This is a genomic window from Hyalangium gracile (genome assembly GCF_020103725.1).
Classification (GTDB): Bacteria; Myxococcota; Myxococcia; order Myxococcales; family Myxococcaceae; genus Hyalangium; species Hyalangium gracile.
The window spans coordinates 115,343-173,013 of the sequence record NZ_JAHXBG010000005.1; the positions used below are offsets into that span (position 1 = coordinate 115,343).

Consider the following 57,671-nt stretch of genomic DNA (forward strand, 5'->3'; position numbering starts at 1 on the left):
CGGACTCTGGTACCTGGATCCGGGAACGCGGCAGATCGCGCGGCTGGCGCCGTTCCAGGAGCCTCCCGAGACCCTGCACGCGGAGCGGAACCGTCCCATCCACGCGGCCTCCGCCTTCTCGCTCTTCCTCATCGGCCGCCTGGGCGCGATCGAGCCCATCTACGGGCCTCTCTCGCGCGACCTGTGCCTGCTCGAGGCGGGCTACATCGGGCAGCTGCTCATGAGCGAGGCGAGCGCCCTCCGGCTGGGCCTCTGCCCCATCGGGAGCGTGGACTTCGGCGCCATCTCCAGCCGCTTCGCGCTGGAGCCCGGAGACGTGTTCCTGCACGCGCTCCTCGGCGGCGGGCTGCCCGCGGAGGAGCACAGCGCGGTCCAGCCCGCCCAGGCCATGGATCCGCTGCTGGCCGAGCTCCGCCGCTTCCTCCAGGAGCGGCTGCCCGGCTACATGGTCCCCTCCGCCTGGCGGGTGCTCCCGGAGCTGCCGCTCACCGCGAACGGCAAGGTGGATCGGCGCGCGCTGCCCGAGGCGTGGAGCCTCAAGGAGTCCCGCACTGTCTCGCGGGCAGCCTCGGACGATGTCACGGAGTCGCTGCGCGAGCTGATCGCGGAGGAGCTGGGGGCCAGCCCCACGCACTCCGATGAGAACCTCTTCGCGCTGGGCGCGTCGTCGATCCAGCTCATCCGCCTCCACCGGCGCATCGCCGAGTCCCTGGGCGGTGGGCTCCCCCTGGTCGAGCTGCTGCGCAACCCGACCCTGGGGCAGATCGCGGCGCACCTCGCGGGGAAGACGGCGGAGGACGGCGCGGCGGAGCCCGCATCGGCTCGGGGCGCGCGCAGGCGACGGGCGCTCGGACGCGCGGGACGGACGGAGCGCAAGGCATGACGGTGTCGGTGCACGTCGGCTTCAAGGGGATGGGGCGATGAGCGATCTGGCGGACACCTCCGCTCCCGGCGTCGCGATCGTCGGCATGAGTGGCCGCTTCCCGGGCGCGTCCGATCTGGAGCGCTTCTGGGCGAACCTGCGCGACGGGGTGGAGTCCATCACCTTCTTCCCCGAGGCGGGTCCAGCCGTGCCGGGCTACGTGCCGGCCAAGGGCATCCTCGACGACATCGAGGGCTTCGACGCGTCGTTCTTCGGCATCCCTCCGCTCGAGGCCGAGCTGATGGATCCGCAGCACCGGCTGTTCCTGGAGTGCGCCTGGGAGGCGCTCGAGGAGGGAGGCTGCACGGCGGCGGGCTTCCGCGGCGTCGTGGGCGCCTTCGCGGGCTGCAGCATGAGCGCCTATCTGCTGCACGCGCTCGGGGGACTGGCTCGGGAGCTGTCCGGCTCGCCGATGGGGCTGCAGGCGCTGATCGGCAACGACAAGGACTACCTGGCCACGCTCGCCGCGTACAAGCTGGGCCTGGAAGGCCCCTGCGTCTCCGTGCAGACGGCGTGCTCCACCTCGCTGGTGGCCGTGGCGATGGCCTGCCAGAGCCTGCTCCTGGAGGAGTGTGATGCCGCGCTCGCCGGCGGCGTCACCCTGCGGATTCCCCAGCGGATCGGCTACCTGGCTCCCGAGGGCGGAGTGCTCTCGCCGGATGGGCACTGCCGGGCCTTCGACGTGGCGGCGCAGGGCACCACGCTGGGCAGCGGCGTTGGGGTGGTGCTGCTCAAGCGCCTGGAGGATGCGCTGGAGGCGGGAGACCGCATCCACGCCGTCATCCGAGGCTGGGCCACCAACAACGACGGCGCCCGGCGGATTGGCTTCACGGCTCCGGGGCTCGATGGCCAGGCCGAGGTCATCGCCTCGGCGCACGAGTTCGCGGATGTGTCCCCGGACTCCGTGTCCTATGTGGAGGCGCACGGCAGCGGCACTCCGCTGGGCGACTCCATCGAGATCGCCGCGCTCACCCGAGCGTTCCGGAAGAAGACGTCCCGCCGTGGCTTCTGTGGCGTGGGCTCGGTGAAGACCAACGTCGGGCACCTCGAGTGCGCGGCGGGGGTCACGGGGCTCATCAAGGTCGCGCTGATGCTGCGGCATCGCGAGCTGGTGCCCAGCCTCCACTTCCAGACGCCCAACCCGCGCATCGAGTTCCAGGAGAGCCCCTTCCACGTCGTCACCCGCCACCAGCCGTGGCGGAGCCAGGGAGGGCCGCTGCGCGCGGGCATCAGCAGCTTCGGGATCGGCGGTACCAACGCGCACCTGATCGTCGAGGAGCCTCCACAGGCCCCCAGAGTCCAGCGGGCGCAGCATGTCCCCGCGTCCTGGGCCCTGCCCCTGTCGGCGCCCACTCCCGAGGCGCTTCGGGAGCAGGCCGAGCGCCACGCCCGCCATCTGGAAGGTCTGACTGCTCCAGAGGAGCTGCCTCGGGTCTGCGCCGCCTCCGCCCTCCGACGGAAGCACCATGCTCACCGGCTGGTGGCCATCGGCTCCCAGGCTTCGGAGCTGGTGAGCCAGCTGAGAGCCTGGGCCCGCGAGGGCGACGCCCCGGGTGTGCATGCGGGGAAGGTCGAGAGCTCCAACGGCCCCGTCTTCGTGTTCTCCGGACAGGGCGGGCACGCGGCGCGGATGGGCCACACCCTGGCGCAGCAGGAGCCGGTGTTCCGAGAGGCGCTCCGCCGGTGTGACGAGGCCCTGCGGCCCCACCTGGGGTGCTCCATCATCGAGGAGCTTGGCAGGCCTGCCGAGTCGTCCCGGCTGCAGCAGGTGGAGCTCACCCAGCCCGCCATCTTCGCGATCCAGGTCGCCCTGGCGGCGCTGTGGCGCGCGTGGGGTGTGCAGCCCTCGGCGGTCCTGGGGCACAGCATGGGCGAGGTGGCCGCCGCGCATGTGGCGGGCGCGCTGGAGCTGGCGGACGCCGCGCGGGTCATCGCCGTGCGCAGCAAGCTCGCGTCCCGTCTCTCGGGTCAGGGTGGAATGGTGCTGCTCGACCTGACCGCCTCCGAGGCCGACGCGCTGGCTCGTTCGGTGTCTCCGCTCCTGAGCGTCTCGGCGCACAACGGGCCACGCACCACCGTCGTCTCGGGGCCTCCCGAGTCGCTCGAGTCGCTCATGTCCACCGCCGCGGCCCGAGGCATCTTCTGTCGACGGCTCCCCGTGGACTTCAGCGCGCACGGGCCCCAGGTGGAGCCCCTGCTCGGGGAGATGACCACGGCGCTCGCCGGACTGCGGCCGAAGGCTCCCACCGTGCCGATGATCTCCTCGGTGACGGCGGCGCTGATCGATCGGACGCCGCTGGACGCGAGGTACTGGGCCAGCAACCTGCGCAACACCGTCCTCTTCACCGAGGCGGTGGACAGCGCGCTGACGCGCGGCTCGAAGCTCTTCCTCGAGCTGGCACCGCACCCGCTCCTCTCGGTGGCCATCCAGGAGCAGCTCCAGGGCCGGGGCGGCCGGGCGATAGGCTCGCTGCAGCGAGACGTTGGTGATCGACAGGCGATGCTCGAAGCGCTGGCGCAGCTCCACGTCGCGGGAGTCCCGGTGGGCTGGAGCGCGGTGCAGCCCCTGTCCGGGCCCGCGCCCTCGCTGCCGACCTACGCGTGGCAGCGGCGGCCCTACTGGTACTCGGGGGCTTCGGCTTCCACGGGTCAGGGGAGCTTCGAGCATGGGCACTCGGGGCCGGAAGCGGGTCAGCCCCGGCGGTTCACTCCGGCGGACAGGGCTGGCGTCCATTACCGGGAGTGGGTGCTGGATCCGGCCACGCTCGCGGAGCTGCGAGACCACCGCATCGCTGGCACCCCCACGTTCCCGGGCAGTGCCTTCCTGGTCCTGGCCCTGCAGGCGGCGCGCGAGGAGCTGGGCGGCAGCGACCTGAGCCTGCGAGACATCGAGTTCCAGCGCCCACTGCGCCTCGCTCCTCCCGAGCGGAGTCGCCTTCAGCTCGTGCTGGAGCAGGACTCGAAGGGGGAGACGACCTTCCACTTCTCGGGCCGCGCAGATGGTGTCACGGGCTCGGAGGCCTGGGTGCAGTACGCACGTGGCCGCGTGGTCCGGGAGTCTCTGGCTGGCGGCGATGCGCCCGATCTGGAGGGCCGGCTCCGACAGGCACGGGTGCGCCTCTCGGCCGATGCGCACTACGGCGCGCTGGTCCGGCGCGGCCTGGACTACCGGGAGAGCTTCCACGCCATCGAGCAGCTCGGCGTCGAGGCGGATGGAGGTGTCGCCCGGCTGGCTTCGGCGTCTTCCCACGCTTCGGCGCTCGGGCCGCTTCCTGTCAGCCCGGGGCAGCTGGACTCGGCCATGCAGGTCTGCGCGGCCTTGCTCCACGCAGGACCGGACACTCCCGAGAGCGCGACCCGCACCTTCGTGCCGGTGAGCATCGCGTCCTTCTCCCTGGGACGGAGCGAGAGCGCTCCGGACCTGCGCTGGAGCTGCTTCCAGCGTCGGCACGGAGACACCACGAGTAGCGACTCCTTCGAAGGGGACATCACCCTTCATGCCGCTTCGGGCGTCCGCATCGGAAGCCTCACCGGGCTCCGCTTGCATGCCCTGGCCGCCGACACGGGCTCGACGTCCGAGGGGGACTTCTTCGAGGTGCGTTGGGTCCCGCAGGCCCTGACCGGCTCGGCGCCCCTGCCGCTCTCGCGGAGATGGTTGATCCTCTCGGACCGTACCGGGTTCGGAGAGCGCCTGGCGGCTCGCCTCGAGTCAGAGGGCGGACGGTGCACCCTCGTCCCCTCCTCGGAGGAGGGCCGCGCCGCGCTGGAGCAGGCGTTGGCCGAGCGCTTCGATGACATCATCCACCTGGGCAGCCTGGGGAGCGAGGCGGTAGCCATGCCCGATGCCTCCGGACTGCGCGCGGCCATCGACTCGGGCTGCGGGGCCCTGGTGGACCTCGTGCGGTTGCTGTCCTCCCGAGCCCATCGCAGTCGGCTCTGGGTCGTGACGGAGCGGTCCCAGGCCACGGTGCCCGGGGATGTCCCCTCCCCTGTCAGCGCGACGGTGTGGGGACTGGGTCGGACCCTCCCCCACGAGCACCCGGAGCTGTCCTGCCGGCGCATCGACCTCGACGACCCGGCCTCTCCCGCCCTCCTCTCCGCCGTGCTCGACGAGCTCCGGCAGGAGGGCGCCGAGGACGAGATCGCCCTTCGTGGCTCGCGGCGCTTCGTCTCGCGCCTCGTGTCCGCCCAGCCTCACACTCCCGCGGCGGAGGTCCGCTTCGACGCACGGGGGACCTACCTCATCACGGGGGGACTGGGAGGCATCGGCCTGGAGCTGGCGCACTGGCTGGCAGACCGCGGAGCGACGACGCTCGCGCTGCTCGGCCGGACGCCTGCTTCCGAGCGAGCGCAGGCCCGACTCGAAGCGCTCCGTCTGCGAGGCATCACGGTCCACGTGGCACTGGCCGATGTGTCCGACCCCGAGGCCCTGTCCGCGGCGCTCCGGCGCATCCGCTCCGGGTGCCCTCCGCTGCGCGGCGTCTTCCATGCGGCCGGTGTCCTGGATGACGATCCGCTGCGCCACCTGGACCGAGACCGCTTCTGGAAGGTGCTGGCGCCGAAGCTGGCCGGTGCGCTCCACCTCGACCGCCTCACGCGCGACGACGCGCTGGAGTCGCTGGTCCTCTTCTCCTCGACGGCCTCCGTGCTCGGCTCACCGGGACAAGGGAACTACGCCGCGGCGAACCAGGCGCTGGATGCCCTGGCGCACGCACGACGGGCTCGGGGCACTCCGGCCATCAGCGTGAACTGGGGAGCCTGGGCGGAGGTAGGCCTCGCCGCCGCGCGCTTCGGCATGGGGGATGGAGCCGCGCTCCGAGGCATCGCCGCGGTGAGCCCGGCCCAGGGGCTCGCGGCGCTCGGCCGGATTCTCGCCTGGAATCCGGTGCAGGTTGCCTCGCTCCGTTTCCACCCCTCATCGTGGGTGGCCTTCCACTCGACCGCGGCCCGAGCCCCTCGCCTCGCGCCCGTCCTCGGCGACGCGGTGAGCCCAGCATCTGCCCAGGCCACGGCCTCCACGACAGTCTCCGCGACAGGTGGATTCGAAGCCATCGTGGCGCGAGAGGTGGCGCGGGTGCTGCGCATCCCCGAGGAACAGCTCGACGCACGGCAGCCGCTCGGCGCGCTGGGCCTCAGCTCCTTGATGGGGCTGGAGCTGCGCAACCGGCTGCAGCGGCTGGCCGGGGTGCCGCTACCCGCCACGCTCCTCTGGAACCATCCGACGATCGCCGCGCTCGCCGAGAGCGTGGAGGCGATGCGCGGCAAACACCTCTCCCGCCCCCCCGAGCGTGAAGCGGCCGCCCCCGCGCCACTCGCTCCGGAACCCACTCCGCCACGGCCAGAGCCGCTCTCCCGAGAGGAGCTGGCCCAGGCGCTCGCCCAGGAACTGGCAGCCGCCAGGAAGACGAGGACGCGATGAGCACCTCTGGAGCACCCGAGACCGATCGGGATCTCATGCTGGAGGCCTACCAGGAGCTGCGCCGACTGCGCGCGGAGGTGGTCCGCCTGCAGGACGCGAAGCACGTCCCCATCGCCGTGGTCGGCATGAGCTGCCGCTTCCCCGGCGGGGCCAACTCGCCGCGCGAGTTCTGGGACGTGCTCTCGAAGGGAACGGATGGCGTCGGTCCACGTCCCGCGGGGCGCGAGGTCCCGGCATGGCCCGCCCACTCTCCCGAGCACCCCGGACGCAGCGCCGGGTACCTGCGCGAGGTGGACCGCTTCGATGCGTCATTCTTCGGCATCTCTCCCCGAGAGGCCTCGCGGCTCGATCCGCAGCAGCGGCTCCTGATGGAGCTGATCTGGGAGGCACTGGAGGACGCGGGCCAGGACACCGCCCCCCTCCGTGGCAGCCCCACGGGGGTATTCGTCGCGCTCTACAACAACGACTATGCCCGCCTGCAGCTCGCCGATCCCGAGCGCGCGGATGCCTACGTCAGCACCGGCATCTCCGACGCGATGGCGGCCGGGCGCATCGCCTACCACTTCGATCTGCGCGGGCCGACGCTGGTGGTGGACACCGCCTGCTCCTCCTCGCTCGTGGCGCTCCACCTCGCCTGCCGCAGCCTGGCGGCGGAAGAGTCCGAGCTGGCCATCGTGGCCGCGTCGAACCTCATCCTGGATCCGGTGGTGACCCTGCTGACGGAGCGTCTCCAGGGCAGCTCTCCCACCGGACGGTGTCGCACGTTCGATGCCAGGGCCGATGGCTACGTGCGGGGCGAGGGCGTCGGCGCGCTCGTGCTTCGCCGGCTGCCGGATGCGCGGACCAGGCGAGACCGGATCCACGGCGTCATCCGCTCCAGCGTCATCAACCAGGACGGCCGCTCGCTCGGGCTCACGGCACCCAATGGGAAGGCGCAGCGGGAGCTGCTCCAGCAGGCCCTCTCCCACGCGGGAGTCGAGCCCCGGGAGATCGGCTACGTCGAGGCTCATGGCACCGGGACTCCGCTCGGAGACCCGATCGAGATCGAGGCCCTCACCGAGGTGCTCTCCACGGGTCGCAGCGCCGGAGAGCGGTGCCGGATCGGCTCCGTGAAGAGCAACGTCGGCCACCTGGAGGCGTCGGCGGGGCTGGCGGGTGTCATCAAGGTCCTGCTCTCCTTCCAGGCCGGGCAGCTCCCCGCGAACCTGCACTTCCAGACCCTCAACCCGCACATCCAGCTCGACCCCGAGCGCTTCGAGATCGTCTCGCGGGCGACGGCCTGGCCCGCGGGCTCCGCTCCTCGACTGGCGGGCGTCAGCAGCTTCGGGCTCAGCGGCACGAACGCCCACGTCATCCTGGAAGAGCCCCCGCGTGAAGCTCCCGTATCGGTTCCCGCCACGGAGCGCTCGTGCGTGGTGGCACTCTCGGGGGCGGATGAGGCCATGCTCGCCGAGCGGGCCCGACGCCTGCTGCACTGGCTCGGGAACGAGCCGGAGGGAGTCTCGGCCTCTCTGCGGGATGTCGCCTTCTCGCTGGGAGCCCGCCGCTCCCACCTGGACTTCCGTCTGGCGGCCTGCGTCGGGACGAAGGCCGAGCTCACTCAGCTCCTCCAGGACTTCGTGAAGGGCCCCACGCCCGCCCACGCCTTCACCGGCAGACGCCCAGGGAGGCAGCCCCGACTCGCGTTCGTGTTCTCCGGGTTCGGCGGATACGGAGCGGCCCGGGTGAAGGAGCTGCTGGCGGAGGAGCCTGTCTTCCGGGAGGCGCTCCAGCGCTGTGAAGCAGCCCTCCGCCAGAACGGCGCGCCCTCGGTGCTCGCGATCCTCGAGGGCTCGACGCCTGGCTCGAGCGTTCCCGCGATCGTCCAGACGCAGCTCGCCGGCTTCGCGCTCCAGGTCGCCCTGGCGGAGCTGTGGCGGAGCTGGGGTGTGACTCCCGAGCTCGTCGTCGGGCACAGCATGGGAGAGGTGGCCGCTGCGGTGACGGCTGGCGCCCTCTCGCTGGAGGACGCCGCGAAGCTCATCACCGCTCGGGCCCGACTGCTCGGGCAGCTGAGCGGACAAGGCACCATGGCCTTGATCGAGCTGGCGGCTCCAGAGGTGGAGCAGGCGCTGGCATCGCTCGGCCACAAGGCCTCGGTGGCCGCCGTGAACGGCCCCACCTCCACCGTGGTCTCCGGGGACTCCGAGGCCGTGGAGCAGGTGGTCCAGCACTTCGAGCGCAAGGCGGTCCGCTGCCGCCGGATGGACATCGACGTGCCCGCGCACTCGGCGCGGCTGGAGGGTTCGCGGCGCTCCCTGGAGGAGTCGCTGCGTGGACTCACGCCTCGGGCCTCCAGCGTGCCGATCTTCTCCACCGTGACCGGGAAGCGGATTGCCGGTGAGGAGCTGAGCCCCGCGTACTGGGCGGACAACCTGCGCCAGCCCGTGCGGTTCTGGCCGGCCATCGAGCAGGCGCTCGAGAGTGGACCGATCGACTTCATCGAGATCGGTCCCCACCCGGTGCTGCTGCCCGGCTTGGCGACGGGCCTCGATGGCGTGCGCGAGGCGAAGCGTCCCGCGCTGCTCATCCCATCGATGCGCCGCGATGAGTCGGGCCGGCGTGTGCTCCTCGAGTCCCTGGCGCGGCTGTACGCCTCGGGACGCGACGTGAACTGGGAGGCGCTCCAGGAGCCCGGCGCCGTCCTCACGCTGCCTGCCATGCCCTGGCGGAAGCAGCGCTTCTGGTTCGACGACAGCACGGAGGCCCAGTCGGCCCGCCCTCCCACGGAGCGGCCCGTCGAGAGCCGTCCCTCCACAGACCAGGACACCGTCGCTCGCTTCTACGACGCCATCGCGCCACTGCACGAGGGCTCGCTGCACGGTCGAGACTCGGCGCCCGCGCTGCTCACCTTCGGCCTGCTGCCCCAGCGCGTGCCTGGGTTCTCCTGGTCCCTGGGGTTGTTCCAGCCCGACGCGCACCCGGAGATCCACCGCCAGCTCGTGGAGGCCCAGCGAGCCCTGCGCGAGATCGCTTTCGGCTCGGTGGACCTCTCCACCGTGACGCAGGCGCTCGACATCGGCTGCGGCTACGCGACCGATCTGTTCGACCTGGCGCAGCGGCACTCCCAGCTCCAGCTCGACGGCTTCACGCTGTCACCCCGGCAGGCCGCGCTCGCCCAGCAGCGACTGAGCGCCGCGAGGCTGGATTCCCGTGTCCGGGTGCGCGTGGCCGACAGCGCCCACACGGACTTCCCCGGCACGTATGACATGGCCTTCGGCTTCGAGGTGGCCGGGCTGGTCCGTGACAAGGCCGCGCTGTTCTCCAACATCGCTCGGCATCTGCGCCCCGGGGGCACGCTGCTGCTCGCGGACCTCGTCGCCAATACGCGCTCGGGCCTGGAGGTGGACACCACCTCCACGTTCGCCTCGGCCCGCTCCGAGTGGGGCGAGCTGCTCGCCGACCAGCGCCTGCGCCTGTCCGAGTGCGTGGACGTGAGCGCCCAGGTGATGAACTTCCTGGACGATCCCACCGACGCACGGGAGCTCCGGCGACTGGCCGAGAAGCGCTCCCTCGACGAGGAGGCCATCCAGGCGCTGGAGTCCTGGGCCAACATCCGCCGCTCTCTCGAGCGCGGACTGCTGAGCTACGTGGTGCTCATCGCCACGCTGGACCGGCACGCCTCCCGCGCCTCGGTGCTGCGCACGAACCAGGAGCGGCTCGCGACGGCCTCTCCTCCCTCCGAGGTTTCTCGGACGGCGGCCGCCCCGGGGCCTGCCTCCACCTCCTCGAGCACTCCCGCGGAGCTGCTGCATCGCATCGAGTGGCAGCCCCAGGAGCGTCCTGCTTCGCCAGTCGCCTCGGCCCGTGAGGGCGCGTGGCTGCTCTTCGCCGATGCAGGTGGCGTGGCAGGACGGCTGGCCGCGCGGCTCGAAGCCCAGGGCCAGCGGGTGGTGGTGATCCGTCGGCCTCCTTCCGACGCGCGGTCGGGCGACCGGCTGCGCGAGGCGCTCCTGGATGCGCTCGGTCCACACCGGACGTGCAAGGGCGTGCTCTTCCTCTCGGGTCTCGATGCCGGGGCAGCCGAGGATGGCGGCCCGGAGCAGCTCTCCGCCGCGCTCGATGCAGGAGCGTTGGCGCTGCTGCCTCTCGCTCAGCGCATGGCTACCGAGCCTCTGCCAGGAACTCCCCGGCTGTGGGTGCTGACCCAGCGCGTCTGGGACAAGCTCCCGGCCGGACAGCGCGGCACCCCGGCGCAGGCTCCGTTGTGGGGCCTCGGGCGGACGCTGATGCATGAGGCTCCGGGGCTCCAGACGACCCTGGTGGATCTCGGCGGCTCCGATGAGGACCTGCGCGCGCTGGTCTCGGAGCTCGAGGCGCCCAGCTCCGAGGATCAGCTCCTCTTCAGGGATGGCCGGCGCCATGTGGCGCGCCTGCACCGAGGGGAGCTTCCGGGCGAAGCGAGGGCTGGAGCAGTCATGCCTCCGGTCCGGTCGGATGCGACCTACCTCATCACCGGCGGGCTGGGCGGGCTGGGACTGGCCACCGCGGGCTGGCTCTCGAGGCAGGGGGCGCGAAACCTGGTGCTACTCGGTCGCACGGCGCCCTCGGAAGCCTCCGCCCGAGCGGTGGAGGAGCTCCGAAAGAGCGGCGCGCGAGTGGAGGTCGCCACGCTGGACGCGGGAGAGCGCCCCGCCCTGGAAGCCCTGCTCACCCGCATCGACCGCGAGCTCCCGCCGCTGCGAGGCATCTTCCACGCCGCGGGAGCCCTGGCCGACGGCGTCGTCGCGGAGATGGATGCAACGCGCTTCCTCGTCCCTGCCCGGGCCAAGGTCCACGGCGCCTGGAACCTCCACGTGCTCACGCGCGGGCGCGAGCTTGACTTCTTCGTCCTCTTCTCGTCCTTCGCCTCGCTGCTCGGCTCGCCGGGACAGGCCAACCACGCGGCGGCGAACAGCTTCCTGGACGCCCTGGCGCTCCACCGGCGCGGGCTGGGGCTGCCAGCGACGAGCGTGCAGTGGGGCCCATGGGCCCGCGTGGGAGAGGTCGCCTCGCATCGCAAGCGGGAGGAGCTCCTCGTCCACCAGGGCTTCTCCAGCATCGAGCCCGAACAGGCCCTGGGCGCGCTCGAGTGGCTGCTGCGCCACGAGGTCTCCCTGGCGGGCGTGGCCGCCTTCGACTTCGACCGGTGGTCCTCCCGACAGGAGCGGCTCGCCGCCACCCCGCTCTACTCCCGGCTGCGCGCGCCGGTGCCGTCCACCACCCCAGCTCCTTCCGAGCCGGCTGCATCCCCGCCGCCGCGGGCGAGCATCGCCGAGCTCGCTCTCGGGCATATCGCGGAGGTGATGCGCATCCCGGCCGCCCAGCTCAACCAGGAGCGCTCGCTGATTGAGCAGGGCCTCGACTCGCTGATGGGCGTCGAGCTGAAGAACCGGCTGGAGCTGGAGCTCGGCGTCTCCCTGCCCATGGCCCGGCTGCTGTCGAACGTGTCCCTGTCCGAGCTGCTGGCGAACCTCTCCGCGGGAGCCAAGGCACCGCCGCCGAAGCCGGCCGGCTGGGAGGAAGGCGAGCTATGAGCGCGACCGAGCTGCTCGCCGACCTGTCGCGGCGGGGCATCGAGCTGTGGGTGGAGGGGGAGCGGCTGCGGTTCCGGGCTCCCGAAGGCGCGCTCACGCCGGTGCTCCGCGAGGCGATTGGTGCCCGCCGCAACGAGCTGCTCGAGCTGCTGCGCGAGTCGGCCCGTCCCACGAGCCGGACCGCGAGCGAGGGCCAGGGACGGATCCTCCCGCTGTCGCTCGGCCAGCAGCGGCTCTGGTTCGTCAACCAGCTCCAGCCGGAGACGCCGTTCCTCACGGTGCCGATCTCCCTCGACTTCGAGGGGACGCTCGACATGGGCGTGCTCCAGCGAGCACTCACGGCCCTGGTGCGCCGGCACGAGGCGCTCCGCACGGCGCTGTACCCCGTGGAGGGCCAGCTCTCCCAGGTGATCGCTCCCGCCAGCGAGGCGGTGTTGCAGGTGGTGGAGCTCGACCATCTGCCGGCGGAGGAGAGAGCGCGCAGGGCGGCCAGCGAGGCGGAGGGGGAGCTCGATCAGGTGTTCGATCTGGAGCGGGGACCGCTGGTCCGGTTCACGCTGCTGAAGTTCGGCCCCGAGCACGCCCGGCTGCTCGTCACCCTGCACCACATCGTGACCGATGCCTGGTCCAACGAGGTCATCGTCCGCGAGCTGAGCGCGCTCTACCGTGCGTTCGCCGCGGGCAAGGCGGACCCGCTCCCGCCCCTGCCGCTCCAGCCCGGAGACGAGGCGCTGCGTGAGCGAACCCGCCTCCAGGACGAGCCCCTGCGCGCGCAGCTCTCCTGGTGGCGCGAGCGGCTGCAGGGCATGGAGGAGCTGCGGCTGCCCACCGACTTCACGCGCCCCGCCGTCCAGAGCTTTCACGGAGACGTGCTCCGCTTCTCGATGTCCCCGGCGCTGACGGAGCCACTGGCACGGCTCGCCCGGGAGGAGCAGGCCACGGCCTTCATGACGATGCTGGCGGGCTTCTACGCACTGCTCGCCCGGCTCACCGGCCAGGAGGATCTGGTCGTGGGCTCGCACATCACCGGCCGCAGCCGCCCGGAGCTGGCGGGCCTGGTGGGCTTCTTCGTCCAGAACCTCGTGCTGCGACTGGACGCCTCCGGCAACCCCAGCTTCCGCGAGCTGGTGCGCCGCGTGCGGACCCTGGCGCTCGGCGCCTATGAGCACGCGGACATCCCCTTCGAGCGCATCCTCGAGGAGCTGAAGGTCGAGCGGCACCGGGGCAAGAACCCGCTCTTCCAGACGACCTTCGCGCTGCAGCAGGCGCCGCTGCCCGCCACCCACGTGCCTGGGGTGACGACGATCCGACCGACGCCCGCGATCCTCGCCGGCCGCTGGACGCGCTTCGACCTGGAGCTGCACGTCTGGGAGGAGGGCGGCGCCTGGCACGGAGGGCTCGTCTACAGCACGGACCTCTTCGAGGGCTCCACCATCCGCCGCACCGTGAATCAGTTCCAGCGGCTGCTGGAGGCAGCGCTCGACGATCCGTCCCGACGCCTGTCGGAGCTTCCGCTCCTCTCCGAGGACGAGGAGGCCCAGCTCGTCTCCGCCCCCCGTGTCCCACCGAGCCGCTGGCAGAGCGGCAAGGGCGTCCATCAGCTCGTCTCGGCCCAGGCGGCGCGCTCTCCGCGGGCCCCGGCGGTGGTGTCCCCGGATGGCGGCATCCTCACCTACGGCGAGCTGGAGACGCGGGCCAACCGGCTGGCGAACCACCTGCGCTCGCTGGGCGTCGGCCCCGAGGCTCGAGTCGGGCTCTGCCTGGAGCGCTCCGCGGACCTGGTGGTGTGCCTCCTGGGCATCCTCAAGGCTGGCGCGGCCTACGTCCCGCTGGACCCCGAGTACCCGGCCGAGCGCCTCGCGCTCATGTGCGAGGACGCGGGGATCGAGGTGCTCGTCACCGACTCGCGCCACTTCGACGCCTTCCGGTCACGCCCGGTGAAGGCCGTGCTCCTGGACCAGGATGCGGAGCTGCTGGCTCGGGCCCCCTCGCACGCGCCCGAGGTGGACGTCAGCCTCGAGAGGCTCGCCTATTTGATGTACACGTCCGGCTCCACCGGCACGCCCAAGGGCATCGGCGTCGTCCACCGGGCGATCCTCAACCTCGTGCTCGACACCGAGTACGTGTCGCTGGGCACCCAGGACGCGGTGGCGCAGGCCTCCAACACCTCCTTCGACGCGTCGACCTTCGAGATCTGGGGCGCGCTGCTCAACGGGGCCCGCCTCGTCATCCTGCCTCGTGAGACGACGCTCGACCCGGACGCGATGGAGCAGGCGCTGGTCCGTCACGGCGTCACCACGCTCTTCGTCACCACGGCGCTGTTCCAGCAGCTCACCAGCGTCCGCCCCACCGTCTTCCAGAGCCTGCGCGTCCTGCTCTTCGGAGGGCAGGTGGTGGACCCGCTCCGCGTCCAGCAGGTGCTCGAGGAGGGCTGCCCGCAGCGGCTCCTCCACGTGTACGGGCCGACGGAGTGCACCACCTTCTCCTCCTTCTACCCCGTCCGATCGCTCGACTCGCGGAAGGCCCACGTCAGCATCGGCAGGGCCCTGGACGGAGCGTCGCTGTACGTGCTCGACAAGCGGCTGCGGCCGGTGCCGTACGGCGTCATCGGGGAGCTGTACATCGGTGGGAGCGGCGTCGCGCGGGGCTACCACAACCGTCCCGCGCTGACCGCCGAGCGCTTCCTGCCCGATCCGTTCGCCTCCGAGCCGGGAGCGCGGATGTACCGCACCGGGGACCTCGTATGCTGGCGAGTCCCGGGCAACCTGGAGTTCCACGGCCGCGTCGACCAGCAGGTGAAGATCCGCGGCTACCGCATCGAGCCCGGAGAGATCGAGGCCACGCTGTCCAAGCACCCGGGCGTCCGCCAGGTAGCGGTGGTCGTCCGCGAGGACACGCCGGGAGACCCGCGGCTCGTCGCCTATGTGGTGCCTCACGGGGCGCTCACTCCGGCCGACCTCCACGCGTACCTGGCCACGCGGCTGCCTGGCTACATGGTGCCTGCGGCGTTCGTGCTGCTCGACGCGCTGCCCCTGACGCCGAACGGGAAGCTGGATGTCCGCCGCCTCGAGGCGCCCCCCGAGGCCGGCCTCGCGCGCCCGCCGTACGTGGCGCCTCTGACCGAGCGCGAGCAGGCGCTGGCCACCATCTGGCAGGAGGTGCTGCGAGTCGAGCGCGTGGGCCGCGATGACGACTTCTTCCAGCTCGGAGGAGACTCGATCCTCGGCATCCTCGTCATCTCGAGGGCCAGCCAGAAGGGAATCGGGCTCACGCCCCGGCAGCTCTTCGATGCGCCGGTGCTCCGGAACCTGGCCGCCTCGGCGCGTGAGGCTGGACCGAAGCGCGCCGAGCAGGGACTGGTGCGGGGACCGGTGGAGCTCACCCCCATCCAGCGCTGGTTCTTCGAGCAGGGCCTGCCGGAGCCGCACCACTTCAACCAGGCGCGCATGTTGGAAGTCCCCGCGGACTTCGTCGCCGTGGAGCTCGGAAGTGTCGTGCGCCGGCTCCTCGAGCATCATGACGCGCTCCGCCTGCGCTTCGAGCGAGCGGGCGACCAGTGGCGGCAGCGGATCGCTCCACTGGAGGGCCGCATGCCCGTCATGACCCTCCTCCTCGATGAGGACACCCCGGGACGGCACCCGGAGGAGATCCTCGAGTTCGCGGTCGCGGCCCAGCGGGGCATGAATCTCGCCGAGGGGCCCCTGTTCCGCGCGGTGCACTTCCATCGCGGACCTCGGCTCCCGGGACGGCTGCTCCTGGTGATCCACCACCTCGCCGTGGACGCGGTCTCGTGGAGCATCCTCCTGGAGGATCTGGAGCGCCTGCTCGGTCCGGAGCCCGTGCAGCTCCCCGCGAAGACCACCTCGTTCCGAGCCTGGTCCGAGGCGCTCACCCGTGCCGCCCGGAGCGAGGCCACGGAGGCCGAGCGCCCCTACTGGCTGAATGTGGCGAAGGCGCTGCGCCCCACCCTCCCCGTCGACCACGCGGAGGGCGAGGACACGCAGGACGCCGAGGCCGTGCACACGGTGGAGCTGGACCCGGAGCTGACGCGACAGCTGCTCCAGGCGGCGCCCGCCGCCTACGGAATGCGCGTGGACGAGGTGCTGCTCACCTCGGTGCTGATCGCCCTCCACCGCTGGAGCGGGGCCAGCACGCTCGGCGTGGCCCTGGAGAACCACGGGCGCGAGGAAGTGGCCGAGGGGCTCGATGTCAGCCGCACGGTCGGCTGGTTCACCACGCTGTTCCCAGCGATGCTGCGCCTCGAAGGCGCGGGAGAGCCTGGAGCGGCGCTGCGCGGCGTGAAGGATCAGCTCCGAGCCGTGCCCCGGCGCGGGCTGGGCTACGGCCTGCTCCGTTACCTGTCCCCCACCCCGCCCCCGGAGCTGGTGGCGGCACCGGAGCCGGACCTGCGCTTCAACTACCTGGGCCGCATCCACCCGCCGGCGAGCGACACCTCGCGGCTGACCTTCACCGACGATCCCGTGGGTCCGATGTGGAGCGACAAGGGCCGCCGCCGCTACCTGCTGGCGCTCGACGCGATGGTGGTCGATGACCGGCTGCGCCTGCTCTGGTCCTGGAGCCGGCGGCGCCACGAGCCAGGGACGATCTCACGCTTCGCGGACGGCGTGCTGACCGCGCTCCGCGAGCTCATCGCGCACTGCCGCGCCCCCGGCGCTGGAGGCTACACCGTGTCGGACTTCCCGGACGTCGACCTCTCGCAGGACGAGCTCGAAGCCGTGCTCGCCGAAGTCGATCTCGGAGAGGGGAAGGCATAGATGGCACCGAGAAACATCGAGGCGATGCATGTGCTCTCCCCCTCCCAGCGGGGCATGCTCTTCGAGAGCGTGGCCACGCAGGGCTCGGGGCGGTTCGTGGAGCACTCGGCCTGGGAGTGGCAGGGGCCGCTGGACGTGGCCGCCTACCAGCAGGCGTGGCGAGAGCTGCTGCGGAGGCACTCGGCGCTGCGCACCTGCTTCGCGTGGCGCGAGAAGGGCGAGCCGCTGCAGGTCATCGCGAAGGAGGTTCCGTTCAGCGTCGCCGAGCAGGACTGGCGCGCCCTGAGCCCCGAGGAGCGACAGGCCCGGCTGCGCACGCACCTGGCCGACGCCTGGCGCGAGGGCTTCGAGCTGAACAAGCCGCCCCTGCTTCGGGTGAGCGCCCTGCGGGTGGAGGATGAGCGCACCTGGATCGTCTGGAGCTACCACCACGTCCTGATGGATGGCTGGTGCCTGCCCATCCTGCTCCGCGAGCTCGATGCGCTGTATGAGGCGGCCCGAAAGGGCCGGGACGCGCAGCTGCCGCCCGCACGGCCCTTCCACGACTACATCACCTGGCTGAAGCGGCGGGACCCGAGCACCTCGCAGGCCTTCTGGAAGGAGCGGCTGCACGGGCTCGATGCGCCAACGCCGCTGGGCGTGCCACGCCCCGCCGAGCTCTCCAGCACCGCCGAGGACTTCGGTCAGGTCTCGGGGTCCATCCCGGAGGCCCAGGCGGCCCGGCTCCAGGCAGCGGCTCGCCGAGCAGGGACGACGCCGGGTGCCGTGGTGCAGGCGGCGTGGGCCCTGCTGCTGTCGCGCTTCAGCGGACGCGACGACGTGGCCTTCGGCGCGACCGTCGCGGGCCGTCCTCCGGAGCTGGCCGGCGTGGAGAGCATGGTCGGCCTGTTCATCAACACGATCCCGGTGCGCGTGCGGGTTCCCGCGGAGGGCTCGTTCGGGACGCTGCTCCAGGGAGTGCATGCGTGGCACTCGGCGGCGGTGGAGCACCAGCACTGCTCCGCCGGGCAGATCCAGTCCTGGAGCGAGGTGCCCGCCGGACGCGAGCTCTTCCAGAGCCTGGTGGTCTTCGAGAACTACCCGCTCCAGGATCAGGTGATCGGTGGCGCCGGAGCACGGCTGCGCGTGCTCGAAGCGGGCTTCCAGGGCACCCGGACGCGCTACCCGCTCACCCTGCTCATCGTCCCGGTGGATGGCCTCCAGCTCCGGCTGGTGCATGACCGCGCGAGGGTGGACGACGCCGCGGCCTCGGCGGTGCTGGAGAACCTGAAGGTCGCGCTGGCCACCGCGGCGGCCGAGGAAGACGTGTCGCTGAGCGCGCTCCGTCGTGCCCTGGAGGCGCTGCCCGTCCCCCATGTGGCCGAGCCTGTCACCGCCGTGGAGGAGGTGCGCGAGGAGAAGCCCCGGGGAGCCATCGAGGAGCTGGTGGCCGAGAGCTTCCGCGCCCTGCTGGGCCTGCCGAAGACACCGGGAGCCGATGCGAGCTTCCTGGAGCTGGGAGGCCACTCCCTCGTGGCGACGCAGCTGCAGTCACGGCTGCGAGACGTGTTCCGCGTCGAGCTGCCCCTCCGAGCCCTGTTCGAGACTCCCACCGTGCGTGGGATCGCCGCACGCGTCGAGCGGGCTCGAGGCCCGGAGGCGACCGCCGGCAAGCCCCCACTCGTCAAGAGGGAGCGCGGAGAGCTCTCACCTCCGTCGTTCGCCCAGCAGCGGCTGTGGTTCCTCGACCGCCTGACGCCCGGGAACTCCTTCTATACGATGTCCGGCGGCCTGCTGCTCCGGGGAGAGCTCGACGAGGCCGCCCTCACCCGCGCGCTGCGGGAGATCGTCCGGCGCCACGAGGTGCTGCGGACCTGCTTCGTGGAGCGCGACGGAACGCCCTTCCAGCGCGTGCTGCCCGAGGTGACTGTCCCCCTCCCGCGCGTGGACCTGCGCGCCCTGCCCGAGACCGAGCGCCGGGCAGCGGCGCAGCAGCATGTCCTCGACGGGGTGCGCCAGCCCTTCGCCCTCGATCAGGCGCCCCTGTTCCGAGCCCACCTCCTCCAGCTGGGTGACCAGGAGCACATCCTCCTGATGATCGCTCACCACATCATCTCGGATGGCTGGTCCACCGGCATCTTCGCCCAGGAGCTGCTGGCGCTCTACGGCGCCTTCACACGGAGCGAGGCCAGCCCCCTGCCCGAGCTCACCGCGCAGTACGCCGACTTCGCGCTCTGGCAGCGCGAGTGGCTGCAGGGTCCGGCCCTGGACGGCCTGCTGGCGTACTGGAAGCAGCAGCTCGCCGACCTGCCCACGCTCGCGCTGGCCACGGACAAGCCTCGGCCCTCCGTGCAGAGCTTCCGTGGCGCGACGGAGCAGCTGCACATCCCAGCCGAGGTGGTCTCCCGCCTGCGGACCCTGGGCCTGGAGGAGAACGCCACCCTCTTCATGACGATGCTGGCGGCGTTCCAGGTCCTGCTCTTCCGCTACACGGGGCAGGAGGACGTGGTGGTCGGCACGCCGGTGGCCGGGCGCAACCTGAGCGGCCTGGAAGGACTGCTCGGCTTCTTCGTGAACACGCTGCCCCTGCGCACCTCGCTCGCGGGGGGCCCCACGTTCCGAGAGCTGCTGCGGCGCGTGCGGGACACGGCGCTCGACGCCTACGCCCACCAGGATCTGCCCTTCGAGCGGCTGGTGGAGGAGCTGCGTCCCGAGCGGCACCTGGCGATGAACCCCCTCTTCCAGGTGCTGTTCGCGCTGCAGAACGCGCCCATGCGGCTGGAAGGCGGGCCCGAGCTGACGCTCACCATGCTCGACCAGGAGATCGGCACCACCCGCTTCGATCTCGAGCTGCACGCGCTGGAGGACGTGGGGGGCGTCACCTGCTCCCTCTCCTTCAGCACCGATCTGTTCCACCGCGAATCCGCGCGCCGGATGCTCACGCACTTCCAGGCGTTGCTCACGGCCATCGGCCAGACGCCGGATGCGGCCCTGTTGGACCTGCACCTGGAGGATCCAGCCCAGACACAGGCGCTCCTCTCCCTGGCGGGGTTCAGCACGCCCTACCCGAGGGACCGAAGCCTGGCGGACCTGTTCGAGGAGCAGGTGCGGCTCCGCCCGGACTCTCCGGCGCTGCGCTGGGACGAGGGCGTCCTCACGTACCGGCAGCTCCACGAGAAGGCGAGCCGGCTGGCATCCAGCCTCGCGGCCCGCGGCGTGGGCCCAGACGTGCTCGTGGGCGTGCTGGAGGAGCGCTCGCCCGAGCTGATCCTGGGCATGCTGGGCGTCATCCTCGCGGGCGGAGCGTACGTGCCGCTCGATCCCGCCCACCCGCGCGAGCGCCTCGCCGCCGTCGTCGAGCGGGCTAAGATCCGCGTCATCGTCGAGGGCCTCGGCGCTCCCAAGGGGGAGCTGTGCCCGCATGTCCCGCGAGTCCCGGTGTACGCGCCCGAGACCATTGCGCTCCTGTCGGCGGAGCACCCGAGGCCGTCTCCGCGACACCTGGCCTACGTGCTCTTCACCTCGGGCTCCACCGGCGAGCCCAAGGGTGTCTGCGTGGAGCAGCGCTCCGTGGTGCGGCTGATCCGCGACACCGACTTCATCCACCCGCGCCCCGAGGACGTGTTCTTCCAGTTCTGCCCCTCCACGTTCGACGTGTCGACGATGGAGATCTGGGGCCCGCTGCTCACCGGTGGGTGCCTCGCCTTCCCGCCTCGGGGGCGGCTGTCCCTGGAGGAGCTGGGCGCCTCCATCCGTCGCCAGGGTGTCACCATCCTGTGGCTCACCTCCGGCCTCTTCTCCCAGATGGTGCGTGAGCGGCTGGACGATCTGCGCGGGCTGCACACGCTGCTCGCCGGCGGCGACGTCGTGGACCCGGAGGATGCGGCCACCGCGCTCCGGGGCCTGCCCGGAGTCACGCTCATCAACGGGTACGGCCCCACGGAGAACACCACCTTCACGAGCTGTCACACGATGCGCTCGGTCAGCGAGCTGGACGGGGGCTCCATCCCCATCGGGAAGCCCATCGCCAACGGCCGCACCTACGTACTGGACGCGGCGCAGCGGATGCTGCCGGTGGGAGTCCCCGGAGAGCTCTACGCGGGAGGCGATGGCGTGGCCCGCGGCTACCTGAACGATCCGGTGGCCACCGCGCGCCAGTTCGTTCCGGACCCTTGGGGCGAGCCGGGCTCGCGCATGTACCGCACGGGAGACCGCGTGCGCTGGCGAGCCGATGGCACGCTGGAGTTCTTCGGCCGCATCGACCGGCAGGTGAAGATCCGCGGCGTCCGAGTGGAGCCCGGAGAGATCGAGAGCGTGCTCCTGGCCCATCCCGCCGTCCGCGAGGCGGTGGTCAACGTCTACCGGCATGGCGAGGACCGGCGGCTGGCGGCCTACGTGGTGTGCCGGCCCGAGGCGGCCACGTCTCCCCAGGGAGAGCGTCCCCCGGCCGAGGCGCTCGTGGGCGACTGGCAGCGGCTCTATGACGAGACCTACGCCGAGCCCCCGAACCCGGAGGCGGGAGACTTCATCGGCTGGGTGAGCAGCTACACGGGAGAGCCCATCCCTCGAGCGGAGATGGAGGAGTGGCTCGCGGACACGCTGCGCCGCCTGGAGCGCCGGGCCCCTGCTCGCGTACTCGACATCGGCTGCGGCGTGGGCCTGGTGCTCTTCGGCCTCGCGCCCCGGTGCCAGCTCTACCACGCGCTGGACTTCTCCGAGACCGCGCTGGCGCACGTGGCCTCCCGGCTGAAGGATGCACCGCTGCCGCAGGTCCGCCTCGAGCGGCGGAGAGCGGATCAGCTCGACGGCATCCCGCACCAGGGCTTCGACCTCGTGGTGCTGAACTCGGTCATCCAGTACTTCCCGTCCATCGACTACTTGATCCAGGTGCTGGAGCAGGCCGTGCTGCGGACGGCGGATGGTGGCGCGGTGGTCATCGGCGACGTGCGCAACTTCGCGCTCCTGGAGGCCTTCCACGCCTCGGTGGTGCTCACCCGCTCCCCCGAGAGCCTGTCCCGCGAGGAGCTGCGGAGCCGGATCCGCCGCGCCATCGAGCAGGAGGAGGAGCTCACGGTGGCGCCCGCCTTCTTCGAGGCACTGCGGGCCCGCATCCCTCGCATCCGCCGGGTGCAGGTGGAGCTGAAGCACGGGCGCGCGGACAACGAGCTGAGCGGCTTCCGCTACGCGGTGACGCTCGAGGTCGGACCGCCGGAGCGCCTCGCCGAGCCGCCCACCCAGGTGGCCTGGGGCGAGGGCTGTTCCGATCTGACCCAGCTCGCACGGCGCGTGGAGACCACCGCTCACCTCCGGGTGACGGGCATTCCCAACAGCCGCGTCCAGCGCTGGGCCGAGGCCCTGGCGCTGCTGTCCGATCCCCGAGGCCCTCAGGACTGTGGCGAGCTGCGGCGCCGGCTCGCGGCCAGAAGCGATGGTGGAGCGCTGCACCCGGACTCCCTACGTGAGCTGGCCGGGAGCTTCGGCCGTCAGGCCACGGTGACGTGGTCACGCACGGGCCCGGCGGGAACGATGGACATCGACCTCTCTCCGAGCACGAACACGAACGCCCTGCCCGAGCGACCGCCGCCTCCCCTGCCCGCGTCCTGGCAGCCCTTCGCCAACGTGCCGGTACAGGCGCGCTTCGCCCGACAGCTCGTCCCGGAGCTGCGTGCCCACCTCGAGTCTCGCCTGCCGCCCCAGCTCATCCCGAACGCCATCCTGGTGCTCGATGCGCTGCCGCTCACGCCTGTGGGCAAGGTGGACCGCCGCGCCCTGCCCTCTCCGGAGCCCCGGCGCGAGCACCGCCCCTTCGGCGAACAGCCGCCGCGCAACGACACCGAACGCCGCATCGCGGAGATCTGGGCGCGCGTGCTGGGCGTGGAGCGCGTGGGCATCGGTGACGACTTCTTCGCGCTGGGCGGTCACTCGCTCCTGGCGACGCAGATCGTGTCCCGCATCCGGGATGCGCTGGGCGTGGACCTTCCGCTGCGCTGCGTCTTCGAGGCTCCGTCAGTGGAGAAGCTGGCCGCCGAAGTCACGCGCCGCACCGAGGCCCGCGCCGCGGCGCCCCAGCAAGCCCCGCCGCTCGTCCAGGTTCCCCGCCAGGCCCGCGGACGGAGGGAGGCCAAGTGAAGCCCGAAGCAGCACAGACCGCGTCCGCTCCGGCGAGCGGCGAGGAGTACGTCCTTCCCGCGTCCTTCGCGCAGAGCCGGCTCTGGTTCCTGGATCGGCTCCAGCCGGGAGGCCGCGCCTACAACGTCCCCACGGCCGTCCGTCTCACCGGTCGGCTCGACGTGGAGGCGCTGCGTCGCGGGCTCGAGGCGCTGGTCCACCGGCACGAGACGCTGCGCACCCGCTTCGAGGTGGAGAACGAGGAGGTGGTGCAGGTCATCTCCCCGCCCGCGCCCTTCCCGCTGGAGGTGGTGGATCTCACCGCCCTTCCCTCGGAGGGCAAGGAGGCGGAGGTCGAGCGCCGGGTCGAGGAGACCGCGGGCTTCCTGTTCGATCTGGCCCGAGGCCCCATCGTGGTGGCGCGCCTCATCCTCGTCGCTCCAGGCGAGAGCGTGCTCGTGGTGACGATGCATCACATCGTCTCGGACGGCTGGTCCATCGGCGTCTTCCTGCGCGAGCTGGCGGCGCTCTACAACGGCTTCGCCCGAGGCGTTCCGGCCCAGCTGCCCGAGTTGACCATCCAGTACGGCGACTTCGCCGAGTGGCAGCGCAAGCTGCTCCAGGGGCCCGTGCTGGCGGAGCACCTGGCCTTCTGGCGCAAGGAGCTGGAGGGCGCACCACAGCTCCGGCTCCCGACGGATCGTCCCCACCCGGCCACCTCCACCCAGCGGGGCGGCATGGTGCCGCTGCACTTCGCCCCCGCGCTGGCCCACCGCATCCAGCAGCTCGCCCGCTCCAGCGGGACGAGCCTCTACATCACGCTGCTCGCCGCCTTCCAGGTGCTCCTGTCGCGCTACAGCGGACAGGACGACTTCACGCTCGGCTCGCCCATCGCCAACCGCAACCGCAGCGAGCTGGAGCACCTCATCGGCTTCTTCGCGAACAGCCTCGTCATCCGCGCCGACACCCGAGGCAACCCCACCTTCTCCGAGCTGGTGCGCCGCGTCTCCCAGCGGGCGCTCGCTGCCTATGCGCATGAGGACATGCCCTTCGAGAAGCTCGTGGAGGAGCTGCGCCCCGAGCGGCAGGTGGGCCGCAACCCGCTCTTCCAGGTGGCGTTCGCGGTGCAGAACGCTCCGACCGATCGGCTCCAGCTCCATGACCTGACCGTCAGCCCCGCGGCCTTCCGCAAGGGCGTGGCGCGCCTGGAGCTAGAGGTCCACATCTGGGAGCGCCCCGAGGGCCTCGACGGCGTGTACTGGGAGAAGACGGATGGCCTGCGAGGCATGGTCATCTACGACGCGGAGCTGTTCGACGAGTCCACGGTCCAGCGGCTCGTGGAGCACTACACCGCCCTCCTCACGGCCATCGTCGATGCACCGCACCTGCCCATCTCCCGCCTGTCGTTGATCACACCGGCCGAGCGGCAGCAGCTCGCCGGCTGGAACGCCACCCACCGCGCCTTCCCGAGAGATCGGACGATCGGCGAGCTGTTCGAGGCCCATGCGCGCCGTGCTCCGGACGCCATCGCGCTGCGGTTCGGCTCCTCGGCGCTCACCTATGGGGAGCTGGACAGGCGCTCCAACCGGCTCGCCCACCGGCTGCGTGCGCTGGGCATCGGCGCCGAGTCCGTGGTCGCGGTGTGCCTGGAGCGCTCCGCCGAGCTGATCATCTCCCTGCTGGGCGTGCTCAAGGCGGGTGGCGCGTACATGCCGCTGGACACGCGCTATCCCCGCAAGCGGCTCGCCTTCATGCTGCGGGATGCGCGAGCCTCCGCGGTGATCGCCTCCCCCACCGAGGCGGCGGCGCTCCCCGAGTTCGACATTCCCCAGCTCCGGGTGGAGGCGGAGCGCACGGGCTGGGAGGGCGATGATGACAGTCCCCTCCCGCCGTCAGCCGGTGCGGAGAACCTCGCCTGGGTCCTCTACACCTCCGGCTCCAGCGGCATGCCCAAGGGCGTCATGGGCACGCACCGGGGCGTGGCGCGGCTGGTGGTCGGCACGGACTACATGACTGTCTCGCCGGGAGACCGCTTCGCCCACGTGTCCAACGTCTCCTTCGACGCGGGCACCTGGGAGATCTGGGGCGCCCTGCTCAACGGCGCCACCCTGGTGGGGCTGACGCGCGAGGAGGTGAGCGCCCCCGAGCAGCTCGAGGCGAAGCTGCGCGCCGAGCGCATCACCCACCTGCTGCTGACCACGGCCCTCTTCAACCACGTCGCGGCGGAGCGTCCCGGGGCGCTGTCCTCCGTAGGGACGCTGCTGTTCGGCGGCGAGCAGGCGGACCCCGTCGCCGTCCGAGCCATCCTCGCCGCGAGCCAGCCCGCGCGGCTCCTCAACGCCTACGGCCCCACGGAGATCACCACCATCGCGAGCACGCACACCATCCGCGAGCTGCCCGCGGAGGCGCGCGCCGTGTCCATCGGCCTGCCCATCTCCAACACGTCCATCCACCTGCTCGACACCGAGGGCCGGGAGGTGCCGGTGGGCGTCGTCGGAGAGCTCCACATCGGCGGAGAGGGACTCGCGCGTGGCTACATCCACCGCCCGGAGCTGACCGCGGAGAGGTTCATCCCAGATGCGGTGAGCGGCAACGCCGGGGCAAGGCTGTACCGCACCGGAGATCTCGCCAGGCGCCAGTCCGACGGCACCCTGGAGTTCCTGGGCCGGGTCGACCAGCAGGTGAAGATCCGCGGCCACCGCATCGAGCCGGGCGAGGTGGAGGCCGTGCTGGCCTCGCACCCCGTGGTGAAACAAGCGGTCGTCGTGGACCGGAGCGATCTGGTGACCGGGCGCGGGCTCGTGGCCTACGTGTGCCCGTCGCCCGAGCAGCTCGACGGCCAGCGCCGCACCGGGGACGAGGCCACCCTGCGAGAGGAGCGCGTCTCCCAGTGGCAGGGCTTCTTCGATAAGCGCATCTACCAGACCGAGCGCGATGACACCCCGGCGGACTTCGACATCATCGGCTGGAACAGCCTCTATTCCGGCGAGCCGATTCCGCCGGAGCACATGCGCGAGTGGCGCGACGACGCCGTCTCCTCCATCGCCCGGCGACGGCCCGAGCGCGTGCTGGAGCTGGGGTGCGGCACGGGCATGATGCTGTTCGGCCTGGCGCCCCAGTGCCGGACGTACGTGGGCACGGACTTCTCCGCGACGGTGCTGGCGCGGCTCCAGCGGCGTGTCGACGAGGCGGGCCTGAAGACGGTGTCCCTGCTGTGCCGCACCGCGGACGACTTCTCCGGCTTCGAGCCCGGCTCGTTCGACGCGGTGGTGTTGAACTCGGTGGTGCAGTACTTTCCGGACCTCGACTACCTGCTGCGCGTGCTGGAGGGAGCCACCTCCGTCGTGGCGGATGGGGGCTTCATCTTCCTGGGAGACCTGCGCAGCCTGCCGCTGATGGAGACGCTGCAGGCCTCCATCCAGCTCTTCCGAGCCAGGGCCGAGGACTCGCTGGAGGCCCTGCGCGCCCGGGTGGCCCGGGAGCTGGGTCGCGACGAGGAGCTGCACCTGGACCCGGCGCTCTTCTCCGCCCTGCGCGAGCGCCTGCCGAGACTCCGGGGCGTGCGCATCCGGCTCAAGCGAGGGTGGCACCAGAACGAGCTGACCCGCTTCCGGTATGCTGCGGTGCTCGAGATCGGTCCGCGTCAGCCAGCCGGGCCGGCACCGGTGCGCCTGGACTGGCGAGCCGATGGGCTCGATGAGGCCCGACTCGGAGAGCGGCTGCGCGCCCATCCGAGAGAGGCGGTGCTGGTGCGCAACATCCCCAGCCACCGGCTGGACGGAGAGCGGGAGCTGCTGCCCGTGCTGGCGGGAACATCCGGGCTGGCCGACGTGGCCGAGCTGCGAGCCGCGCTCGCTCGTTCCAAGGATGCCACCCCAGGCGTGGATCCCGAGGCGCTCGGGAGGCTCGGCGAGTCGCTGGGCCGGGCCGTGGGCCTGGGCTGGTCGGACTCGGGAGCGCAGGGTGCGTTCGACGCCCTGTTCGGCGCGGAGGGCCAGCCCGAGGCGGCGCTGCCCCACCTCCCCATCGAGGTGGAGTCACGGCCCCGCGAGCTGCGCAGCCATGCCAGCGACCCGCTGCGCAGTCGCCTCACCCGGCTGCTGCTGCCGCAGCTGGCGCAGTGGGCCTCGGAGCACCTGCCTCCTTATATGGTGCCGCAGCAGTATGTCGTGCTGGACCGGCTGCCGCTCACGCCCAACGGCAAGGTGGACCGGCGGGCGCTGCCGGCACCGGATGACAGCCGTCCCGGGCTCGCGGGAGCCTACGTGGCCCCGCGCACGCCGCTCGAGCAGGACATCGCGGACATCTGGACGGACGTGCTCGGCGTGGAGCGTGTGGGCATCCACGACAACTTCTTCGAGCTGGGCGGGCACTCGCTGATCGCCACCCGCATCGTCAGCCGGATCGGCGAGCGCCGCGGCCTCGAGTGTCCCCTCTGGATGCTGTTCGAAGCCCCCACCGTCGCCGGGCTCGCCGTCCGGCTGTCCCAGCTCGAGAACGAGCGCCGGGACATTCCAGACGAGCCCATTCCGACCCAGGACCGAAGCGCGGCCGCCGACCTCGCACTGGACGAGCTGTCCGATGCGGAGGTGGCGGCCCTCCTCGGCGCCATGAGAGCAGAGGCACAGAAGTCATGAGCTCCACGAACTCCACTCCCAAGCCTCTTCCCGAGGACCAGCGCGCGGAACTGGCGCGGCTGCTCCGCGAGCGCAAGCAGCAGCTCCACCGCTTCCCGCTGTCCTCGGCCCAGCAGCGACTGTGGTTCCTGGACCAGCTCAGCCCGGGCAACACCAGCTACGTCGTGCCCGTGTACTACCGCCTGCGAGGCACGCTCGACACGGCGGCGCTCGGCGCGGCGCTCGACGGCATCGTCCGGCGGCACGACGTCCTGCGCACCCGCTTCATCGGCGCGGAGGGAGCCGGCGCGCAGATCGTCTCCCCCACCGGAAACGCCCCCCTGGAGATCACCGATCTTGCGGGCCTGCCCGCCGAGGAGCGGGAGCGGCGCATCGAGGCGCTCATCACCGCCGAGCTGGAGCGGCCTTTCGATCTGACGAGCGGGCCGCTGTTCCGCGCGCGCCTCTTCGTGGTGGACGCCGAGGAGAGCCGGCTGCTGCTCACGATGCACCACATCATCTCCGACGGCTGGTCCATCGGCGTGCTCGTCCGGGAGATGGCGGCGCTCTACACGGCGGCGCTCCAGAAGGGCCCGGAGCCCCTGCCACCGCTGCCCATCCAGTACGCGGACTTCGCCGTGTGGCAGTCGCGCAAGCTGCGCGAGGGCGGGCTGGAGGCCCAGGCGGCGTACTGGAGCCGGCAGCTCGCGAATCCTCCCTCGGAGCTGGCGCTGCCCGCGGACAAGCCCCGGCCTGCCGTCTGGGCTCCTCGCGGCGCGGCGCTCACCTTCGAGCTGCCCGAGGCGCTCACGCCCCGCGTGCAGGCCCTGGCGCAGGAAGAGGGCCTCACGCCGTTCATGCTCTTCCTGGCGGCCTTCCAGGCGCTGCTGTCCCGCTACACCGGACAGGAGGACATCTGGGTCGGCTCGCCCATCGCCAACCGAAACCGCAAGGAGCTGGAGGGGCTGATCGGCTTCTTCGTCAACAGCCTGGTGATGCGCGGGGACCTGTCGGGAGATCCGACGGCGAGGGAGCTGTTCCGCCGCACCCGGCGCGTGGCGCTCGACGCCTACGCCCACCAGGACTACCCCTTCGAGAAGCTGGTGGAGGAGCTGAGCCCGGAGCGAGGCCTGGGCCTGCACCCGCTCTTCCAGGTGATGTTCGCCGTGCAGAACGCGCCCTATGAGGGGCTGAACCTGCCCAGGCTCGCGCTGGAGCAGCTCCTGCTGCCCATCACGAGCACGCGGTTCGATCTGGAGATGCACCTCTGGGACGACCGGGGCCGCTTCAAGGGCATCCTCTTCTACTCGGCCGAGCGCTTCCTCCGGGAGACGGCGACCCGCATCATCGGGCACTTCGTGACCCTGCTGGAGGGCATGGTGCGAGAGCCCGACCGGCGCCTCTCCACCTTCTCCCTGGTCACCCCGAGCGAGCGGGCCGCGCTCCAGCGCTGGAACGAGACTTCCCGGCCGTTCCCCTCGGACCGGAGCCTGGCCTCCCTCTTCGAGGAGCAGGTGCGCCGAGCCCCCGAGGCCGTGGCGCTCCGGTGTGCCGGGACCACGCTCACCTACGCCGAGCTGAACCGCCGAGCGAACCGGCTGGCTCGCTGGCTCCGGCTCCAGGGCGTGCGCCCCGACGACACCGTGGGCCTGCGCCTGGAGCGCGGGGTGGAGCTGGTGGTGGCGCTCGTGGCCATCATCAAGGGGGGCGGAGCCTATGTGCCGCTCGATCCCGACCTGCCTCCCGAGCGCCTGAGGACCGTCCTGGAGGACGCACGCGTCCGGCTGGTGCTGGACTCCGCCACGGTGGTGCCAGAGGACCTGGACAGCGCGGACCTGCCGGACGTCGTCTCTCCGGACAACCTCGCGTACATCGTCTTCACGTCGGGCTCGACGGGGCGACCCAAGGGCGTCGGGGTCTCCCACCGCTCCATCGTCCGGCTGGTGAAGGAGACGGACTACGTCCAGCTGGGGCCGGACGACTGCGTGCTCCAGGGCTCGACCGTGTCCTTCGACGCGGCCACCTTCGAGATCTGGGGGCCGCTGCTGAACGGCGGGCGGCTGGTCATCGTCCAGAAGGACGAGCTGCTCACCCCCACACGGCTGCGCGCCACGCTGCGTGAGGAGCGCGTCACGGCGATGTTCCTCACCACCGCCGTGTTCAACCAGTTCGCCCGCGAGTCGGTGGATCTCTTCGCGGGCATCCCGAACGTCCTCTTCGGCGGCGAGGCGGCCGACACCTCCCTGGTGCGCCGAGTGCTCCAGCACGCCGCGCCAGGGCGCCTGCTCCACGTCTACGGTCCCACCGAGACGACGACGTACGCGACGTGGGCCTGGTTGCGCGAGGTGCCTCCCGAAGGCTCGCTGCTGCCCATCGGCCAGCCCCTGGCCAACACCGAGGCCTGGCTGCTCGACGCGCGCATGCAGCCGGTGCCGCCCGGAGTGCCGGGAGAGCTGTACCTCGGTGGCCCTGGTGTGGCGCGCGGCTATGTCGGCCGGCCGGACCTCACCGCCGAGCGCTTCGTCCCCCACCCTCTCGGCCCTCCGGGCAGCCGGCTCTACCGCACGGGAGACATCTGCCGCCGCCGCGCCGATGGGGCGCTCGAGTTCCTGGGGCGCAGGGATCATCAGATCAAGGTCCGCGGCCACCGCATCGAGCTGGGCGAGGTGGAGGCGGTGCTCCGGAGCTGCCCGGCTGTCTCGGACGCGGTGGTGCTTCTGCGCGAGGATCTGCCCGGAGGCCCGGGGCTCGTCGCCTACGCGGCCCCAGCGGCCGAGGCCACTGCCAGCACCACGGCCGGCACGGACCAGCGAGTCTCCGAGTGGAGGATGGTGTTCGAGGAGCGCATCTACGGCCAGGAGCGCGAGCGCCCGGTCGGCTTCGACACCATCGGGTGGAACAGCAGCTATACCGGCGACCCGCTCCCCGCCGGACAGATGCGCGAGTGGCTCGATGACACGGTGAGCCGCGTCGCCTCCCTGCGGGCCCGTCGGGTGCTGGAGCTCGGCTGCGGAACGGGGATGATCCTCCTCGCCCCCGAGGTCCGGTGCGAGCGGTACGTCGGCACGGACATCTCTCCGGGCGTGCTCGACACGCTGCGGGGCCAGGTGGACGCGCTCGGCTTGAGCGGCGTGACGCTGCTGTGCCGCTCGGCGTCGGACTTCTCGGGGCTCGAGCCTCGCGCCTTCGACGCGGTGGTCCTCAACTCCGTGGTGCAGTACTTCCCCGATCTCGGCTACCTGCGCGAGGTGATCGAGGGCGCCATCGACCGGCTGGCGGACGGCGGCTCGCTCTTCCTCGGAGACCTGCGCAGCCACTCGCTCCTGGAAGCCTTCCACGCCTCCGTGCAGCTCTTCCGCGCAGCGCCGGACGAGCCCGCCCGCCAGGTGCGTGCCCGGGTCGAGCAGGCCATCGATGGCGAGCGCGAGCTGTTCGTCGACCCAGCCTTCTTCGCCGCGCTCGCGCGTCGCCACCCCCGGGTGCGCTCGGTGCGCATCCGCCTCAAGCGGGGCCCGAGCCGCAACGAGCTCACGGCCTTCCGGTACGCGGCCATCCTGGAGATCGGCGAGCGTCAGTCCGCCCCCGCCTCGCCGCCCACCCTGGACTGGGCGACGCGGAAGCTCACCCTGTCCACGCTGCGAGGCCTCATCCAGGCGGAGCAGCCTGAGCGCGTCCTCGTGACCAACGTGCCCAACCGCCGAGTGTGGCGGGAGGTCCGGCTGGCCGAGGCGCTCGCTATCCCGGGCTCCCGCTCCACCCGCGAGCTGCTGGAGTCCCACGCGGAGGACGGCGTGGAGCCGGCCCACCTGCGCGCCAGCCTGGAAGAGCTCGGCTACGAGGTGGAGATCGGCTGGTCGCCCGCGCGCGACCGGGTGGACGTGGCGCTGCGCCGGTCAGGAGCGGCTCCCGTGCCGCTGCCCATCGAGGTGCTCGACGAGAGCGCCCGCGCCTGGGAGACGTTCGGAAACGATCCGCTGCGCGCGTGGAAGGATCTGCGCCGCATGGGACAGATCCGCGAGCACCTGGCCCGCTCTCTCCCGGACTACATGATCCCCGCGCGCATCCAGGTGCTACCGAGCCTGCCGCTCACGGCGGTCGGCAAGGTGGACCGCATGCGGCTGGCCGCCATGGAGCTGCCGGGCCACGGCGGAGACCGGGCCTTCACGCCACCGCGCACCGCCACCGAGTCCACGCTCGCCACGCTCTGGGCGGACCTGCTCGCCATCGACCGGGTGGGCGTGGGGGACGACTTCTTCGCGCTGGGCGGACACTCGCTGCTGGCCACCCAGCTCGTGGTGCGTGTGCGCGAGCGCTTCGGGGTGGAGCTGCCACTGCGCAGCCTCTTCGAGGATCCAACCCTGGAGGGGCTCGCCGCGCGCATCGACCGCGAGCGAGGCTCCGCGCCGTTGCCCACCATCGCTCCGGCCTCCCGGACGGGCTCCCTGCCGCTCTCCTTCGCGCAGCAGCGCCTGTGGTTCCTGGACCAGCTCTCGCCCGGCAACCCCTTCTACAACGTGTCCTGGAGCATCGCCCTGGACGGCCGCCTGGACCACGAGGCCCTCCGCGCCGCGCTGCGGGAGATCGTCCGGCGCCACGAGTCCCTCCGCACGGTGCTGCGCGCCTCGGACGGCGAGCCAGTGCAGGTCATCCTCGAGACGGTGGATGTCCCGCTGCCGATCCACGATCTGCGCGGCCACACTCCCGAGCAGCGGCGCCAGGAGGCCCGACGCCTGGCGATGGAGGAGGCGCACCGTCCCTTCGAGCTCTCCCGCGGGCCGGTGTTCCGCGCGAGCCTCACCCGGCTGGACGAGGAGTCCCACGTCCTCACGCTGGCCATGCACCACATCGTCTCGGATGGGTGGTCCATCGGCGTGTTCAACCGCGAGCTGGCCGCGCTCTACCGGGCCTTCCGGCTGGGCCGTCCGTCTCCCCTGCCGGAGCTGCCCATCCAGTACGCGGACTTCGCCGTGTGGCAGCGCGCGCACCTGGAGGGTGAGCGGCTGAAGCCGCACCTGGACTACTGGCGCTCGCGGCTCGACGGCGTCCCCGCGCTCGAGCTCCCCACGGATCGGCCGCGCCCCTCGGTGCAGACGTACCGGGGCGCCACGCTGGTGCTGTCGCTCGGGTCCGAGCTGAGCCAGGCGCTGGAGTCCCTCACGCAGGCCCGGGGCTCCACGCTCTACATGGCGCTGCTCGCCGCCTTCCAGACGCTGCTCCACCGCTACACCGGGCAGCAGGACATCGCCGTCGGCTCGCCCATCGCCAACCGCAGCCGCCAGGAGCTGGAGGGCCTCATCGGCTTCTTCGTCAACAGCCTGGTGATGCGCGGCGATCTCTCCGGAGACCCACGCTTCACGGACCTGCTGGAGCGGACGCGCGAGGCCGCGCTCGGCGCCTTCGCGCACCAGGATCTGCCCTTCGAGCGGCTGGTGCAGGAGCTCCAGCCCGACCGCGAGCTGAGCCGCAACCCGCTCTTCCAGGTGATGTTCGCCGTGCAGAACGCGCCCTCGGTGGCGCCGGACCTGGAGGGCCTGACGCTGAGGCCCCTCACCGACCTGCCGGCGACGACCCGCTTCGACCTGGAGCTGCACGTCTGGAAGGCCGAGCAGGACCTGCGCTGCATGCTCGTCTACAGCACCGACCTGTTCGACGAGCCCACCATGCGTCGGTTCGCCGGCCACTACCGCACGCTGCTGGAGGGCATCGTCGCCGCGCCGGAGCGCCGCCTCTCGGAGCTGCCCCTGCTGAGCGATGACGAGCGCGCGGAGCTGGTGCTCTGGAACGAGACGCGCCGCTCCCAGCCGGAGCTTCCGGACATCGGCGCGCTCTTCGCCGAGCAGGCCCGGGCCACCCCCGAGGCGCTGGCGGTGGAGTACGGCGCGAAGCGGCTGACGTACCGGGAGCTCCACCAGCGCGCGGAGCGGCTGGCCCGTCACCTCATCCAGCTCGGCGTCCGCCCGGACGAGCCCGTGGCGCTGCTGCTGGACCGCTCGGAGCAGCTCATCACCGCCATGGTCGCGGTGGTGCGAGCGGGCGCGGCCTACCTCCCCATCGATCCATCGAACCCGCCAGCGCACTCCACGTTCCTGCTGCGCGATACCGAAGCGCGCCTGGTGCTCACCGAGGCTGCGCACGCGGCCAGCGCGGCGGCCCTCGTGGAGGCACTGGCCCCCGCGTATCCGACCGTGGTGAGGGTGGACGCGGAGCTGCCCGAGCCCCCAGCGCTCCCCCTGCCCCCTGGAGATCCCGACCGGCTCGCCTATGTCACCTACACCTCTGGCTCCACGGGCCGTCCCAAGGGCGTGGCGGTCACCCATCGGGGCGTGGTGAGGCTCGTCCGCAACGCGGGCACCTTGCAGATCCAGGTCGGGGAGCGAGTGGCGCAGCTGGCCAACGTGGCCTTCGACGCGGCGACGTTCGAGGTCTGGGGCTCGCTGCTCAATGGCGGAGCGGTGGTGGGCATCTCCCGGGAGCAGGTGCTGTCACCGCAGGAGCTGTCCTCGGCACTGAGGGAGCTGCGCATCCAGTCGATGTTCGTGACGAGCGCCCTGTTCTCCCAGGTCGTGCGAGAGGAACCGGAGGCCTTCGCCTCGGTGGAGCGGCTGCTGGTGGGCGGCGAGGCCATGGATCCCCGCTGGGCGCGCGAGTGCCTCCAGCGCGGGGCGCCTCGGCGATTCTTCAACGCCTACGGCCCCACCGAGACGACGACCTTCGCCACCCTCCAGGAGGTCTCCGAGGTGCCAGAAGGCGTGGGCTCGATTCCCATCGGACGGCCCATCGCCAACACCACGGCGCACGTGCTGGACGAGCACCTGCGCCCGGTGCCCACGGGAGTGCCGGGCGAGCTGTACCTCGGCGGCCCTGGCCTGGCGCGCTGCTACTGGCGCCGTCCGGAGCTGACCGCGGAGCGGATGATCCCTGATCCCACCGGGAGCACTCCCGGGGCGCGGCTCTACCGCACGGGAGACCTCGTGCGACGTCGAGCGGACGGCTCCCTGGACTTCCTGCGCCGCCTGGACGCGCAGGTGAAGATCCGCGGCCACCGCATCGAGCCGGGAGAGGTGGAGGCGCTGCTGACCGAGAGCCCCCAGGTGGCCCAGGCCGCCGTGGTCGTCCGAGACGATCTGCCGGGAGGACGTGGACTGGCGGCCTACGTGGTGGCCCGCGACGAGGCCTCACCCGCGCACGAAGCCAGCGAAGGCACGGGAAGCACCGTGCGCGACCACGTGGACGCCTGGAGCATGGTCTTCGACGACCGGATCTACGGCTCCGGCGAGCCCGCCGCGGAGGTCGGCTTCGATCTCTCCGGCTGGCGCAGCTCCTACACGGGCGAGCCCATCCCCGCGGAGCAGATGCGCGAGTGGCTCGACGACACGCTGACCACGCTGCGGAGCCGCCAGCCGTCGCGCATCCTCGAGCTCGGCTGCGGCACGGGCATGCTCCTGCTGGGGCTGGCGCGCGAGTGCCAGTCCTACGTGGGCACGGACATCTCCTCGGTGGTGCTCGGGCGGCTCGGGTCGCAGGTGCAGGCGCTCGGGCTGGGCGGCAAGGTGCGGCTGGCGCGGCGCTCGGCGGATGACTTCACCGGGCTGGAGCCCCGGGCGTTCGACGCGGTGCTCTTGAACTCCGTGGTGCAGTACTTCCCCAGCGTCGACTACCTGGTGGACGTGGTGGAGAAGGCCGTCGAGCGGCTCGCCGACGGTGGCTTCCTCTTCCTCGGAGACCTGCGCAGCCATCCGCTGATGGGAGTGTTCCACCAGTCCGTGCAGCTCCACCGGGCGGCGGACGACACTCCGGCGGACGTGCTCCAGGCCCGCGCTCGACGCGCCGCCGAGGAGGACGAGGAGCTGTACGTCGACCCTGCCCTCTTCGCCACCCTGGCCACCCGGCTGCCTCGCGTGCGCGGCGTGCGCATCCGCCTCCAGCGTGGGCACGCCCACAGCGAGCTGACCCGCTTCCGCTACAGCGCCATCCTCGAGGTGGGCGCCGCGTCGAGCGGGCAGGAGCCGCGCCCCGTGCGCTGGCTCGACTGGGGCACCGAGGTCCGCACCACCGAGGCGCTCCAGCGCCTGCTCTCCTCGAACGGGTCCGAGACAGTGGGGCTGCTGCGTGTGCCCAACGCGAGGCTCGCGAGCCTGGTTGCCGTGGCGCACCGCTTGGACGGAGAGGATCCGAGCCTCACCGCCGCCGACCTGCGCCCCCTGAAGGACGACACCGCGGTGGATCCCACCTGGCTACAGGAGCAGGGAGAAGCGCGCGGGTGGCGGGTGGATGTCGCGTGGTCGGCCGGAGACGCGGAGGGGCGGATGGACGTGCTCCTCACGCAAGGGCTCGGACCGGCGGAGCTGCCGCGCCTGCCGGTGGAGCACTCGGCGCGCCCCTCGGCCAGCACCGCGAGCTTCGCCAACCACCCGATGCGCGCGCGCCGGGACAAGGCGCTGGTGGCCCGGCTCAAGCAGGAGCTGTCCGCCCGCCTGCCGGACTACATGGTGCCCCGTCACCTCGCCGTGCTGGAACGGATGCCGCTGACGCCCCAGGGCAAGCTGGACCGGCGAGCCCTGCCCGCTCCCGACGGAGAGCGGCGCCAGGTGTCGCGGGACTTCGTGGCGCCTCGCACGCCCCTGGAGCGCACCATCGCACGCATCTTCGAAGAGGTGCTCGGCGTGGAGCGCATCGGCGCGCGAGACGACTTCTTCCTGCTCGGCGGACACTCGCTGCTGGCCACCCAGGTGGTGTCCCGGCTGCGAGAGGCCGTGGGGCTCCAGCTTCGCCTGCAGACCCTCTTCGAGCACTCCGTGGTGGAGCGCCTCGCCCAGGCCGTGGAGAACCTGCGCTGGGTGACGGACACCACCACGCCTCCCCCTTCCTCCGCCGACTACGAGTCAGGTGAGCTATGAGCATCGGGCAATTCATCTCGGAGCTTCGCAAGCGCGACATCCGCATCCACCTCGAAGGCGATCGGCTGCGCTTCTCGGCGCCAAAGGGAGCGATGACTCCCGAGCTGAGCGCCGCGCTGTCGGCCCGGAAGGAGGAGATCCTCGCCTTCCTCCGGGACGCCGCCTCGCTGCTGCCCTCCGACAGCGGAGCCACCATTCCCCGCGCGGACCGCAAGGAGCCGCTGCCGCTGTCCTTCGCGCAGCAGCGGCTGTGGTTCCTGGATCAGCTCACGCCGGGCAGTGCCATCTACAACGTGCCCTCTGCCCACCGACTGGAGGGCACGCTGGACGAGCCCGCCCTGAAGCGCGCGCTCGAGGAGCTGGTGCGGCGGCACGAGACGCTGCGCACGCGCTTCCGCGTGGTGGGCTCCACGCCCATCCAGGACGTGGGGGACGGCGCCGACTGGAAGTGGACCGTGGTGGACCTGAGCGCGGAGCCCCTGCGGGAGGAGCTGATGCGCACCCGCGTGGCCGAGGAGGCGCTGCGCCCCTTCGACATGAAGCAGGGCTACCCCTTCCGGGTCACCCTCTTCCGGCTGGACGCCCGCACGCACGTGCTGGTGATGGTGCTGCACCACATCGTGTCCGACGGCTGGTCGCTGGGCGTGCTGCTGCGCGAACTGGCCACCCTCTACACCGCCTTCCATGAAGGCCGGGGCTCGCCCCTGACGGCGCTGCCGATCCAGTACGGGGACTTCTCCGTCTGGCAGCGGGAGCAGCTCCAGGGCGCGCGGCTCCAGTCGCTGCTGTCCTACTGGCGGCGGCAGCTGGCGGGAGTGACGCCGCTGCGACTGCCCGCGCTGCGGAGCAAGGCCGAGACCGCGGCGCCGCGCGGAGCGGTGGTCGAGCTGCGCCTCCCACCGGAGCTGACCTCTCGCCTGCGAGCGCTGGCCCAGGCGGAGGGAGCCACCCTCTACATGGTGCTGCTGGCCGGCTTCCAGGCCCTGCTCGGCCGCTACAGCGGGCAGGACGACGTGTGCGTCGGCTCGCCCATCGCCAACCGCGGACGCCGCGAGCTGGAGAGCCTGGTGGGGTTCTTCGTGAACAGCCTGGTGATGCGAGGAGACCTCACGGGCTCGCCCGGCCTGCGCACCCTGGTACGCCGAGCCCGTGAGACGGCCCTGGGCGCCTATGCCCACCAGGACCTGCCCTTCGAGCAGATCGTCGAGGTGCTGGCCCCCGAGCGCGAGGCGGGCCGCAACCCGCTCTTCCAGGTCGTCTTCGCCCTGCAGAACGCGCCCATGGACTCGCTGCGCCTGCCGGAGCTCACCCTGCGCCCCCAGCCCTACGAGGGCGCCACCACCCGCTTCGATCTCGAGGTGCACCTGTGGGAGACGGGCGAGTCGCTGAGCGGCGTCATCTATTACGACGCCGCGGCCTTCGACGCGGCGATGGTGGAGCAACTGGGGCGCCGCTACCGGCGCCTGCTGGAGGGCGGCACGGCCGATCCGGATCGCCCCTTCACCACCCTGCCCCTGGCGGAGGCGGATGAGCTCCGCGTGATGCTGGCGGCCGCGGGCGAGCGTCGTCCCTACCCTCGCGACAGCAGCATCACCGAGTGCTTCGGGCTCCAGGCGGCCCACCGCCCCGAGGCCACCGCGCTGCGCTGGGGTGAGCAGACCGTCTCCTACGCCGCGCTGGCGGAGCAGGCCGGGCGCATCGCTGGAGCGCTCGTGGACGCGGGCGTGCAGCGCGGCGATCGGGTGGCGCTGAGCGTGGAGCGCTCGCCCCGGATGGTGGCGGCGCTGCTGGGCATCCTCCAGGCCGGTGCCGCGTACCTGCCGCTGGACGGGAGCTATCCGCCGGGGCGCCTGCAGGCGATGGCGGCCGGAGCCGGAGCCACCGTGGGCCTGCGGGACGGGACGTCCGCGAACCTGCCCGCGGGAGTACGCTGGCTGGACGTGTCCGAGGCCCTCTCCTGGCCGCGCACCGCCACCGTGCCGGTGACGGGCGAGGATCTGGCCTACGTGGAGTTCACCTCGGGCTCCACCGGTGAGCCCAAGGCCGTGGCCGTGGAGCACCACGCCGTGCTCCGGCTGGTGCACGCCCAGGACTTCCTCGCGCCCGTGCCCGAGGACGTCTTCCTCCAGTTCGCGCCCGTGTCCTTCGATGCCTCCACGCTGGAGCTGTGGGGCTCGCTGCTGCACGGAGCCACCCTGGCCATCGCCCCGGCGGGCCCCACCGCCGTGAGCGAGCTGGGCGACCTGCTACGTCGCCACGGCGTCACGGTCCTCTGGCTCACCGCGGGCCTCTTCCACCGTGTGGTGGACGAGCTGCCCGAGTGCCTGGGCAAGCTGCGCGTGCTGCTGGCCGGCGGCGATGTGCTCTCCGCCGCTCACGTCACGCGAGTGCTGGAGACCCACCCGCACCTCACCGTGGTCAACGGCTACGGCCCCACGGAGAACACCACCTTCACCTGCTGCTACCGCATGGCGGGCCGGCGTCAGTTCCCCGAGGGCAACGTCCCCATCGGCCACCCCATCATCAACACCACCGTCTACCTGCTGGACGCGGCGCTCCAGCCCGTGCCGCCGGGCCTGCCCGGCGAGCTGTACACCTCTGGAGACGGCCTGGCGCGCGGCTACCTGGGCCACCCGGCGGAGACGGCCACCCGCTTCGTCCCCAACCCCTTCGCGGACACGCCGGGCCAGCGCCTCTACCGCACCGGAGACCGCGCCTGGTTCGCGCCCGACGGCACGCTGCGCTTCCTGGGCCGCGTGGATCGACAGGTGAAGGTCCGCGGCCACCGCATCGAGCTGGGAGAGGTGGAGACGGCCCTGGCGGCGCACCCGGTCGTCCGCCAGGCGGCGGTCATCGTGCGCCCGGACACCTCCGGCGATCACCGCCTGCTGGCCTACGTCGTCCCGGACGAGGAGAAGCTCCAGGGCGTGCGTCAGCCGGACGGCAGCTCCTCGGAGGCCCAGGCGCTCGTCCAGCACTGGGGCCAGCTCTTCGACGCCACCTACAGCGCCGAGCGCCCCGCCCCGGATGACTTCGACATCGTCGGCTGGAACAGCAGCTACACGGGCCAGCCGCTGCCCGAGGCCGAGATGCGCGTATGGCGCGACGAGCGCGTGGCGCGCATCCTGGCCCAGCGTCCCCGGCGGGTGCTGGAGATCGGCTGCGGCACCGGCCTGCTGCTCTTCCCGGTGGCGCCGCACTGCGAGGCCTACGTCGGCCTGGACATCTCCGAGCAGACCGTCGAGGCCGTCCGAGCAGGCTGCGCTCGCCGTGGGCTGAACCACGTCCGCGTGGAGCGGCGCGAGGCGGACCAGCTCTCCGAGTTCGCGGGGGGCGACTTCGACGTGGTGGTCATCAACTCGGTGGCCCAGTACTTCCCGGACCTGGAGTACCTGCTGCGCGTGCTCGATGGAGCCCTGAGCGCGACTCGGCCGGGAGGGCTCGTCTTCGTGGGCGACGTGCGGCACCTGCCGCTGCTGGACGCCTTCCACACCTCGGTGGAGCTGCACCGCGCCACGCCGGACACGCGCCCGGACACGCTCTGGCAGCGGGTGCGCGCGGCCCGCATGCGAGAGACGGAGCTGTTGGTGGATCCGCGCCTCTTCCAGGCCCTGCGTGCACGCCACCCGAGGATCTCCGGGGTGAAGCTGCTGCTCCAGGGCGGCCGCCACCAGAACGAGCTGAACCGCTTCCGCTACGACGCCCTGCTGCACGTGGGCACCGAAGGCCTGGAGGTGGAGACGAACGGCGTTGAATGGGACTGGGACGCGGAGCGCCTGTCGCTGGCGGCCCTGCGCGAGCGGCTCGCCACACAGGACAAGCCCGTCACCGTGCGCCGCTGCCCCAACGCGCGGACCCTGGCTGCCGTGCTGGCCGCCAAGGAGCTGGGCAACGGCGTGGTCTTCGAAGCCGCCGGAGCGCTGCGGCGCCGGGTGGAGCAGCTCGCCCTGACGCGAGGCGTGGAGCCGGAGGAGCTGGTCGCCCTGGGCACCAGCCTGGGCCGTCCCGTGGAGGTGGGCCTCTCCGAGTCCGGGGACGCGGACCGCGTGGACGTGGTGTTCCACCGCAAGGGCGCGGGGCCTCGCGCCTACGCCACCCGGCCCCGAGAGGTGGATGCGGCCCAGGCGCCGAAGCTGGCCACGCTGGTGAACACGCCGGCGCTGGCCCGCGCACGGCTCGCGCTCCGGCAGGATCTGAAGCGCCACCTCTCGGAGCGGCTGCCCGCGCACATGCTGCCCGGGGCCATCACCCTGCTGGAGGCGCTGCCGCTCACCCCCAACGGCAAGGTCGCCGCGGCCAGCCTGCCCGAGCCGGACGGCGGCGAGCGGCCCACCTCCGTGCCCTACGTGGCGCCCCGCACGGAGGAGGAGCGAGTGCTAGCCCGGCTCTGGTCCGAGGTGCTCGGCATCGACGGCATCGGCGCGCTCGACAACTTCTTCGATCTGGGAGGGCACTCGCTGCTGGCCACGCGGGTGGTCTCCCGAATCCCCGAGTCGCTCGGCGTGGAGCTGCCGCTGCGACGGTTCTTCGAGACACCGGTCCTCACGGACCTGGCCCGCACCATCGCCACGGCGCGCTGGCTCGGCAGCATGCAGCAGGCCTCGACCCCGGAGGGTGAGGACCGCGAGGAGGTGGAGTTTTGACCCTCATCGACTTTCTGTCCCACCTGCGCGGGCTGGACGTCCAGGTCCGCGTGGAAGGGGATCGCCTGCTGTGCAACGCCCCTCCCGGAGTGCTGACTTCGGAGCTGCGCAATCAGATCAGCGCGAGGAAGCCGGAGCTGCTCGCCTTCCTGAGAGATCTCACCGACGCGAAGCCCGAGCCGGTGAGCATCCCCACGGTGGCGCGAGGCGGGCTGCTGCCTGTCTCCTTCGCGCAGCAGCGGCTGTGGTTCCTGGACCGGCTGGTGCCGGAGAACCCCTTCTACAACGTGCCCTCCGCGCTGCGCCTGATGGGCGAGCTGGACGTGGACGCGCTGCAACGGGCGATCTCCGCCATCGTCGAGCGGCACGAGGTGCTGCGCGGCACCTTCGAGGTGTCCGAGGGCCAGCCGTGGCTGCGCGTGCATCCGCCCGAGCAGGTGCCGCTGCCCATCCAGGATCTCAGCCACCTGCCCCCCACCGTGCGGGAGGAGGAGGCCGAGCGGCTGGCGACAGCCGAGACCAAGGCCGTGTTCGACCTGCGCACCGGGCCGCTGCTGCGGGCGAAGCTGCTCCGGCTGGACGCGCGGGACCACATCCTGCTGCTGACGCTGCACCACATCGTGGCCGACGGCTGGTCCATGGGAGTGCTCAACCGCGAGCTGGCGGCGCTGTATGGCACGAGCCGGCGCGGGCAGCCCTCCTCGCTGCCGCCGCTACCCATCCAGTACCCGGACTTCGCGGCCTGGCAGCGCAAGCGCGTCTCCGAGGAGCTGTTCCAGACACAGCTCGGCTACTGGCGCGAGCGCCTCGCGGGCCTCTCGCCCGTGGATCTGCCCTCGGATCGTCCCCGCTCCGCGACGCCGGGCTTCCGTGGCCGGACCTTCCACAAGATCCTGCCGGCGTCCCTGGCCTCCTCGGTGCGCGAGCTGTCCCGCGATCGAGGCGCCACGCCCTTCATGACGATGCTGGCGGGCTTCCAGGCGCTGCTGGCGCGCTACACGGGCCAGCCGGATGTGGCCATCGGCTCGCCCATCGCCAACCGCAACCACTCGGACGTGGAGGGGCTGATCGGCTTCTTCGTCAACACGCTCGTGCTGCGCACGGACGTGTCCGGAGACCCGAGCTTCCTGGAGCTGGTGGACCGGGCGCGCGACACGGCGCTGGGCGCATACGCCCACCAGGATCTGCCCTTCGAACGGCTGGTGGCGGAGCTGCGCCCCGAGCGGAACCTGGGGCGCAATCCGTTCTTCCAGGTGGTCTTCGCGGTGCAGAACGCGCCGAGGACGGACCTGGTGCTGGAGGGCCTGCGGGTGGATCCCCAGCCCTTCCAGACCTCCAGCACCCGCTTCGATCTGGAGGTGCACGTCTGGGAAGTGGACGGCGCGATGCACTGCGTGGCGATGTACAGCGCGGACCTCTTCGACGAGTCCACCATCCAGCGGCTCCTGACGCACTACGAGACGCTGCTGCGTGAAGCGCTGAAGGCGCCCCACCGGCCCATCGGCATGCTGTCCATGCTGAGCGCCGAGGAGGAGCGCACGCTGCGCCGCTGGAACGCCACCTCGCGCAACTATCCGAGGGACACGGGGCTCGCCGAGCTGTTCGCCGCGCACGTGGAGAAGACGCCCGAGGCGCTCGCGGTGCGGCTGGGAGACGAGACCCTCACCTACGCCGAGCTGGACCGACGCGCCAACCGCCTGGCCTGGGCGCTCCGGGGCAAGGGCGTGAGGCCCGGAGATCGGGTGGGCGTCCACCTCGGCCGCTCGCTCGAGCTGCCCGTGGCGCTGCTGGCGACGGTGAAGGCGGGGGCGGCCTACGTGCCGCTCGACCCCGAGCACCCCACCCAGCGCACGGCCTGGACGCTCCAGGACGCGGGCATCCAGGTGGTCCTCACGGGCCCGGGCACCCCGCTGCCGGTGGAAGCCCCCAGCGTGCTGGCGCTCCACGAGTCAGGCGCGCTGCTGGCCGAATGCCCCGACACGGTTCCGCCCGTCTCCTGCACGGGGGACTCGGTGGCCTACGTCATGTACACCTCGGGCTCGACGGGGCAGCCCAAGGGCGTGGAGGTGAGCCACCGGAACGTCGTGCGCCTCGTGGTGGGCACGGACTACGTCCAGCTCGGCGGCACCGACGCGATCGCCCAGCTGGGCAGCCCCGCCTTCGACGCGCTCACCTTCGAGCTGTGGGGAGCCTGGCTCAACGGCGGGCGGGTGGAGCTCATCCCCCAGGACGTGCTGCTGGATCCCCGGCGACTGGCCGACACCCTGCGCCGCCAGGGCGTGACGGCGATGTTCGTCACCGCCTCGCTGTTCAACGAGGTGCTGCGCTCGGTGCCCCAGGCCTTCGCGCCGGTGCGGCAGGTGCTCGTGGGAGGCGAGGCGCTGAACCCGGCGGCCTGCCGGTTCGCGCTGTCCCAGGAGGGCGCGGGACGGCTCATCAACGGCTACGGCCCCACGGAGAGCACCACCTTCGCGGTGGCTGGCGCCGTCGAGACGGTGGAGGAAGGCGCGCGCTCGATTCCCCTCGGGCGCCCGATCGCCAACACCACGGCGTGGATCCTCGATGGACACCTGCGCCCGGTACCTGTCGGCGTGGTGGGCGAGCTGTACCTGGGAGGAGACGGGCTGGCGCACGGCTACCACAACCGCCCGGCGCTGACGGCGGAGCGCTTCGTGCCGGATCCGTTCGCGGAGACACCGGGAGCGCGCCTGTACCGAACGGGAGATCTGTGCCGGTACCTGCCGGACGGCCGCATCGACTTCCTGGGCCGCGTCGATCACCAGGTGAAGATCCGCGGCCACCGCATCGAGCTGGGAGAGATCGAGGCGGCGCTGTCCGAGCACCCGGCGGTGGCAGCCTCGGCCGTGGTCGCCCGGGACGATCTGCCGAGCGGGCGCGGGCTGGTGGCGTACGTGGTGCCCGACCTGAGCCGGGACGCGGAGAGCGCCGAGGTGAAGGCCTCCACCGCGCAGGCCCAGGTGGAGCACTGGCGGGGAGTCTTCGATCAGAGCGTATATAAGGATGCGGCCGCGACGCCGGACCCGCGCCCCGACTTCACGGGATGGATCAGCTCGTACACGGACGCGCCCATCCCCGAGCCAGAGATGCGCGAGTGGCTGGAGGACACTCTGGAGCAGCTGCGTCCCCTGCCCCACTCGCGGGTGCTGGAGCTCGGCTGCGGCACGGGCATGCTGCTGTTCGGGCTCGCGCCGGGCTTCGGGCGGTACACGGGGCTGGACATCTCGGACTCCGTGCTGGCGCGGCTGCAGGAGCGCGTGGCGGCGGCTGGAATCCAGGGTGTGAGCCTCCGGCATGGCGCGGCCACGGATCTGCAAGGCGTGGAGCCCGGCTCGGCGGAGCTGGTCCTGCTGAACTCGGTGGTCCAGTACTTCCCGAGCGTGGACTACTTGATCGACGTCATCGAGCGAGTCCTGCCAGCGGTAGCGGATGGGGGAGCCATCTTCCTGGGGGATCTGCGCTCGCTGCCACTGTTGGAGACGTTCCAGGCCTCGGTGGTGCTGCATCGCTCCGCGGGCGAGGAGTCGCGCCAGGCGGCGCACCGGCGAGTCCGAGACGAGGTGACCTGGGAGCGGGAGCTCGCGGTGGATCCCGCGCTCTTCGAGGCGCTCCGGACCCGCTTCCCACGAATCCAGGCCGTGCGCGTACGGCCCAAGTCCGGGCGGGCGCACAACGAGCTCACCGGGTACCGCTACAGCGCCATCCTCCAGGTGAGCGATCATCCCGTCACGCCCCGAGCCTGCCGCTGGCAAGCCTGGAGTGAAGGCCCCGAGGCGCTCGCACTTCTCCGAGAGGAGCTGGCCCACACCACCGAGGAGTGCCTCGGCTTCCGAGGCATCCCCAACGCGCGGCTCCAGCAGGCCCTCGCCGCCCGTGCGCTGCTGGCCGATCCGACGGGGCCCGAGACGGTCGAGGCCATCCGGACCGAGCTGGCCAGTCGGACCTGGCCCGAGAGCATCGAGCCGCAGGATCTCATCGAGCTGGGCACGGAGTTGGGCTTCGCCGTGGAGCTGAGCTGGCTCTCCGCGGATGCCCGAGGCACCTTCGATGTCGTCTTCCGGCGCGGCGCCGACCGTCCGCTCCTGGAGCCCATCGCCTGGCCGGGTGAGGCCCGAGCGCCGCGGGCCTGGGCGAGCTACGCGAACGATCCGCTCCGGGGAGCGGTGTCCCGGCGGCTCATGCCCCTGCTCAAGGCGCACCTCTCCGCGAACCTGCCGCCGTACATGGTGCCGCCGAGCTTCGTCTTCCTGGATCAGCTCCCGCGCACATCCACGGGCAAGGTGGATCGTGCCCGGCTGCCGCCTCCGGAGTGGGCCGTCCGGGAGCGCGCCACGGAGTTCGTGCCTCCGCGAACCGTCGTGGAGGCCGCGCTGGCCCGCATCTGGAGCGAGCTGCTCGGCGTGCCCGCGGTGGGGGTGAACGACGACTTCTTCGAGCTGGGCGGGCACTCCCTCCTGGCCACGCAGCTGGCCTCCCGTGTCGGCGACGTGCTGGGGACGGACGTGCCCCTGCGCTGGGTGTTCGAGGCCCCCACCATCGCGCGCCTCGCGGAGCGCTTCCGGAGCGCCCCTACCCCGGAGGAACGAGGGCGAAACACCTCCATCCCGAGGGTCAGCCGCGACGCGGAGCTGCCGCTGTCCTACGCACAGGAGCGCCTCTGGTTCCTGGACCGGCTCTTCCCGGGCAACGCCTTCTACAACATGCCCGCGCACAGCCGTCTGCGCGGGCAGCTGGACGTGGCTGCGCTGCGCCGCGCGCTCCAGGAGATCGTCCGCCGCCACGAGGCCCTGCGCACACGGTTCGTCGCGGAGGACGGAAGCCCGCGCCCGAGGATCGACCTGGAGGCCACCCTCGAGGTTCCCCGGATCGATCTCACCGGCCTGCCGCCCGAGGCCCGACGAGCGGAGGTGGAGCGGCTGGCCCACGAGGAGACGTGGCGCCCCTTCGATCTGGAGAAGGGCCCGCTGCTGCGAGCCACGCTGATCGCCATCGAGCCCCAGGAGCACGTGCTGCTGCTGACGATGCTCCACATCGTGTCGGATGGCTGGTCGCTCGGCGTGCTCAACCGCGAGCTGGCGCTGCTGTACGAGGCCTTCGCGGCGGACCGTCCCTCTCCGCTGCCGCCGCTGCCCATCCAATACGCCGACTTCGCCGTCTGGCAGCGCCGGTGGATGGAGAGCGAGGGGCTGGAGGAGCAGCTCGCCTACTGGCGTCGCCAGCTCTCGGGCCTGGAGTCACTGGAGCTGCCGCTCGACCGTCCCAGGCCGGCCACGCCGGACATGCGGGGCTCCTTCTGCGTGCGGCCCCTGCCGAAGCTGCTGAGCGAGCGCATCACCGAGCTGGGGCGGCGCCACGGCAGCACGCTGTTCATGACGCTGCTGGGCGCCTTCTCCACGCTGCTGAGCCGCTACAGCGGCCAGGACGACATCGCCATCGGCACGCCCATCGCGAACCGCAACCGAGGCGAGATCGAGGGGCTGATCGGCTTCTTCGTCAACAGCCTGGTGATGCGCTGCCGGCTCGACGGGGATCCGACGTTCGAGGAGCTGCTGGGACGGATGCGCGAAGTGGCGCTCGGAGCCTACGAGCACCAGGACCTGCCCTTCGAGCGGCTCGTGGAAGAGCTGCAGCCGGCGCGGGATCTGCGCAAGAACCCGCTCTTCCAGGTGATGTTCGCGGTGCAGAACGCGCCCATGGGGACGCTGAAGCTGGGAGGGCTCCACATCGAGCCCTTCCCGCTCGAGGTGGTCACCGCGCGCATGGACCTGGAGCTGAACGTCTGGGAGGGCCGGGACGGACTGACGCTGCTGATGTTCTACAGCACGCGGCTCTTCGACGAGGCCACCATCCAGGCCCTGCTGGAGCAGCTCGAGCGGCTCCTGTCCGGCATGGTGGAGGCGCCCAACCGCCGCCTCAGCCAGTATGCGCTGGGCACCGAGCCGGCCCGCCCCACCCCGCGTCCGCCGCCGCCGCTACCGGAGGCCACGCTCTTCTCCCTCTTCGAGCGTCAGGCCTCGCTCCGCCCGGAGGCCACGGCCCTGGTGGAAGGCGAGACGCGAGTGACGTATGCCGCGCTGGAGCGGAGAGCCCGTCAGCTCGCACGCCGCCTGAGGGCCCACGGCGTCCGCCGAGGCGATCGGGTAGCGCTGTACCTCGAACCCTCGGCCGAGCTGATCGCCGGCATCCTCGCGGTGCTCCGAGTGGGCGGCACCTACGTCCCACTCGATCCGGCGTACCCGGGTGAGCGCGTCCGCTTCATCCTGGAGGACTGCGGGGCCGCGAAGGTGCTCACCACCCGAGCGCTGCGAGAGAAGCTCCCCGCGAGCCGCACGGAACCGCTGGAGCTGGACGTCCCGGACGCGGCGGAATCCTCCCCAGGGAACGACCCCGCGCCCGTGCCGGTCTACGGAGAGGACGGCGCGTACATCATCTATACGTCGGGCTCGACCGGGCAGCCGAAGGGCGTGCGGGTCACCCACGCCAACGTCGTCCGGCTGTTCGAGTCCGCCACGACGTGGTTCCCCCTGGGCCCGGAGCAGGTGTGGACCCTGTTCCACTCCCCGGCCTTCGACTTCTCCGTCTGGGAGATGTGGGGAGCGCTGCTGCACGGTGGCCGGCTGGTCATCGTGCCGTACCTCGTGGCGCGCTCGCCGCGAGAGTTCCACCGGCTCCTCACCTCCGAGCAGGTGACGGTGCTCAACCAGACGCCCTCGGCGTTCCAGCAGCTCGCCCGCGCGGACGAGGAGCTGGGAGGCTCCGGCCTGGAGGCGCTGCGCTGGGTCATCTTCGGCGGCGAGGCGCTCGACTTCGGGAGCCTGGTGCCGTGGTTCGAGCGGCGGGGAGATCGCCAGCCCACGCTCGTCAACATGTACGGCATCACCGAGACCACCGTGCACGTCACCTGGCGGCCCGTCACGCTCGAGGATGCAAGGCGAGGAGGCAGCCTCATCGGCCAGCCGCTGGCGGACCTGCAGCTCCACGTGCTCGACGCGCAGGGGCGGCCCACGGCCATCGGAGAGCCAGGAGAGCTCTACGTCGGAGGCGCGGGAGTCTCGCAAGGCTACCTGGGCCGGCCGGAGCTCACGGCCACCCGCTTCGTCCCGGATCCGTTCTCGGGCATCCCCGGGGCGAGGCTCTACCGGAGCGGAGATCGGGCCAGGAGACGCTCGGATGGCGAGCTCGAGTTCATCGGCCGCATCGACGGCCAGGTGAAGCTGCGCGGCTACCGCATCGAACTGGGAGAGATCGAGGCCGCGCTGCGTACCCACCCGTCCGTGGCGGACGTGGCCGTGTCGCTGCACGGGCGAGGCGGCGAGGACGCACGGCTGGTGGCCTACGTGGTCTCCCGGGAGGACGCCCTGGTGCCCGAAGCGCTGCGCACCCACCTGCGCACGCGCCTGCCCGAGTACATGATCCCCTCCGCGTGGGTGCCGCTGGAGGCGCTGCCTCTGACGCCCCACGGGAAGCTGGACCGCCGCGCGCTGCCCGAGCCACGCCTCCAGGCGGAGCCCCAGGCAGGCGGCTCTTCGGAGGAAGCAGCGAACCGGACCCCGACGGAGCAGGTGCTCGCGGGGCTCTGGACGGAGCTGCTCGGCCTGCAGAGAGCCATCGGACGTCGGGCCGACTTCTTCTCACTCGGTGGGCACTCGCTGCTCACGGTGCGAATGCTCCACCGCCTGGAGGAGACCTTCGGCGTCACCCTGCCGCTCCAGGCCATCTTCGAAGATCCTTCGCTGGAAGGGCTCGCCGCGCGCATCGACGCGGCGAAGCTCACCCATCAGGCCCTGCCCCCGCTCATCCGCGCGCAGCCAGACGCGGGGCCCGCGCCGCTGTCTCACGCCCAGGAGCGGGTGTGGTTCCTCGAGCAGCTCGCTCCAGGCAACACGGCGTACAACGTCCCCATGGCCCTGCGCCTGGAGGGCGAGCTGGATGTCTCGGCGCTGGAGCGAGGCCTGAGCGAGCTGGTCCGCCGTCACGAGGCACTGCGCACCGTGGTGCAGTCGCGGCAGGGAGTGGCCACGCAAGAGGTGCGCCCGGCCACGCCGCTGAAGCTGCCCTGCACCGATCTCTCCTCGCTGTCGCGCGAGGAGCGCGAGCTCCGGGCCCGAGCCCTGGCCACCGAGGAAGCGGCGCGCCCGTTCAACCTGGAGAAGGGACCACTGTTCCGGGTCCAGCTGCTGCGGCTGTCCTCCGAGGACCACGTGCTGCTGGTGGGCATGAGCCACCTCGTATGCGACGGCGTGTCACAGGGGGTGTTCCTGCGAGAGCTCGCGGCCCTCTACGAGGCCTTCAAGGCTGGCCAGCCCTCCCCCCTGCCCGAGCTCCCGCTGAGCTTCGGGGACTACGCGCGCTGGCAGCGGGAGTGGCTGCGCGGCAAGGCGCTCGACTCGCTACTGGGCTTCTGGCGCGAGGAGCTGAAGGACCTTCCCACCGTGGAGCTGCCCACGGACCGCCCGCCTCCGCCCATCCAGACGTGGCGCGGCGCGGCGGTGTCGGCGGCACTGCCCGCGGAGCTGTCGGAGCGCCTGCGAGCCCTCGGACAAGCCGAGGGGGCCACGTCCTTCATGACGCTGCTGGCGCTCTTCGAGGTCGTCCTGCACCGCTGGACCGGGCAGGAGGATCTGGTGGTGGGCACACCCATCGCCAACCGAGAGCGCAAGGAGACGCAGGGCGTGGTCGGCTTCTTCGCCAACACGCTCGTGCTGAGGACGAGGCTGGAGGGACGGCCGAGCTTCCGCGAGGTGCTGCGGCGAGTCCGGAGCGGCGCACTGCGGGCCTACGCGCACCAGGACCTGCCCTTCGAGAAGCTGGTGGAGGAGCTGCAGCCGGAGCGGGATCCGAGCCGCAACCCCCTGTTCCAGATCCTCTTCGCGCTGCACCGGGAGTCTCCGCTGCTGGAGAGCTGGGACGAGCTGACGGTGAAGCCCCTGCCCTTCGACATCCAGGCGGCCAAGCTCGCGCTCGAGCTGCATGTCACCGAGACGTCGCAGGGCCTCTCGCTCTACGCGCTCTTCAACACGGACCTCTTCGACGACTCGACGATCCTGCGGCTGCTGGAGCACCTCTCGAGCCTCGCCGCGGAGGTCTGCGCCCGACCGGACGCGCCGATCGGCCGGCTCGCGATGCTGTCTCCGGAGGAGCGCCTGAGGCTCGTGGCCGGCAACGCGCCCCAGGTGCCACGCGCTCCGGGGCTCCGCCTGCACGATCTCCTCACCCGGCAGTTCGCCCTCACGCCTGACGCCATCGCCGTGGAGCTGGGCGGGCAGCAGCTGACGTACGCGGAGCTGGACCGCCGCTCCGCCGACATGGCGAAGCGCCTGCGAGCGCTCGGAGTCGGTCCCAACGTTCGGGTGGGCATCCACCTGGAGCGCTCGCTCGAGCTGATGGTCTCGCTCGTGGCGACGCTGCGAGCCGGCGGGGCCTACGTCCCCCTGGAGCCCTCGCTGCCCCGGGACCGGCTGGCCTTCATGATCGAGGACAGCGAAGTCGCCGTCATCCTCGCGCCAGCCAGCGCCGAACTGCCCACGGGAGCGGCGACACGACTGGATCCGCTGGAACAGGGAGAGGCTCCCGCCGCCGTGCCCGCGCACGAGCCCGACGAGGAGGATCTGGCCTACGCCATCTACACCTCGGGCTCGACGGGACGGCCCAAGGGAGCAATGAACACCCACCGGGCCATCGTCAACCGACTCCTCTGGATGCAGGAGGCGCTCGGCCTCACGGAGACGGACGCCGTCCTGCAGAAGACGCCGATCGGCTTCGACGTCTCGGTGTGGGAGCTGTTCTGGCCGCTCATGACGGGCGCCCGGCTCGTGCTCGCCCCTCCCGGCGCGCACACGGATGCGGCGCGGCTGGCGGCGCTGGTCCGCGACCACGCCATCACCACGCTGCACTTCGTGCCCTCGATGCTGCACTTCTTCCTGGAGGAGCCAGGACTCGGAAGGCCAGCCGCGCTCCGGAACATCGTCTGCAGCGGCGAAGCACTCGGGGCGGAGCTCCGGGATAGGTGCCTGAAGGCCCTGCCCAAGGCCACCCTGTGGAACCTCTACGGACCCACCGAGGCAGCCGTGGACGTGACGTGGTGGCGCTGTGCTCCCGAGGACCAGCGCCGCTTCGTGCCCATCGGCCGTCCCATCGCCAACCTCCGCCTCTACGTGCTGGACGCGGAGCTGGAGCCCGTCCCCGTGGGCTGCCCCGGAGAGCTCTACATCGCGGGAGTGGGTCTGGCGCGCGGCTACCTCGGCCGGGCGGACCTCACCGCCAGCAGCTTCCTGCCCGATCCCTTCTCCCCCGAGCCCGGTGGCCGCATGTACCGCACCGGTGACATCGGCGCTGTCCTGCCGGATGGCTCCCTGCGCTACCTGGGCCGGAGGGATCACCAGGTCAAGGTGCGCGGCGTCCGCATCGAGCTGGAGGAGCTCCAGTCGGTGCTGTCCACCCATCCGGACGTGCGCGACGCGGTGGCGCTGGCCCTGGACGCGGGTGGTGCCGAGGCGCGCCTGGTCGCCTGGTACCGCCCGAAGGACCCCGCTCGGAAGCCGGACGCGGAGGCACTGCGAGACTGGCTGCTCGAGCGGCTCCCCGAGCCCATGGTGCCGTCCACGCTGCTGCCGATCGAGCAGTACCCGGTGACGAACAACGGCAAGCTGGACCGGCGAGCGCTGCTGGCCGAGGCGGGCCGAGCCCCCCGCACGGGTCCCCGCAAGGCCACGATTCCACCGCGCACGCCGGAGGAGAAGGCCATCGCCGGGATCCTGGCGGAGCTGCTGGGCGTGGAGCAGGTGGGGGTGAAGGACGACTTCTTCGAGCTGGGAGGCCACTCGCTGCTGGCGCTCCAGCTCCTGGAGCGGGTGCGCAAGGAGTTCGGACGGACGCTGCCACTGGCGGCCATCTTCCAGGCTCCGACGGTGGAGGGCATGGCGAAGCTCCTGAAGGACGATCGAGGAGGGCTCGCCTTCAGCCCGCTGGTCCCCATCCGAGCCAAGGGCCGAGGCGAGCCCCTGTTCTGCCCGGCGCCGGTGGTGGGCATCGTCTTCCCCTACTTCGAGCTGGCGTCGCTGCTGAAGACGGATCGTCCCATCTACGGCCTGCAGCCACGAGGGCTGGACGGTCGCGAGCCGGCCCACCGCACCATCGAGGAGATGGCGGCGTGGTACGTGGACGCGATCAAGCTCGTGCAGCCACGAGGGCCCTACCACCTGTGCGGCTGGTCCTTCGGCGGACTCGTCGCCTTCGAGATGGCGCGCCAGCTCAAGGCGCGTGGCGAACAGGTGGCGAGGCTGGTGCTGCTGGACACGCCCTCCCCGTCTCGGCCGAGCCTGCGGGGACTGGCCACGGAGGGCCGCCTGCTCTGGGGCATCGTCTCGCGGCACCTCTGGACATACCTCAGCGGGTACGCGGCGCTGCGACTGCTCGGGAAGTCGGACGCGCCCGAGGTGAAGAAGGACAGCGCGCTCTGGCGCGATCTCTTCCCGAAGCTCCAGCAACTCGTCGCCGAGTCCGCCATGGCCCCGGTCATCCCCGAGGAGTCCCGGGTGCTGATGTTCCAGCAGGCGGAGATGGACCAGCTCTTCCGCGTCTTCCTCTCCAGCGCGATGGCCTCGGCGCGCTACCGGGGAGGCTCCTACGGAGGGCCGATGTACCTGATCCGCGCGAGCGAGGACGCCGACCCGAAGGAGGATCAGGCGCTGGGCTGGACACGCATCGTGCGGGGGCAGGTGCACCGCCGGCCGGTCTCAGGCAGCCACATGACGCTGCTGCGAGCGCCCCACGTCCAAGAGGTGGCGGCGGTGCTGGACGAGGTGCTCCGGCCCCGAGAGCCCGCCTCGAAGAAGGCCCCTGAGGCCACGTCCTCCGAGGCCGGACCTCACGCGAACCGGAGGGCGTCATGAAGCGACTGGGGGACACCTGGGGCACCACGGGCGTCGCGATGTTCGTGTTCCTGAAGGGGCTGGATCACGTGCTGGGCAAGGAGGGCTCCGAGGCGGCGTTGCCAGCGGCCTGGCGCCTCTACGAGCGGTTGCAGAGGACGTTCACGGCCGCCGAAGACATCGCCCGCCTGAGACAGTTCGAGCACCTGCCCGCGGGCTCGCTGGGGCGGGAGTTCTGGGAGTACTGCCAGCGGCACGGGTTCCCGCTACCGGGACAGCCGGGAGCCATCCCCTTCGACGCGGTGCGGCACGACGTCATCCACCTGATGGCGGGCTACGGCCCCGACAGGGAAGGCGAGCTGCTGCTGGTCGCCTTCTGCTGTGGCTTCTTTGGCAAGCGGCGGCCCCACTCGACGGGCAGACAGGTCGTGGGGCCGGGCCGGCTCATGTACACGCTGCGCCTGCCTGGGGATGAAGTCCCCGCCACCGTCCGGCACATGCGGCGAATCGCGCGGGAGCTGGGGCGCCGCGAGGGGGCGACTGTCTCCGAGGCCCGTGTCGAGCGGGCCTACGAGCGGGGCCGGGCCATGACGGTGGACCTGCTGAACGGCTGGGACTACCTGCTCGTGGCGCACCGGCCGCTGGAGGAGCTGCGGCGGCGCTACGGCATCCTGCCCGAGTAGGAGGGCGAGCCCGGGCCCTCAGCGGGTGACGGCGGCGCTGGCCGGAGTGCCGACCTTGAGGGGCACGGGCATGGGCGCGGCGGCGCGGGACAGGTGGGGCTCCCAGAGGCCACCTTCCTTGTACATGTGCCGGATGCTCAGGTACTGCAGGAGCACGGTGCTCACGAAGCTGATGGACTGGGGCTTCGTCCGGGCGTACCGCATGACGGAGCTGAACATGGCGGTCTCCTCGCGGCCGAGGCGAGGCAGGGCGCTCATCAGCTCCATGCTGTCCATGTCGAGCTGGCGCACGAAGGGGGGCTCGCCAGCGGACAGGTGACGCGGATCGCGGCGCTCGCCGAGCGAGTCGATGAACTGGCGGATGCGCGCCTCGAAGGAGGCGGGGCTGTAGAGGTTGTTGGCCAGCCACTGGATGCCGGCCATGAGCTGCTCGCGGCTCATCTGGCGAGGGACGATGTTGGTGCTCCAGGGCACGGAGGCGCCCTTCACATCCTCGGACTCGAGCAGGCGGCCCTCGGCACGCATACGGGCATGCAGCGGCGTGGCGGCCGGAGCCACCAGCGCGCCGAGCGTGAAGACGGGGATGGTGGTGGCGGAGGCGAAGCGGAACTGGCGCTCGAAGATGTCGGGGCCATCCGAGTCGAAGCCGACCATCATCCCGCCGATGACGAGGATGCCATGCTGGGCGAAGCGGCGGATGCGCTCGACGAGATCGATGCCGGTGTTCTGGCGCTTCTTGGTCTCGCGGAGGCTGTCCTCATTGGGCGTCTCGATGCCGATGAAGACGTTGGTGAGGCCGGCCTCGGCGCACATGCGAAGCATCTCCTCGTCCGCGGCGGCGTCGATGGAGATCTGGGTGACGAACTCCACCTTGCCCTGTCGCTGGGAGAGGTTCCACTCCTTGAGGGCCTGGAGCAGCTCCTTGGCGCGAGAGCGGTAGATGGTGAAGTTGTCGTCGCAGAGGAAGACGACGCGGTAGCCGTAGCGGTAGACGATGTCGAGCTCGGCGAGCACCTGGCCGACGGCCTTGTGGCGCTGCTTGCGGCCCAGGTACTGGATGACGTCGCAGAACTCGCACTGGAAGGGGCACCCGCGAGAGGTCTGCACGCTGGCCATGAGCGCGCGGTCGTTCGGGTAGAGATCCCACCGAGGGAGGGGCGAGGTGGAGAGCTCCGGGCGGGTGCCGGTGTAGCGCTCCTTGAAGCGGCCCTCGGCGAGATCGGAGAACACCTGCTCGGCGATCTCCTCCATCTCCCCGACGACGAGGATGTCGGCGTGGGGCTGGACGAGCTCGGGGCTGAGGCTGGCGTGAGGGCCACCGATGAGGACCTTCTTGCCACGCTTGCGGAACTCGGCGGCGAGGACCTGCATGCGTCCCCACTGGCTGACCTTGCCGGTGAGGCCGACGTAGTCGGCGGGAGTGTCGAAGTCGATGTCCTGGATGAACTCGTCGCACAGGGTGACGTCGAGCTTGTGCTGGGCCATGGCGGCGACGGTGGGGAGGGCGAGGTCCGCCACGACGGCCGTCCGGGGGAGGCCCCAGGCGGAGTAGGCCTCACCGCTGAGGTAGCTGGGAATGTCGCACCGCGGGTTGATCAGATAGAGCGACTTGGCCACGTGTCTGCCTCGCACAGCAGCGGATGGACCGGCTCGCGGAGTGTACATGGGCGCACTCCGAGTCCACCACTGTCGATTCACCGCTTGGTATACGCTAGGGGCATGACTTCAGCGCCCTCCTCGAAACCTGGAGCCGCGGCCACCGAGACGCTCGAGCTCATCACGACGCCGCGAACAGGCTGGCTCGTGGGAGTGGATGGCGAGGGGCGACCGCTGGTGGACTTCGAGGGCAACCGCCATGGCCCCAGCGCCGCGCGAAGAACCCTCCCGCTGGAGCCGGAGGCCCTGCGGAGCGCGGTAGCCCAGCGCCAGGGCGTCATGCTGCTCTTCGAGAACGGCGACCCGCGCCTGCCGGTGATCATCGGCCTCTACCAGGCGGAGAGCGCCACCCCACTGCTGGACGCGATGCTCGAGGAGCCCAGCCCGGAGGCCCCACCCGAGCCCGAGCCCTCCCCAACGCAGCCCATGGAGGCCCACGTGGACGGCAAGCGGGTGGTCATCGAGGCAGCCGACGAGGTCGTCCTGAAGTGTGGCCAGGCCAGCATCACCCTGCGCCGTAACGGCAAGCTCATCCTCAAGGGGACCTACGTCGAGACGCACTCGACGGGGGTGAACCGCATCAAGGGCGGCAGCGTCCAGATCAACTGATCCACCTCCGCAAAGCATCACTCGAGCGCCTCGAGTTCCGTCCATTCGTCGTAGATGTCTGCCTCCCAGCCGCGCTGGGCCCATTGTCCCGCACGCCACGCAGCCGTGAGGTGGGATTTGCCCTTCTCGGCGACCCGTCGTTTGTCGACGAAGAAGAATACGAGCGCCCAGATAGCCACACTGCCGTCGTCCATCCGAGTCGTCAGCAACTTCACGAGGAGTTCAATCATGACTCCTGTGTGCGGCGGCCCGATCACGCCCCTGAGCGTCCCGGCGGAAGCTCTGGGGTTGATGCTCTCGCTTCCTTCAACGAACTGTAGCTGAAGGACGCAGGCGGGTGAGTTGCAAGGTAATTAATGAGACCCTCCTCAAGTGCGACCACGCCAGCACCATCCTGCGCCGCATGGGCTTATGGATCTCGCACAACAGTCAGATTGGCCGTTCCCTCGACATAAGGGAATCCAAGGGAATAGTAAAATCAACACTGGAATCAGCCCAAACCCGCGAACTCACTTGGTAGTTCCCATACAAGAACAACGCGCAAAGGGCTCGCCCTCCCAGACTCCAAGACATAGGACCCTTCCGGCAAATCAGCCACATCCCCGGTGGACAAGTTCACCGACTCCACTCCGAAGTCGTATCTACAGGATCCTTCGAGCACGTAACAAACCCCGGCCCGCATCGCACCACTCAACCGCACCCCCGCCGGATAGACATGAGCCCTAAGCATGAATCTCCATGGCTGCCCATAAAGATCGCGAACCCCCTGCTCAGTAAGCGGTCCATCTGAAACACTCTCCCACCGACGCACCTCTATCGCACGTGGCCTCACTCTAGCCTCACGGGAAGACCACACCGACTCGCGCGAACGCCTCTTGAGCGATTTTCAAGGTGTCCTCAGTAGGCATGAAATGTCCACTGTGGTTGCTAATGTCGGTTCCGAAGAAAGCCCCACGATAGCCGGCAATATTAGCCTGCCCCGCCGCGAGCACTGGGCGGCCTCTGGAGAGCACTGCATGTGAGATCTCTACTCCCCCCCACGTATGAGGAGCGACAATGAGCTGCCCTGAATCGGTGATCACAAACTTTATTGTTCCATTGTTCACAATTTTTCGAAACCACGCCCTCCCGCCTCTATGACTGGAGCGCGGACGCTAGCAGCTCTTGCAAGGCGGAGTGTACATGGACGCACTCCAGGACCACCACCGTCGATTCACCATTTGGGATACACTAGGGGCATGACTTCAGCGCCCTCCTCGAAGCCTGGAGCCGCGGCGACCGAGACGCTCGAGCTCATCACGACGCCGCGAACGGGCTGGCTCGTGGGAGTGGATGGCGAGGGGCGACCGCTGGTGGGCTTTCAGGGTAACCGCCATGGTCCCCGCGCCGCGCGAAGAACGCTCCCGATGGAACCGGAGGCCCTACAGCGCGCGGTAGCCCAGCGCCAGGGAGTGATGCTGCTCTTCGAGAACGGCGATCCGCGCCTGCCGGTGATCATCGGCCTCTACCAGGCGGAGAGCGCCACCCCGCTGCTGGACGCGATGCTCGAGGAGCCCAGCCCGGAGGCTCCACCCGAACCCGAGCCTTCCCCAGAGCAGCCCATGGAGGCCCACGTGGACGGCAAGCGGGTGGTCATCGAGGCAGCCGACGAGGTCGTCCCGAAGTGTGGCCAGGCCAGCATCACCCTGCGCCGTAACGGCAAGCTCATCCTCAAGGGGACCTACGTCGAGACCCACTCGACGGGGGTGAACCGCATCAAGGGCGGCAGCGTCCAGATCAACTGACGTACGCCCCCCCAGCTCACTTCGGCAGGATCGGAGGCCCTTCGTATGCTCCGGAACGCTCGAACTCTTCGACCAATCGCCGGAACTCCTCGAACCGTGGCCAGAGGCGCAGATGGCTCCGGTGGAAGGGAAGATAG

14 protein-coding genes (1 of these 14 cut by a window edge) are annotated in these 57,671 nt (G+C 71.3%); 12 read left to right on the forward strand and 2 right to left on the reverse strand.

What is annotated here, in order from left to right:
* The 10 genes in view from KY572_RS11555 to KY572_RS11605 are tightly spaced (at most 37 nt apart) and all read left to right on the forward strand, a layout consistent with a single transcriptional unit that may run on beyond the window.
* A protein-coding gene (locus KY572_RS11555; RefSeq protein ID WP_224242629.1) for a non-ribosomal peptide synthetase crosses the window boundary here: on the forward strand, nt 1-883 show its end. Its footprint begins 7,136 nt before the window's first position; the window shows 883 of its 8,019 coding nt (coding positions 7,137-8,019); the start codon falls outside the window, past its left edge; its stop codon occupies nt 881-883.
* A 37-nt stretch (nt 884-920) separates the two neighbouring features.
* On the forward strand, nt 921-6,341 hold the full coding sequence (locus KY572_RS11560) for a type I polyketide synthase (RefSeq protein ID WP_224242630.1): 5,421 nt from the start codon (nt 921-923) through the stop codon (nt 6,339-6,341).
* Entirely contained in the window at nt 6,338-11,896 is a 5,559-nt protein-coding gene (locus KY572_RS11565) for a type I polyketide synthase (protein ID WP_224242631.1), read from the forward strand. The genes KY572_RS11560 and KY572_RS11565 overlap by 4 nt, the downstream gene beginning before the upstream one ends.
* Nucleotides 11,893-16,671, forward strand: coding sequence for a non-ribosomal peptide synthetase (locus KY572_RS11570; RefSeq protein WP_224242632.1), 4,779 nt, complete (start codon nt 11,893-11,895; stop codon nt 16,669-16,671). Before KY572_RS11565 ends, KY572_RS11570 begins: the two co-directional genes overlap by 4 nt.
* Nucleotides 16,672-22,779 (forward strand): non-ribosomal peptide synthetase, encoded by a 6,108-nt coding sequence (locus KY572_RS11575; protein WP_224242633.1) that lies wholly within the window; start codon nt 16,672-16,674, stop codon nt 22,777-22,779. It abuts the gene before it with no gap.
* Nucleotides 22,776-27,395 carry a non-ribosomal peptide synthetase gene (locus tag KY572_RS11580; protein ID WP_224242634.1) on the forward strand — a complete coding sequence of 1,540 codons (4,620 nt, stop codon included), beginning with the start codon at nt 22,776-22,778 and terminating at the stop codon, nt 27,393-27,395. Before KY572_RS11575 ends, KY572_RS11580 begins: the two co-directional genes overlap by 4 nt.
* The gene (locus tag KY572_RS11585; RefSeq protein ID WP_224242635.1) at nt 27,392-36,271 is read left to right on the forward strand and encodes a non-ribosomal peptide synthetase; all 8,880 of its coding nucleotides are present in this window, start codon (nt 27,392-27,394) and stop codon (nt 36,269-36,271) included. The genes KY572_RS11580 and KY572_RS11585 overlap by 4 nt, the downstream gene beginning before the upstream one ends.
* On the forward strand, nt 36,268-40,914 hold the full coding sequence (locus tag KY572_RS11590) for a non-ribosomal peptide synthetase (RefSeq protein WP_224242636.1): 4,647 nt from the start codon (nt 36,268-36,270) through the stop codon (nt 40,912-40,914). The genes KY572_RS11585 and KY572_RS11590 overlap by 4 nt, the downstream gene beginning before the upstream one ends.
* A complete protein-coding gene (locus KY572_RS11600; RefSeq protein ID WP_263451602.1) occupies nt 40,911-52,823 on the forward strand; it encodes a non-ribosomal peptide synthetase in 11,913 nt (3,970 codons plus the stop codon). Before KY572_RS11590 ends, KY572_RS11600 begins: the two co-directional genes overlap by 4 nt.
* Nucleotides 52,820-53,485 (forward strand): hypothetical protein, encoded by a 666-nt coding sequence (locus tag KY572_RS11605; protein WP_224242637.1) that lies wholly within the window; start codon nt 52,820-52,822, stop codon nt 53,483-53,485. The genes KY572_RS11600 and KY572_RS11605 overlap by 4 nt, the downstream gene beginning before the upstream one ends.
* Before the next feature lie 18 nt (nt 53,486-53,503).
* Here the strand turns inward: KY572_RS11605 and KY572_RS11610 are convergent, their stop codons facing one another.
* Nucleotides 53,504-55,102 (reverse strand): radical SAM protein, encoded by a 1,599-nt coding sequence (locus KY572_RS11610; protein ID WP_224242638.1) that lies wholly within the window; start codon nt 55,100-55,102, stop codon nt 53,504-53,506.
* A gap of 102 nt (nt 55,103-55,204) precedes the next feature.
* Here KY572_RS11610 and KY572_RS11615 point away from each other — a divergent pair, with 102 nt between their 5' ends.
* A complete protein-coding gene (locus KY572_RS11615) occupies nt 55,205-55,750 on the forward strand; it encodes a DUF6484 domain-containing protein (protein ID WP_224242639.1) in 546 nt (181 codons plus the stop codon).
* Nucleotides 55,751-55,767: 17 nt separating this feature from the next.
* Here KY572_RS11615 and KY572_RS11620 read toward each other — a convergent pair whose 3' ends face one another.
* Complete coding sequence (locus KY572_RS11620; protein WP_224242640.1) at nt 55,768-55,980, reverse strand: hypothetical protein; 213 nt, start codon at nt 55,978-55,980, stop codon at nt 55,768-55,770.
* Between the two features lie 1,092 nt (nt 55,981-57,072).
* On the opposite strand from KY572_RS11620, the gene KY572_RS11625 reads away from it, so the two are divergent.
* Nucleotides 57,073-57,534 carry a DUF6484 domain-containing protein gene (locus KY572_RS11625; protein ID WP_317987842.1) on the forward strand — a complete coding sequence of 154 codons (462 nt, stop codon included), beginning with the start codon at nt 57,073-57,075 and terminating at the stop codon, nt 57,532-57,534.
* The last annotated feature ends 137 nt before the right edge of the window (nt 57,535-57,671 follow it).

Coding starts and splice junctions, on each gene's coding strand:
- KY572_RS11615 (WP_224242639.1), top strand. CDS start 55,205: ATGACTTCAGCGCCCTCCTCGAAACCTGGAGCCGCGGCCACCGAGACG.
- KY572_RS11605 (WP_224242637.1), top strand. CDS start 52,820: ATGAAGCGACTGGGGGACACCTGGGGCACCACGGGCGTCGCGATGTTC.
- KY572_RS11585 (WP_224242635.1), top strand. CDS start 27,392: ATGAGCTCCACGAACTCCACTCCCAAGCCTCTTCCCGAGGACCAGCGC.
- KY572_RS11565 (WP_224242631.1), top strand. CDS start 6,338: ATGAGCACCTCTGGAGCACCCGAGACCGATCGGGATCTCATGCTGGAG.
- KY572_RS11560 (WP_224242630.1), top strand. CDS start 921: ATGAGCGATCTGGCGGACACCTCCGCTCCCGGCGTCGCGATCGTCGGC.
- KY572_RS11620 (WP_224242640.1), bottom strand. CDS start 55,980: ATGATTGAACTCCTCGTGAAGTTGCTGACGACTCGGATGGACGACGGC.
- KY572_RS11570 (WP_224242632.1), top strand. CDS start 11,893: ATGAGCGCGACCGAGCTGCTCGCCGACCTGTCGCGGCGGGGCATCGAG.
- KY572_RS11575 (WP_224242633.1), top strand. CDS start 16,672: ATGGCACCGAGAAACATCGAGGCGATGCATGTGCTCTCCCCCTCCCAG.
- KY572_RS11590 (WP_224242636.1), top strand. CDS start 36,268: ATGAGCATCGGGCAATTCATCTCGGAGCTTCGCAAGCGCGACATCCGC.